The sequence below is a fragment of the Pseudocitrobacter sp. 73 genome (assembly GCF_008369545.1).
Lineage (GTDB): Bacteria > Pseudomonadota > Gammaproteobacteria > Enterobacterales > Enterobacteriaceae > Pseudocitrobacter > Pseudocitrobacter vendiensis.
This window is the reverse complement of sequence record NZ_VTZO01000020.1, coordinates 287,327-340,674: the sequence shown is the minus strand read 5'-3', so window position 1 is coordinate 340,674 and position 53,348 is coordinate 287,327. Positions and strand designations below refer to the sequence as shown.

65 protein-coding genes (1 of these 65 cut by a window edge) are annotated in these 53,348 nt (G+C 51.4%); 23 read left to right on the top strand and 42 right to left on the bottom strand.

What is annotated here, in order from left to right:
* Window positions 1–118: 118 nt before the first annotated feature.
* From F0Q32_RS20520 to F0Q32_RS26215, 3 genes are read right to left on the bottom strand one after another with little or no spacing between them, the layout of a single operon-like run.
* Window positions 119–1,069: a reverse transcriptase family protein gene (locus F0Q32_RS20520; RefSeq protein ID WP_149464552.1), complete on the bottom strand. Its 951-nt coding sequence runs from the start codon at window positions 1,067–1,069 to the stop codon at window positions 119–121.
* Window positions 1,059–1,355 carry a helix-turn-helix transcriptional regulator gene (locus tag F0Q32_RS20515; protein ID WP_149464551.1) on the bottom strand — a complete coding sequence of 99 codons (297 nt, stop codon included), beginning with the start codon at window positions 1,353–1,355 and terminating at the stop codon, window positions 1,059–1,061. The genes F0Q32_RS20520 and F0Q32_RS20515 overlap by 11 nt, the downstream gene beginning before the upstream one ends.
* A 37-nt stretch (window positions 1,356–1,392) precedes the next feature.
* On the bottom strand, window positions 1,393–1,548 hold the full coding sequence (locus F0Q32_RS26215) for a hypothetical protein (RefSeq protein ID WP_001461247.1): 156 nt from the start codon (window positions 1,546–1,548) through the stop codon (window positions 1,393–1,395).
* 762 nt (window positions 1,549–2,310) lie between these two features.
* Between F0Q32_RS26215 and ldtB the strand changes: the two genes are divergently transcribed.
* Entirely contained in the window at window positions 2,311–3,231 is a 921-nt protein-coding gene (gene ldtB, locus F0Q32_RS20510) for a L,D-transpeptidase (RefSeq protein ID WP_149464550.1), read from the top strand.
* A gap of 174 nt (window positions 3,232–3,405) precedes the next feature.
* Here ldtB and F0Q32_RS20505 read toward each other — a convergent pair whose 3' ends face one another.
* The 4 genes from F0Q32_RS20505 to mntR all read right to left on the bottom strand — a co-directional run bounded on the left by F0Q32_RS20505 (window position 3,406) and on the right by mntR (window position 7,214).
* The gene (locus F0Q32_RS20505; RefSeq protein ID WP_149464549.1) at window positions 3,406–4,122 is read right to left on the bottom strand and encodes a GntR family transcriptional regulator; all 717 of its coding nucleotides are present in this window, start codon (window positions 4,120–4,122) and stop codon (window positions 3,406–3,408) included.
* A gap of 20 nt (window positions 4,123–4,142) precedes the next feature.
* Entirely contained in the window at window positions 4,143–5,519 is a 1,377-nt protein-coding gene (locus tag F0Q32_RS20500) for a glycoside hydrolase family 1 protein (protein WP_149464548.1), read from the bottom strand.
* A gap of 106 nt (window positions 5,520–5,625) precedes the next feature.
* Window positions 5,626–6,744, bottom strand: coding sequence for an anion transporter (locus F0Q32_RS20495; protein WP_149464547.1), 1,119 nt, complete (start codon window positions 6,742–6,744; stop codon window positions 5,626–5,628).
* A complete protein-coding gene (mntR, locus tag F0Q32_RS20490) occupies window positions 6,741–7,214 on the bottom strand; it encodes a manganese-binding transcriptional regulator MntR (protein WP_015965199.1) in 474 nt (157 codons plus the stop codon). Before mntR ends, F0Q32_RS20495 begins: the two co-directional genes overlap by 4 nt.
* A 273-nt stretch (window positions 7,215–7,487) precedes the next feature.
* On the opposite strand from mntR, the gene F0Q32_RS20485 reads away from it, so the two are divergent.
* On the top strand, window positions 7,488–7,745 hold the full coding sequence (locus tag F0Q32_RS20485) for a hypothetical protein (protein ID WP_149464546.1): 258 nt from the start codon (window positions 7,488–7,490) through the stop codon (window positions 7,743–7,745).
* 324 nt (window positions 7,746–8,069) lie between these two features.
* Complete coding sequence (locus tag F0Q32_RS20475; RefSeq protein ID WP_149464545.1) at window positions 8,070–8,270, top strand: hypothetical protein; 201 nt, start codon at window positions 8,070–8,072, stop codon at window positions 8,268–8,270.
* On the opposite strand, the gene F0Q32_RS20470 is transcribed toward F0Q32_RS20475, so the two are convergent.
* The 22 genes from F0Q32_RS20470 to F0Q32_RS20360 all read right to left on the bottom strand — a co-directional run bounded on the left by F0Q32_RS20470 (window position 8,260) and on the right by F0Q32_RS20360 (window position 25,476).
* Entirely contained in the window at window positions 8,260–9,939 is a 1,680-nt protein-coding gene (locus tag F0Q32_RS20470; RefSeq protein WP_149464544.1) for a phage baseplate assembly protein V, read from the bottom strand. The genes F0Q32_RS20475 and F0Q32_RS20470 overlap by 11 nt on opposite strands.
* A 2-nt stretch (window positions 9,940–9,941) precedes the next feature.
* Window positions 9,942–10,484 carry a hypothetical protein gene (locus F0Q32_RS20465; protein ID WP_149464543.1) on the bottom strand — a complete coding sequence of 181 codons (543 nt, stop codon included), beginning with the start codon at window positions 10,482–10,484 and terminating at the stop codon, window positions 9,942–9,944.
* The gene (locus F0Q32_RS20460) at window positions 10,456–11,181 is read right to left on the bottom strand and encodes a hypothetical protein (RefSeq protein WP_149464542.1); all 726 of its coding nucleotides are present in this window, start codon (window positions 11,179–11,181) and stop codon (window positions 10,456–10,458) included. The genes F0Q32_RS20465 and F0Q32_RS20460 overlap by 29 nt, the downstream gene beginning before the upstream one ends.
* Window positions 11,171–11,629, bottom strand: coding sequence for a tail fiber assembly protein (locus F0Q32_RS20455; RefSeq protein WP_149464541.1), 459 nt, complete (start codon window positions 11,627–11,629; stop codon window positions 11,171–11,173). Before F0Q32_RS20455 ends, F0Q32_RS20460 begins: the two co-directional genes overlap by 11 nt.
* Before the next feature lies 1 nt (window position 11,630).
* Window positions 11,631–13,796: a phage tail protein gene (locus tag F0Q32_RS26585; protein WP_255475678.1), complete on the bottom strand. Its 2,166-nt coding sequence runs from the start codon at window positions 13,794–13,796 to the stop codon at window positions 11,631–11,633.
* 10 nt (window positions 13,797–13,806) lie between these two features.
* A complete protein-coding gene (locus F0Q32_RS20445) occupies window positions 13,807–14,394 on the bottom strand; it encodes a hypothetical protein (protein ID WP_149464540.1) in 588 nt (195 codons plus the stop codon).
* Window positions 14,387–15,571, bottom strand: coding sequence for a baseplate J/gp47 family protein (locus tag F0Q32_RS20440; protein WP_149464539.1), 1,185 nt, complete (start codon window positions 15,569–15,571; stop codon window positions 14,387–14,389). Before F0Q32_RS20440 ends, F0Q32_RS20445 begins: the two co-directional genes overlap by 8 nt.
* Window positions 15,568–15,897, bottom strand: a complete 330-nt coding sequence (locus F0Q32_RS20435) for a DUF2590 family protein (protein WP_149464538.1) — start codon at window positions 15,895–15,897, stop codon at window positions 15,568–15,570. The genes F0Q32_RS20440 and F0Q32_RS20435 overlap by 4 nt, the downstream gene beginning before the upstream one ends.
* The gene (locus F0Q32_RS20430; RefSeq protein WP_149464537.1) at window positions 15,894–17,981 is read right to left on the bottom strand and encodes a phage tail tape measure protein; all 2,088 of its coding nucleotides are present in this window, start codon (window positions 17,979–17,981) and stop codon (window positions 15,894–15,896) included. Before F0Q32_RS20430 ends, F0Q32_RS20435 begins: the two co-directional genes overlap by 4 nt.
* A gap of 191 nt (window positions 17,982–18,172) precedes the next feature.
* Complete coding sequence (locus F0Q32_RS20420; protein ID WP_149464536.1) at window positions 18,173–18,430, bottom strand: putative phage tail assembly chaperone; 258 nt, start codon at window positions 18,428–18,430, stop codon at window positions 18,173–18,175.
* Window positions 18,417–18,605 (bottom strand): hypothetical protein, encoded by a 189-nt coding sequence (locus F0Q32_RS20415; protein ID WP_149464535.1) that lies wholly within the window; start codon window positions 18,603–18,605, stop codon window positions 18,417–18,419. Before F0Q32_RS20415 ends, F0Q32_RS20420 begins: the two co-directional genes overlap by 14 nt.
* The gene (locus F0Q32_RS20410) at window positions 18,577–18,909 is read right to left on the bottom strand and encodes a hypothetical protein (protein WP_149464534.1); all 333 of its coding nucleotides are present in this window, start codon (window positions 18,907–18,909) and stop codon (window positions 18,577–18,579) included. Before F0Q32_RS20410 ends, F0Q32_RS20415 begins: the two co-directional genes overlap by 29 nt.
* Window positions 18,909–19,247 carry a M15 family metallopeptidase gene (locus F0Q32_RS20405; protein ID WP_149464533.1) on the bottom strand — a complete coding sequence of 113 codons (339 nt, stop codon included), beginning with the start codon at window positions 19,245–19,247 and terminating at the stop codon, window positions 18,909–18,911. Before F0Q32_RS20405 ends, F0Q32_RS20410 begins: the two co-directional genes overlap by 1 nt.
* Entirely contained in the window at window positions 19,234–19,533 is a 300-nt protein-coding gene (locus tag F0Q32_RS20400; RefSeq protein ID WP_149464532.1) for a phage holin family protein, read from the bottom strand. Before F0Q32_RS20400 ends, F0Q32_RS20405 begins: the two co-directional genes overlap by 14 nt.
* Window positions 19,534–19,547: 14 nt before the next feature.
* Window positions 19,548–20,003, bottom strand: a complete 456-nt coding sequence (locus F0Q32_RS20395; protein WP_149464531.1) for a phage protein — start codon at window positions 20,001–20,003, stop codon at window positions 19,548–19,550.
* Window positions 20,000–21,130, bottom strand: a complete 1,131-nt coding sequence (locus F0Q32_RS20390; protein WP_149464530.1) for a DUF2586 domain-containing protein — start codon at window positions 21,128–21,130, stop codon at window positions 20,000–20,002. The genes F0Q32_RS20395 and F0Q32_RS20390 overlap by 4 nt, the downstream gene beginning before the upstream one ends.
* The gene (locus F0Q32_RS20385; RefSeq protein WP_149464529.1) at window positions 21,127–21,840 is read right to left on the bottom strand and encodes a hypothetical protein; all 714 of its coding nucleotides are present in this window, start codon (window positions 21,838–21,840) and stop codon (window positions 21,127–21,129) included. The genes F0Q32_RS20390 and F0Q32_RS20385 overlap by 4 nt, the downstream gene beginning before the upstream one ends.
* On the bottom strand, window positions 21,837–22,343 hold the full coding sequence (locus F0Q32_RS20380; protein ID WP_149464528.1) for a phage tail protein: 507 nt from the start codon (window positions 22,341–22,343) through the stop codon (window positions 21,837–21,839). Before F0Q32_RS20380 ends, F0Q32_RS20385 begins: the two co-directional genes overlap by 4 nt.
* Entirely contained in the window at window positions 22,340–22,792 is a 453-nt protein-coding gene (locus F0Q32_RS20375; protein ID WP_149464527.1) for a head completion/stabilization protein, read from the bottom strand. The genes F0Q32_RS20380 and F0Q32_RS20375 overlap by 4 nt, the downstream gene beginning before the upstream one ends.
* A 91-nt stretch (window positions 22,793–22,883) precedes the next feature.
* Complete coding sequence (gene gpM / locus F0Q32_RS20370; protein ID WP_149464526.1) at window positions 22,884–23,585, bottom strand: phage terminase small subunit; 702 nt, start codon at window positions 23,583–23,585, stop codon at window positions 22,884–22,886.
* A gap of 3 nt (window positions 23,586–23,588) precedes the next feature.
* Window positions 23,589–24,611 carry a phage major capsid protein, P2 family gene (locus F0Q32_RS20365; protein WP_149464525.1) on the bottom strand — a complete coding sequence of 341 codons (1,023 nt, stop codon included), beginning with the start codon at window positions 24,609–24,611 and terminating at the stop codon, window positions 23,589–23,591.
* A 52-nt stretch (window positions 24,612–24,663) separates the two neighbouring features.
* Window positions 24,664–25,476 carry a GPO family capsid scaffolding protein gene (locus tag F0Q32_RS20360; protein ID WP_149464524.1) on the bottom strand — a complete coding sequence of 271 codons (813 nt, stop codon included), beginning with the start codon at window positions 25,474–25,476 and terminating at the stop codon, window positions 24,664–24,666.
* 193 nt (window positions 25,477–25,669) lie between these two features.
* Here F0Q32_RS20360 and F0Q32_RS20355 point away from each other — a divergent pair, with 193 nt between their 5' ends.
* From F0Q32_RS20355 to F0Q32_RS20345, 3 genes are read left to right on the top strand one after another with little or no spacing between them, the layout of a single operon-like run.
* Window positions 25,670–27,442 (top strand): terminase large subunit domain-containing protein, encoded by a 1,773-nt coding sequence (locus F0Q32_RS20355; protein WP_149464523.1) that lies wholly within the window; start codon window positions 25,670–25,672, stop codon window positions 27,440–27,442.
* Window positions 27,439–28,494 (top strand): phage portal protein, encoded by a 1,056-nt coding sequence (locus tag F0Q32_RS20350; RefSeq protein WP_149464522.1) that lies wholly within the window; start codon window positions 27,439–27,441, stop codon window positions 28,492–28,494. Before F0Q32_RS20355 ends, F0Q32_RS20350 begins: the two co-directional genes overlap by 4 nt.
* Window positions 28,491–28,808 (top strand): ogr/Delta-like zinc finger family protein, encoded by a 318-nt coding sequence (locus tag F0Q32_RS20345; RefSeq protein ID WP_149464521.1) that lies wholly within the window; start codon window positions 28,491–28,493, stop codon window positions 28,806–28,808. Before F0Q32_RS20350 ends, F0Q32_RS20345 begins: the two co-directional genes overlap by 4 nt.
* Here the strand turns inward: F0Q32_RS20345 and F0Q32_RS20340 are convergent.
* From F0Q32_RS20340 to F0Q32_RS20295, 10 genes are all read right to left on the bottom strand, one after another.
* Window positions 28,788–28,985 carry a hypothetical protein gene (locus tag F0Q32_RS20340; protein WP_149464520.1) on the bottom strand — a complete coding sequence of 66 codons (198 nt, stop codon included), beginning with the start codon at window positions 28,983–28,985 and terminating at the stop codon, window positions 28,788–28,790. The genes F0Q32_RS20345 and F0Q32_RS20340 overlap by 21 nt on opposite strands.
* 119 nt (window positions 28,986–29,104) lie before the next feature.
* The gene (locus F0Q32_RS20335; protein ID WP_149464519.1) at window positions 29,105–31,126 is read right to left on the bottom strand and encodes a replication endonuclease; all 2,022 of its coding nucleotides are present in this window, start codon (window positions 31,124–31,126) and stop codon (window positions 29,105–29,107) included.
* Window positions 31,123–31,983 carry a Dam family site-specific DNA-(adenine-N6)-methyltransferase gene (locus F0Q32_RS20330; RefSeq protein WP_149464518.1) on the bottom strand — a complete coding sequence of 287 codons (861 nt, stop codon included), beginning with the start codon at window positions 31,981–31,983 and terminating at the stop codon, window positions 31,123–31,125. Before F0Q32_RS20330 ends, F0Q32_RS20335 begins: the two co-directional genes overlap by 4 nt.
* The gene (locus F0Q32_RS20325) at window positions 31,973–32,302 is read right to left on the bottom strand and encodes a DUF3850 domain-containing protein (protein ID WP_149464517.1); all 330 of its coding nucleotides are present in this window, start codon (window positions 32,300–32,302) and stop codon (window positions 31,973–31,975) included. The genes F0Q32_RS20330 and F0Q32_RS20325 overlap by 11 nt, the downstream gene beginning before the upstream one ends.
* A complete protein-coding gene (locus tag F0Q32_RS20320; RefSeq protein ID WP_149464516.1) occupies window positions 32,293–32,523 on the bottom strand; it encodes a DUF2732 family protein in 231 nt (76 codons plus the stop codon). Before F0Q32_RS20320 ends, F0Q32_RS20325 begins: the two co-directional genes overlap by 10 nt.
* Window positions 32,524–32,587: 64 nt before the next feature.
* Complete coding sequence (locus tag F0Q32_RS20315) at window positions 32,588–33,004, bottom strand: hypothetical protein (protein WP_149464515.1); 417 nt, start codon at window positions 33,002–33,004, stop codon at window positions 32,588–32,590.
* Window positions 33,005–33,436, bottom strand: a complete 432-nt coding sequence (locus tag F0Q32_RS20310; RefSeq protein WP_149464514.1) for a hypothetical protein — start codon at window positions 33,434–33,436, stop codon at window positions 33,005–33,007. It lies immediately after the preceding gene.
* Entirely contained in the window at window positions 33,426–33,620 is a 195-nt protein-coding gene (locus F0Q32_RS20305) for a phage filamentation protein Fil family protein (RefSeq protein WP_149464513.1), read from the bottom strand. Before F0Q32_RS20305 ends, F0Q32_RS20310 begins: the two co-directional genes overlap by 11 nt.
* A 9-nt stretch (window positions 33,621–33,629) precedes the next feature.
* The gene (locus tag F0Q32_RS20300; RefSeq protein ID WP_149464512.1) at window positions 33,630–34,133 is read right to left on the bottom strand and encodes a phage regulatory CII family protein; all 504 of its coding nucleotides are present in this window, start codon (window positions 34,131–34,133) and stop codon (window positions 33,630–33,632) included.
* Between the two features lie 30 nt (window positions 34,134–34,163).
* A complete protein-coding gene (locus F0Q32_RS20295) occupies window positions 34,164–34,385 on the bottom strand; it encodes a hypothetical protein (RefSeq protein WP_001247709.1) in 222 nt (73 codons plus the stop codon).
* A gap of 135 nt (window positions 34,386–34,520) precedes the next feature.
* Between F0Q32_RS20295 and F0Q32_RS20290 the strand changes: the two genes are divergently transcribed.
* The 5 genes from F0Q32_RS20290 to F0Q32_RS20270 all read left to right on the top strand — a co-directional run bounded on the left by F0Q32_RS20290 (window position 34,521) and on the right by F0Q32_RS20270 (window position 38,890).
* A complete protein-coding gene (locus F0Q32_RS20290) occupies window positions 34,521–35,102 on the top strand; it encodes a phage repressor protein CI (protein ID WP_149464511.1) in 582 nt (193 codons plus the stop codon).
* A gap of 12 nt (window positions 35,103–35,114) precedes the next feature.
* Window positions 35,115–35,690 carry a PH domain-containing protein gene (locus tag F0Q32_RS20285; protein WP_149464562.1) on the top strand — a complete coding sequence of 192 codons (576 nt, stop codon included), beginning with the start codon at window positions 35,115–35,117 and terminating at the stop codon, window positions 35,688–35,690.
* Between the two features lie 3 nt (window positions 35,691–35,693).
* Window positions 35,694–36,734: a tyrosine-type recombinase/integrase gene (locus F0Q32_RS20280; protein ID WP_149464510.1), complete on the top strand. Its 1,041-nt coding sequence runs from the start codon at window positions 35,694–35,696 to the stop codon at window positions 36,732–36,734.
* 166 nt (window positions 36,735–36,900) lie between these two features.
* Window positions 36,901–37,026 carry a manganase accumulation protein MntS gene (gene mntS, locus F0Q32_RS20275; RefSeq protein WP_015965200.1) on the top strand — a complete coding sequence of 42 codons (126 nt, stop codon included), beginning with the start codon at window positions 36,901–36,903 and terminating at the stop codon, window positions 37,024–37,026.
* Window positions 37,027–37,306: 280 nt separating this feature from the next.
* Window positions 37,307–38,890: a phosphoethanolamine transferase gene (locus F0Q32_RS20270; RefSeq protein ID WP_149464509.1), complete on the top strand. Its 1,584-nt coding sequence runs from the start codon at window positions 37,307–37,309 to the stop codon at window positions 38,888–38,890.
* 135 nt (window positions 38,891–39,025) lie between these two features.
* Here the strand turns inward: F0Q32_RS20270 and ompX are convergent, their stop codons facing one another.
* Window positions 39,026–39,538, bottom strand: coding sequence for an outer membrane protein OmpX (gene ompX, locus F0Q32_RS20265; RefSeq protein ID WP_015965202.1), 513 nt, complete (start codon window positions 39,536–39,538; stop codon window positions 39,026–39,028).
* 354 nt (window positions 39,539–39,892) lie between these two features.
* Here ompX and rhtA point away from each other — a divergent pair, with 354 nt between their 5' ends.
* From rhtA to ybiO, 6 genes are all read left to right on the top strand, one after another.
* Window positions 39,893–40,780: a threonine/homoserine exporter RhtA gene (gene rhtA, locus F0Q32_RS20260; protein WP_149464508.1), complete on the top strand. Its 888-nt coding sequence runs from the start codon at window positions 39,893–39,895 to the stop codon at window positions 40,778–40,780.
* A 115-nt stretch (window positions 40,781–40,895) separates the two neighbouring features.
* Window positions 40,896–41,399 (top strand): DNA starvation/stationary phase protection protein Dps, encoded by a 504-nt coding sequence (gene dps / locus F0Q32_RS20255; RefSeq protein ID WP_149464507.1) that lies wholly within the window; start codon window positions 40,896–40,898, stop codon window positions 41,397–41,399.
* Between the two features lie 362 nt (window positions 41,400–41,761).
* Complete coding sequence (gene glnH / locus F0Q32_RS20250) at window positions 41,762–42,508, top strand: glutamine ABC transporter substrate-binding protein GlnH (protein WP_015965205.1); 747 nt, start codon at window positions 41,762–41,764, stop codon at window positions 42,506–42,508.
* Between the two features lie 108 nt (window positions 42,509–42,616).
* Complete coding sequence (gene glnP / locus F0Q32_RS20245) at window positions 42,617–43,276, top strand: glutamine ABC transporter permease GlnP (RefSeq protein ID WP_149464506.1); 660 nt, start codon at window positions 42,617–42,619, stop codon at window positions 43,274–43,276.
* Complete coding sequence (gene glnQ / locus F0Q32_RS20240) at window positions 43,273–43,995, top strand: glutamine ABC transporter ATP-binding protein GlnQ (RefSeq protein WP_149464505.1); 723 nt, start codon at window positions 43,273–43,275, stop codon at window positions 43,993–43,995. Before glnP ends, glnQ begins: the two co-directional genes overlap by 4 nt.
* Window positions 43,996–44,217: 222 nt before the next feature.
* Window positions 44,218–46,437 (top strand): mechanosensitive channel protein, encoded by a 2,220-nt coding sequence (gene ybiO / locus F0Q32_RS20235; protein WP_149464504.1) that lies wholly within the window; start codon window positions 44,218–44,220, stop codon window positions 46,435–46,437.
* Here the strand turns inward: ybiO and rlmF are convergent.
* Entirely contained in the window at window positions 46,434–47,360 is a 927-nt protein-coding gene (gene rlmF / locus F0Q32_RS20230) for a 23S rRNA (adenine(1618)-N(6))-methyltransferase RlmF (RefSeq protein WP_188016891.1), read from the bottom strand. The two genes, ybiO and rlmF, sit on opposite strands and share 4 nt — an antisense overlap.
* Before the next feature lie 94 nt (window positions 47,361–47,454).
* Here rlmF and F0Q32_RS20225 point away from each other — a divergent pair, with 94 nt between their 5' ends.
* The 6 genes from F0Q32_RS20225 (at window position 47,455) to ybiJ (ending at window position 52,719) form a co-directional block, all read left to right on the top strand.
* The gene (locus F0Q32_RS20225) at window positions 47,455–48,072 is read left to right on the top strand and encodes a flavin reductase family protein (RefSeq protein ID WP_149464502.1); all 618 of its coding nucleotides are present in this window, start codon (window positions 47,455–47,457) and stop codon (window positions 48,070–48,072) included.
* A 159-nt stretch (window positions 48,073–48,231) separates the two neighbouring features.
* Window positions 48,232–48,495 (top strand): DUF1471 family periplasmic protein McbA, encoded by a 264-nt coding sequence (mcbA, locus tag F0Q32_RS20220; protein WP_149464501.1) that lies wholly within the window; start codon window positions 48,232–48,234, stop codon window positions 48,493–48,495.
* 313 nt (window positions 48,496–48,808) lie between these two features.
* Window positions 48,809–51,097, top strand: coding sequence for a catecholate siderophore receptor Fiu (locus tag F0Q32_RS20215; protein WP_149464500.1), 2,289 nt, complete (start codon window positions 48,809–48,811; stop codon window positions 51,095–51,097).
* A gap of 64 nt (window positions 51,098–51,161) precedes the next feature.
* The gene (ybiX, locus tag F0Q32_RS20210) at window positions 51,162–51,839 is read left to right on the top strand and encodes a PKHD-type hydroxylase YbiX (RefSeq protein WP_149464499.1); all 678 of its coding nucleotides are present in this window, start codon (window positions 51,162–51,164) and stop codon (window positions 51,837–51,839) included.
* A gap of 69 nt (window positions 51,840–51,908) precedes the next feature.
* Window positions 51,909–52,175 (top strand): DksA/TraR family C4-type zinc finger protein, encoded by a 267-nt coding sequence (locus F0Q32_RS20205; RefSeq protein WP_015965229.1) that lies wholly within the window; start codon window positions 51,909–51,911, stop codon window positions 52,173–52,175.
* A gap of 283 nt (window positions 52,176–52,458) precedes the next feature.
* A complete protein-coding gene (gene ybiJ / locus F0Q32_RS20200) occupies window positions 52,459–52,719 on the top strand; it encodes a DUF1471 family protein YbiJ (RefSeq protein ID WP_149464498.1) in 261 nt (86 codons plus the stop codon).
* 137 nt (window positions 52,720–52,856) lie between these two features.
* On the opposite strand, the gene ybiB is transcribed toward ybiJ, so the two are convergent.
* Window positions 52,857–53,348 carry the 3' portion of a DNA-binding protein YbiB gene (gene ybiB, locus F0Q32_RS20195; protein WP_149464497.1) on the bottom strand. 471 nt of this gene lie beyond the right edge of the window, so 492 of the gene's 963 nt are visible here — the last part of the coding sequence; its start codon lies beyond the right edge, outside the window; the stop codon is at window positions 52,857–52,859.

Genomic DNA, 53,348 nt, shown 5'->3' with positions numbered 1-53,348 from the left:
ATCAGGTCTGAGCTAATACAAATTATCGCATATTGAGATAAAGGGGCTGACATAGCCCCCTCAAGGATATCACTTTAGCCAGTCGGCGCAATGCCCTGCATTCATACTGAACAGCTATTCAAAATGCAGTATTATTTTTTATTGTCCTGACTTTTTCTTTATAACGCTGCTCTATAACACCCATGGAATAAAGTCTTCCGACAAGTTTACTTGTTATATTAGCATTAATTGCATATGGTTCATCTTTGATAATCCGCCATTGTTCCAGCTCTCTTGAAAGCAGCAGGTGTTGTTCATTCCTAATTTTCAGGACATTGGAGTGTACAATAACTCCGGTCACCAATTTAGGAAGGTTTGCCCCATAAAGTTTAGTTTTTGTTGGATGAACCTGATGACCATGTTTAGCAACAATTTTTCTCATACAGGACATAAATAGTCGATTAACTTTCTCACCTGAAAAAGTAATATCATCAACATAGACTGTCATAGTCACATTTAATGACCGGCTTAAATTTTCTAGCTCTGTAAACATTCTAATGTTGGACCAAAATGCCAACGGCATACTAATCCTACTCCCTGTAGGTATATGTCCATGGCAAGTACAGATATGCGATAGAATATCAGCTATATCAGATGAAGTTTTCATCACAGAATAAAAGAAAGAAAAAACCATATTCCTTGTTGTCGATGGAAAAAATGATTTAATATCTGTAGTGAGCAAATTCAACTCATTTATATGCGCACTAGCATTACTAATATTGGAACATGTTTTTTTTCCAGAATGCAGATACGATGGAGTCTGAATGCGGCATATAAGACTAGCGATCCTCGTGTGCACCACATCCAGTTTGTGAACTGGCTTTTGTATTTTTCGCACTTTTCCTTTTTTTGATAATTGCTCAAATACAGAGTAGTTTTCATCATCGCTTGTTAACTTGCGGAAATCACAAAGGTTTATATTTAAAAGTTGCGCCAGTCTTTTTTTGTTTTTCAGTTTATATAGCGGGGAATCAATTAATTTGTATGATTTATCTCGCGTTGAGATTTTAAGTTCGGGTTTAGATTTCATTTTTTTTAGCAATCCATTCGACTACATTTAAAATTTTACCCGCACAATTCAGTCTAAACCGCTCTGAAAATTTATTACTTTTATACAAAGACTCGGAGAAAAAAAGTAATGATTTAACTGGGATGTCAAAATGCTCTGAGTACTTATTGAGCACATCTAACGAAGGAGCTACGGAACCATTTTCCAATAGTAAGATAGTTTCTTTTGGAAGAGAGGTCGCCTGAGAAAGTTCCAAAACAGTTTGCTGATGGTATTGTCTAATCAATTTCAAGGCTTTATTTAACATACTTGTACCTACTTGTTTTGAAACCAGGGAGGACACATTACTCGTCTCCCCCTTCAAAATAGTTAATCACTGTACATATGATGTTAGCTACGCGAATTGCGAGTTTCACACCTTTCCATCCAGTAACCAACCACTTCTTCAAGGTTGATTTGCTCTGTGCCTGCTGTTCTTTAGTTAAGCTGTCTTTTTTCATGTCGACTTTTTCCTTATGTCCGATGGCGCGTGAACATTTTGCTCACTTAAACACCAAAGGCTCGCCCTCATAAGGATGAGATTGAACAGCACTAGCTCCCCGCTCCACGAACCCTCTGTCGCCCAGAGGGTTCGAATACCCATCATGCTATGCTGCCAGTACTGCCCGGAGGCGTCAGGAGCCATGCGTGGGGGTAAAAAGGTAGAAAGCAGTTAAGCTTTCCGCGAGTTTTGCAACTCAGTTGATGACGATTTATCTCAAGTCTTAACTAATGCTTTCATGCTACAGCATTTATCTGAAAATGCAGAATTTTTTTTATAGCTTTTATAACTAAATCATGGATTCGAATATAACGAAAAGAACTATCAGTCACCTATATTTTCATTAAAATGCTGGATTTTTCGGCAGATAACCTGCTTGAGAACAGAATCAAAAATCATACAAAGATAATTTCGTCAAATCTTCTAGGAAGCACAGAAGCACCACATCCCATGATTTTTTTACTACCTTTGAAACTGCATGGTAACGTTGCTGGTAACTAACACGGAAGTATCCTGAGGAATGTGACAAACCGCCTATTATGCCACAATTCCGAATTAAAATCGCCCGCCTTCGTAACGGGCTAAACTGTCACCTAAGTGAAAAAAATGTGATTTCGTACACATCTGAATTCCCTGTTGCCGGGAATGCACATATAATGCGCTTCCATCATACATCCGATTTTCCAACCACAGCCTGAGTGGCACTGATATCTCGAACAACATGAACATGAAATTAACAACACTTTTCGCTGCGGCGCTTGCAGTCGTTGGCTTCTGTAAAACCGCATCCGCAGTGACATATCCGTTACCGACGGATGGTAGTCGTGTCATTGGTCAGAATCAGGTGATCACCATCCCTGAAAACAACAAGCAGCCGCTGGAATACTTTGCGGCGCAGTATCAGATGGGTCTTTCCAACATGCTGGAAGCTAACCCGGGCGTGGATACGTATCTGCCAAAAGGCGGCACCGTACTGACCATTCCACAGCAGCTGATTCTGCCGGATACCGTGCATGAAGGTATCGTGATCAACAGCGCGGAAATGCGTCTGTACTACTACCCGAAAGGCACTAACACGGTCATCGTGCTGCCAATCGGTATCGGCCAGTTGGGCAAAGACACGCCGATTAACTGGACCACCAAAGTAGAACGTAAGAAAGCGGGCCCGACCTGGACGCCGACAGCGAAAATGCACGCGGAATATCGCGCCGCGGGTAACCCACTGCCAGCAGTGGTTCCGGCTGGCCCGGATAACCCGATGGGTCTCTACGCGCTGTACATCGGTCGCCTGTATGCGATTCACGGCACTAACGCCAACTTTGGTATCGGTCTGCGCGTAAGCCACGGTTGTGTGCGTCTGCGTAACGAAGACATCAAGTTCCTGTTCGAAAGCGTACCGGTCGGTACTCGCGTCCAGTTTATTGATGAGCCGGTGAAAGCCACCACAGAACCCGATGGTAGCCGCTTCATTGAAGTTCACAATCCGCTGTCAACGACTGAAGCCCAGTTTGAAGGCGGTGAAACCGTTCCGGTTACGCTGAACTCTGCGGTGCAGAAAGTGACCTCTCAGTCTGACGTAGACCAGGACGTGCTGAGTCAGGCGATTCAGAATCGTGCCGGTGTGCCGATTCGTCTGAACTGATTCGGTTCAGATGTGAAAATGGCGAAGCTGATGCTTCGCCATTTTTTTTGGGTATTGGTGCGTTTTTTCCCCTCACCCCGGCCCTCTCCCACAGGGAGAGGGAGAAAACGAGCACAATCGGTTCCCTCTTCCTGTGGGAGAGGGTTAGGGTGAGGGCACCAACGCGCACTCCCCTCACCCATTATTCACCATCACAAACCCGCCATGATCGTAACGATAATGACAGTGTGCGTACTCCAGTGGCGTACCGTCTTCCAGATAAATAACCTGCTCCAGTTCCAGCACCGGGTCAGTCTCGTCGCAGTTGAGATACTCTCTGTCGCAGGCATTCGGTTTACAGGCGCGCACCACACGATATGAGCCCATCATCTTTAAGCCCAGCGTTTCGCGCACGTAGCGAAATACCGAACTTTCCAGATGTGATTTATTGAGCCCCGGCACCAACGCGACCGGCATTACTGTCATATCCAGCGAAATCGGTTCACCGTTGACTAAACGCAGGCGGATAAAGTCATACACCGGCGCATCGGCACTGATCAGCAGAGAGGTTTGTTCTTTTTCATCCGGGAAGCGCACCTCAAATGCAATCACCTGGCTTGTTACTTCACCAAGATGTCGCCAGGTTTCCGTTGCGCCGAAATAGTCGCTGCCCGCGACATCCCACTGCGAAAGCTGGCGGAAGTTTTTACGCACAAACGTCCCCTGCCCCTGACGCGCATAGATAATGCCTTCAACAATCAGCTGGCGCATCGCCTGCTGAATGGTCATGCGGCTGGTGTTGAATTCAGCCGCCAGCGCCAGCTGATCGGGCAGCGGTTCTGTCGCCGGGTAGCGCTGGCTCAGAATACGCTGCTTAATTTCCTGTGCGATGGAGAGGTACTTCGCCGCCATCTTCCGCTCCTTAATGGGTGTTACATCTCTTCGCCGTTGCTGTGAATCGCCCGCTTCAACCACGCGTAGCTTTTCTTCGGCACGCGGCGCAAATCTTTCAAATCATGGTTTTCCCGGTTCACATACACCACGCCATAACGCTTACGCATGTCGCCCTGGGAGCTGAGAATATCAATTAACCCCCAGCCCAGATAGCCTATCACCTGTGCGCCATCCTCAAAAATGGCCTCTTTCATAGCGTTGATATGGTCGCGATGGTAGGCGATGCGATAATCATCGGCGACGGGCGTTTCGCCATCCCAGGATTCAATCACACCAATGCCGTTCTCTATCGGGAAGACCGGCAGACGCCAGTCGTTATAGTATCGCGTTATGATGCTGCGGAACCCAAGCGGATCGATTTGCCAGTTCCATTCGGTGGCTTTCAGGTGCGGGTTGGGGGTATCGCCAAAGCGCATATAGTTATTGACGGCAGTGCCTTCCTGAATGGGATCGCTGCTCAACGTGCGGCTGGCATAGTAGCTAAAGGCCATATAATCATTTTTTAGCGTCGCCAATGCGGCGAGGTCTTCTTCGCGATAAATATCACGCAAACCTTCTCTCTCGACAAATGCCATCACTTCCGGGCTGTAGCCCTGCCCCGCAAACGCGCGTAACAGATTCTGATTGAAGAATTCGTCGAGTTGACGGGCGCAGAACACATCGCGCGGTTTACAGGTTGCCGGGTACACCTGGGCGTGCGCCAGCATGCCGCCCATCAGCTTGCCGGGTTTGGTTTCATGCAGATAGTGTGTGAGATGTGCGTGCGCCATCATCACGTGGTGCTGAATCTGATAAAGCTCGCGTAACGTTTTCTCACCCTGCATATAACCGGAAATCAAAAATGCTTCCGGCATATGGTAAAGGTTCTGTTCATTGAAGGTGAGCCACCAGGTCACCTGGTCGCCAAAGCAATCGATCATCTTCTTGCCATAGCGGATGAACGCGTCCATTACCCGGCGATCGGTGAAACCGTTGTATTTTTCCGCCAGCGCCAGCGGCATGTCGAAATGATAGAGGCAAATCATCGGCGCGATGCCGCGCGCGACAAGCCCATCGATAAAGCGTTGATAAAACGCGATCCCTTCGTCATTAAACTCACCGTCGCCGTCCGGGCAAACGCGGCTCCAGGCAATCTGGAAGCGGTAACAGTTCATGCCCAGATCCTGCATTAAATCAAAATCTTCGTCGAAGCGATGGTAGCTATCGGTGGCGACCTTCCAGTCAGAGGCATGCTCTTTCGGCTCGCGAATGTCATACACCGACATCCCCTTTCCGCCCTCGTTCCATGCGCCTTCGGTTTGCATGCTGGAAACAGAGTTTCCCCAAAGAAAATCAGCTGGCAGTGTGTTCATCATGACGCCCTCAAATATGACTAGTCAAATAATATATATGGCTAGTCATATTAGAAAGCGCTGTGTGACGCAACGAAAAGGCTCACGTTTTGTGAGCCTGTCTGAAAGATTAAAGGAGACCGAGGAGATGCAGCAGACCGTAACCGGCCAGCGCCGCCCACAGCAGCATGGGGAGAGAATAGAGATGGAAGCGCCACCAGATACGGCGATCGTTCGCCATACGTAGCGCAATCAGGTTGGCAAGCGAGCCGGGCAACAGGCCAAAACCGCCGACGTTCACCGCCCATGCGAGCAGAATGGAGGGCGGGACATAATTAAGCAGCAAAATCGTTGAAGGCACGTTGCTGATCACCTGCGAAAGACCAATCGCCGTAAGCCATAAAGAAACATTCGACAGTTGCCCGACGCCATGCAGTGAATGCTGCAATGCTGGCAGTTGCGTCAGCAGATGCACATCAATGAACATCGCCATAAAGACCAGCAGCAGGGACCAGTCGACACTGTAAACCACGCGCCGCTCCAGCAGCAGGAAGCCCACGGCCACGCACACCAGCCCCCACAGTTCGAGCTTCATCTCCAGTGCCGCGAGGAAAACCAGATAGAAGGCCAGGCAGCACCATACCAGCTTTGGCCGCCATGAAGGTGTGGTATCGCTGCTTTGAAATTGCAGTTTTTTCGCTGGAAAACAGCACCAGCAGAGAACGAGCAGCGTCGCCATCATCGCCAGCGCCAGCGGTAACATTTGCAATGTAAAAGCCGGGAAGCTCAGGCCGGAGCGGCCCCACAGCAAAATATTCTGCGGGTTGCCGATGGGCGTGAGCAGTGAACCGGAGTTTACTGCCAGCGCCTCGAAAATAATCAAGCGGTTAACCGGAATGGCGCACCATTTTTTGAGCGTCAGCGTGAGCGGCACAATAATAAACAGCGCCACATCATTGGTCAGAAAGGTCGATAGCAACGCCGCCGCCAGCACCATAAAGATAGCCAGCTGTCGCTCGGTAACGAAACGCCGCGCCATCTTACGCCCGAGCACATCAAAATAACCGCTCTGCTCAACGCCTTTAGTGAGCAGCATTAAACCGCTCAGGGTAATGATGGTATGCCAGTCAATCGCGGCCGGCCAACGCGCCGGGGCAAACGGAACCAGAAACGTGAGGATTATGCCAATGAGCAGCAACAGATGCAGAAAACGATCGCGCGCCAGCGACCGAATAAAAGGAGGTGTCATTCAACGTACTGCCCATGTTTTTGGGTAAACTGACGGAACATGTCCAGCGTCTCTTCGCTGACATGATGTTCAATGCCTTCGGCATCACGACGGGCGGTATCCTGGCTAACGCCCAGCGCCAGTAAAAAGCTCTCGACAACCTGATGACGCTCGCGGCTCTCCTGAGCCAGCTTCTCGCCTTCAGGCGTTAAGAAAACGCCACGCCATGGGATCTGCTCGATCAGCCCCACGCCCGCCAGACGTTTTAACATTTTCGCGACAGTCGGCTGCGACACGCCCAGCCGCGCGGCCATATCCACCTGACGCGCCTCGCCCACTTCACGGATCAAATCAGAAATCAGCTCGACATAGTCATCAATCAGCTCGCGGCGATGCGCTTCACGCACCTGACGGAACCCTTCAACGTGTTCTTCCACATTCACCAGCTGCGTCACTTTTTTTGTTGTTGGCTTACCTGCGCGGCGGTTCATAGCACTTCCTCATCGGTGTGACGCGTCAAAGCATCTTATAAATTGCCCCCATTGTAATGGATCGTGCTCTGAGTACAAAAATTTAACGTTTAGCCATAGCTATAAAATATAGTCTGTTAAGTACAATAATAACCTTTAAATACAACATATTAAAAACAACAACCATCATTAATGTCGCAATAATGACTCAGCCATATTCACCAGTTTATGGTTTGCACTGTGTGTGCGCTGAGGTAACATGCGCACATAATCACCAAATGGATGCTGTGATGCATGAAAAACATAATAGTTATCACCGATAAAAAACAAGTTGAGGAATGGAGTGTTGATGAATTGCTAACGCATATCTCCATGATGAAATCGGTAAATTCATGGGAATTTAAACGAGACATGCCACCGACTTTAGAACGCATGTATGACGCGCCAATCCAAAGAATAACCATTGACGGCAAAGACTACTTAATCGCAGTTTTTCCCGGAGCAGCAGACGAGCAGGAAGTCATCGAAATTGTTCGCAGTCATTATTATTAATTTCAGTTTCGAAAAAGTACCTGAAACACTGACAACCCGCACCAGCTCCGGCAGCGCGGGTTTTTTATTGTCAGCAGCAATTCCCGCAAACGATCCACGCAAACCCACGCAAAATTTATTTTCTCCTTATTTTTCTGTTGGTTATGTTTTTCATTAGATCCTTCACAGATCCACTGAACTGAAAAACAGTGAAATTCTTTTCAATCTTTTCAGTTCCCGTTCTCCGGCAAACCGCCAGCAGTGGTGCGGCCTGGCGCTGCCGTTTGTAGAAAAATAAAACTGAAAAATTTTTATGATCCAAAACCCGCAGGCGGGTGCGGTGTAGTGCCGATTTCGTCGGCGAAAGATTTATTTAGTCATGCTCTGGCGCTGCCAGCGCTACGCAGTCAGCACGATCTATTTATCATGTTGCGGTGTAATGGATTAGCGACGAATCACCGCAGCGTGGCGCTGGCGGCGTCTGGTGAGGGGTATAACGAGGGCAATAAAAAACCCGCATGGCGCGGGCTTTGGGTTACTTGCTGATAACGGGTGAATACTTCCCGCTTAGTGTTGTGGCCGTCGCGCCTGTCGCCGTAATGGCTGACGCATTGACCGGGGCTCCCGTGTTACTGTGCGTGTGGGCTGCGGTCTGCGTTGCCAGCTCTTTTAGCACATCCAGCGTATCTAACATCAGCTGTGCCACGTTGATAGCGCCGGAACCAATCCACACAGAGGGGGCAATAATTTCCTGTTTCACGGCAGCCACGCTTTTGCGAATCTTCCCGATTTGCTCTATCAGGTCAGCACCTGCGATTACTTTTTTGCTTCCTGTAATCTCGGTTTCATCGTTCCCGCCAATGCTGGCCAGACGGCTACCCTGTACGGCCTGACTGTAATCACCGGTACACACCCGCTGTATTGCTCCGGCCATTAGCGTGGCCGTTCCCAGCACTGTTATTTTATCAGTGGCTTTAACCGTGGTTTCGCGGCTTACCAGCTCGCGGGTTTCCTTATCCGCTTTGACGCTTCGCGCCATTGACGTTTCATCGATCGTCTGGTCAGTCTTGCGTACCCAGTCACCCGCCACCGTGACACGCTGTGACACTTCCTCCCGCTGCTGTTGCAGCTGCTCACCTGGCTGCACATCCGGCAAACTTGTACCCTCTGGCACGGTCTGGCGAATAAACGGCTTATCCGGTCTGCCATCCGTAAAGCCAATCTCCACCTGCGTGCCCACGTGCGGAAACTGGAACATCCCGGAGTCATTGCCAGCCATCGGCACTGGCAGCGGAACAGCGGAGTAAATCGGAGTATTGGTGTCTGGCTTTCCGTCAGCGTCCAGCAGCTGCACATCAACGGAATAACGAGGGCGGAACGGATCAGCAAAATTACCACTTTTCACCGCTTCGCTGTGCGCCATCACCCGGCCAAATTTTGGCAGATGCAACCCTGACGCCAGCTCCGGGTAATGGCTTTCAATCTGGCGCTGTGCGGGTGTTTTTTGCAGTGCTGCACCCGTTTTGCGGTTGCGTGGCGTCCACGTTACCGCCATCGTGTCATTCTGAAGATGTACCTTTGTGACGCGCTCGCCGTTCATTTCCACACCGGGGCGCAGACTCTGAACCAGCGGCAGCGTTATGGAATTTCCTCCCGCTGCGCCCTGGCTAAATTCCGCAGGGATATCTACCGGACGATCGGCAAATAGCGCTTTTTCAGCACCGCCAGCATACAACGTACCATCCGGCAGCTGATACCAGACGTAATCTGTTATCCCAAAGGCTTTACCGAGATTATCCAGCAACTGGTATCCCGTTCCGCTGTGCGTAAAGTGTGGGATCGGTTTATCGGTGTATTCAGCATCCGGCACGGTTACCGTAATACCGCTGTTTTCTTCCAGCCAGCTGGCCACGCTGCGCAACGTCGGGTGCTGAAAAGAACATGGCCACATGCGTTCAAACACGCCGACCAGCTCACGCACAAACAGACGCTGAAACCCATTTTCAGCGGGCTGCGAGCGTTCAACATATCCGGTAAACCAGCGCAGGATCAGATCGGTATACCCCACATCCAGCCGCACCAGCTTCCCGGTATAGTCCGTTGTTGTCTCCGCCGTAATGAACCCACGGCCACAGCTGTTTAACTCCAGCACCATGCTGGCATCAGCGATGTGAATCTCATCCGTTGAAAGGTAAAGACGTTTAATCGGCTTCATTCTTACCCCAGCGCCTCGTTAACTGGCTTAAGCACTTTCTTCTCAAACCAGGTGAGCATTTCCTCAGTCTCGCCAGCAGTCTGCTGCCCGGCAGAACCGGATGAGCCGCCTTGCTTTGTCGCCGCCTTTTTCCCGGCCGCCCTGGATTCTTTTTTCTCCTGAACAGAAATATGCTCAGTCAGCGTAAAAGTTACCAGCCATGACATACGGCCATCCTGCTGCGGGGCGTCCAGCGTTCCGGTAAATGTCGCCTCACGGAAATTTACCGCCCTGGCCACATCGTGCGCCACCCGGTATTTTTGTCGCTTACCCGCTGAATCTGTCGCCGTGGCCAGCTCAAAAATACGCTTCAGTAGTTCAGGGGTTTTAAACGGCACTTCACCGGATACGCGCAGCTCTTTGCCCTTCATGCCCTGCTCTGATTTTGTTGTCGCACTTGTCTGGCCGGACTGGTCTTTATCCTGAAATTGCTGTGTCAGCGTGACACGCATATTTTTAAGTAAAATGGCCTCACCATTAAGCGCCAGTGTCGGTATCGAGTTCATGAATCATTCCCTTAATTCCCTGTAAATTATCGCCAACCAGCATTACCCCTGCGGTATACACCGCAGACTGCAACGGGATATTTTTAACCAGTTCCAGCAGCGTGGCCGTCAAATCGCCGTCAGAAGTAAACACCCAGGCTTTTGCACTTTTTCCCTGTAAATTCCCCAGCGAATCTTCAACCTCTTTCAGCAGCAAATCCCGCAGCCCGGAAAATTCAGCCAGGTGCTTTTTTAGCCCCATCATATCCACAGCAGCCGCAGCGGCTTTTTTAGCATCGCTGATCTCCGCAGCGGCCAGCGCCGAACGGCTGGTAACCACCGATAACGGGATAGCGGCTGGCAAAGCATCCCCAAAACCGGACGGGATCTGCATTTTCTCCGCAGCCAGCTGCGCCGCAGACTGCGCCAGGCGCTTTACCTGCGTAAACGCCGGGGCAGGAAAAACATCAACCAGCTGACTGAGGTTTGACATAAACGCTTCCTGCGTCTGCGCCGTCACCATCATAATCATCACATCAGCCGAACCGCCCACGCTCGCCAGCTTATCAGCCATGTATTTAACGGCGTTTACCGGGCTTAAATAATCCCCGTTTTCCGTTTGTTGCCCCAGTCCGTAAACCCACGGATGAACAGGAACAACTGAGCAATCCAGCGCGGCGATGGAGTCAGTAAAAGCCAGCTTTGCTTCACGCCACATCTTCCGGTTCCTCCGGCCAGTCAATATCCGGGGCGTTCTCCGTTTTGATGCGTCTGACTAACACCCGGTACTTTTTCCACGCGACCAGCGCAACTTCTTCCGCTTCAGTAGCGATACCCAAATCCACAGCATCTTCAAGCGTGGAAATAACCTGCGTGGCCGCAGATAAAATGCGGGTTTTAGTTGCTTCAGCTTTTGCGATCAGCTCATCTTGTGATAACTCAGGCTGTTTCATGTCTGCCCATTCAGGCAAACCATTTTCACCCGCAACCATGATTTTTCCGTATGGTGCTGTCATACGTCCAAATTCCGTATAAATATCATCAGATATTTCCAGTGCATCATCTGGCCATGTTCCGGCATCTTCAAAACCATTACGCAGAACATCAGGGAAGAATGCATTTCTCAAAGCACTGTAGAAATAAATCTCTATTTCTTCATTTTCCATATTAATATCCTTTCGCTTCCCAGTAGACACCCTGTGCGCTGACAGAGCTACTTGAACCATCGCAAACACCATACCCAAATTGAGACGTTGAGTTTATTTTTCCATGAGTTGTTAATGTATGCGCACCCGTAATCGCACCGGGGTAAATCGGAAACACTTGTAAAGATGTAAACGCAGCAGGAAATGCAATCGGTGTATTAACAGTATAATACTGGTCATCACCGCCACCAGAAGCTGTTCCCCACTGAGTAATAACACCCGTGCTTGTATCTTTATGCCATCCATTTGCCGCTTTGCTTGCCGTATTTTTTAGCTGGTAGCGTGCATCAGACTCTGCTTTCACATAAGCGCTGGTTTTAGGCATATATCCCGCATCAGACTGTGCCTTTGTATAATATCTGCCATCTGATTCTGCTTTGGTATATGCCTGCCCTGCTGGGGTGTAATCCCCCTTTGGCTGAAAGGTTGTCGTTGACCAGGATTTAGTTGCGAGCTCCACGACAGCATTAGATGAGGTGTGACGCATATAAGGCAATGTGACATCACCACTTCTAAAGCCAGCGACGTTACATACATCTTGTGCAATATAATCCCCTTTGACCTGATACCTTGCATCAAAGTTAGCGTAATTTGTTGGTACAAACTCCCCGGTAAAAGAAAATGTACCCGTTTTCCAGTGACCCACTTTGACGTTATTCGCCCACAGGTCAACCTGACCATCAACAGAACTACGTAGCCCGGAATCACTATCGCCTATATTCAAAATGCCGTTGCCGATACTACCAAGCCGAACAGCACCATTTACCGTTAAAGGCCCACCCAGTGTTCCGCCACCAATCGGTAATGCCCCCACATCGGAAGCAGATGGTTTGTTTTTTTCGCCATATAACAATCCCCCACTCCAGTATTTTTCCGGATTAACCATATCACCATTTGCATTATTATAAATATGAACAGCCGTCTTACCATCACCTCCAAACTCTAATAACAACCCATATTTATTATCGCTCCCATGTTGCTGCCACTTAAAACTATGCCACCCATATGTAAGGGTGTTCGTTAAGGCTCCCCCTCCACCATAAAAACCAGATTTTGCAGACGCAAAGTATTTATAAATATCAGTCCCGTCAGCTATGGATAATTCAGCACCACCTAACCCCATCCAGCCCACCGTGGGGATACGGCCTGGCGTTGTATCGACTGGTGATGTAACTATGTCGGTCACTGCACCCTTTTTTAATTCAAGGCTATTCCGGGCTTTAGATGGATCAGTTAAATCAGACAGGTTCGCATCTTTACGTAAAAATACCTTATTACCCTGCTGATCGCCCAGGGTTCCTTTTGGGCGCAGGTCGGTAATATTCCCGGCAGTGTCAATGCTGGCAATTGCAAACACATAATGCTGAACACCGCTCTGCACGTAGTCAGCAAGATTAGCAACCACAGTAATTTTACTTTGCACCGTCCAGACGCTGGTCAACGAACCAGACCAGCACACATCCAACCAGACTTTAACGGGCTTCGCAGCGATAACGATATTCTGATTAGCAGCCAGCACAGAGCGCAGCCCCGCCACATAGCCAGCCCCTTTCGTGATGTAATACTGCGTACCGCTTTTTGCAACCAGGTAGCCATCATCAAAGAATGCACCCGCCCCGTAGATATCAAGATTCTCCAGGCGCTGGCGCTCATCCATCCCGGCCATACGGGCGGTAAAATCAATCTGCCATGTTTCTGCGGGGGTATTGATCTGAGTTTCAGCCTGTGCCCCGTTGTACTCCATCAGGAACGAGCGGGTTAAAACGTTGCCCTGCTGACCTTCCTTTGTTTTCAGCTTCTGCTGTTCCGGCGCGTGAACAATCATGGCCAGCGTGCCGCTGGCTTTGTTAATCAGGCCAACCCAGTTAAACGTAAAATCACCAACATCTGCACCCAGTACCACCGAATGCACAACCGCATTATCATTCACCACGCCCTTACGGCTTACCGCCTGGCGGTGCACAATTTGCGCCGCTGGCGGCATGGCTTCTTCACGGTCAATCGGCGCTTCAATATCAAGCCCTGGTACATTCGCAAAAACAAACTCATCCAGCGTAACGGCCTCATCGGTTGCGGCCTGTTTCGCTTTCCACTGCTCAAACGCCAGCGTAATAACTGCCTGTGACATACTTTCTTCCTTAAATCTTAGCGCTGAACGTTGCGCTGCTGGTTTCCATTCCTGCCAGGGTTGCCGGATAACAGACGTATTCCCCCTGATCCCATCCGGCACAAATCATCATGCTTTCTGACGTAATCACTTCAAATCGGTAGCGTCGGCACGTGCGGCCATATTGCTGAATAATCTGCATCAGCAGCTGGGTGTTATCGGAAATCTGGCTATCCGTTACCCGGACGGTAATAACATCCCAGTCGATACCCTCCTGACGCTCCTGCAATTCGACATAGCCAATCCCCAGCCGGGCGAAAATATTAATAAACCCTTCAATTGAGCCCGCATCAGAAGCATTCACAAACGCATAGGCCACGCGCTTTCTGAACAGCTTCAGCGGTTCCCCGTTGAAGCGGGTGATATCGCGGTCATACGCAATCAGACCCAAAATCGGCACGGTACAGGTCAGCGGATCAAACTGATTCAGCGGCCAGGTGATCCACCCGTAAACCTCCGCCCAAAATCGCCGTAACGTTTTTAACAGCTTCAGCGGTTCACCGCTTCCCATCCAGGACGGCAGCACCATGCTGGCCAGCTTCTGCAAAAAATCATTCATCAGTCAGCTCCACCGTCAGAGACGCCAGGCGCGGCACGCTCAGTTCGCTGGTAATATCTTTCAGCGAAAACTCCACTGAATCCGTCACAGAAAACCGTTTATGCATCTCGCGCCCCAGCTGCGAGAAGGAAAAACGGGAATATGGCCAGGTCTTAATCACGTCATAATCCGCATTCTCACGAAACGCGCAGCGGATCAGGTTTTCCACCCCTTCTTTCAGGTTTCGCGCTTCTTCTTCGGTCATGTTGCTTAACGTGCTGACATACACTGTCGCGGCCAGGGTGTGCCGCGTCTCCGGCATGGCAAAGCACTGCATATCATCGCCGTGGCCGTGGTGGCCTTGCGTGTTCACGTAATCATTCACCGCCTCAATAAAGGGCGCTGACGCCACACCGCTATCCAGCAGCAGATAGGCATTTGCCGTACCGGGGCCGCGTGGCGCGTCATGCTCAAAATAAATTCGGTCAATACTCAGTCCGGCCACTCCGGCAATCATCGAACGGTAAACGGCATCGGTATGGTAATTTCCCACCAGGTTGAACTGGTTCCGGCAGCGCTCACGCAATTCATCATCGCTTTCTTCATCAGCGCCCGGCGTGGTCAGCCAGTCCTCTTCACTGGCCACATGGCTGATCCCATCAATGGCCACGGGTAAAATCCGGTAATAACCGGGAGCCAGGTTATAAGCAGCCCCCTTTCCTGTTGCCATTACCGGCACTAACACACTGGCTGAACCTGACGGGATAGTGACGCTGGCCACCGTGGCCACTTCGTACACCTTGCCGTTAATGCGCTCCGTCTGGATCAACTCACCCTCTTTAACCGTCACAGCCGCTTTCACATCCTCTTTGTAAAACCGGATCACCCCTTCGGCAGCGCTGGCGGGTTTTGCGGTGATATTCACCGCCCAGGCCAGCAGACGCAGCATCTGACCGCCAGCCGTGGCCACAAACATATTGGCCATCACGGTGTTAACCAGCACATCTTTCAGCCAGAGCACTGGCGCGGTAACAATGGCCGTTATAAGTCGCCAGAAGGGAGACATTCGCGACGTGTTGGTAATAATCCCCTCATCATCAGCGATAGCATTAAACCGGGCGCGCACATCTTCTGCGGTTGTCGGCATCCCGCTGGATTTCACAACCTCTTCAAAATCAACTTCCGGTTTATTCGTCATGCATCCACCTGCACAGTAAACCCGCCAAAGTCATACGTTGACGCGGTAACCCATAGTCGCTTCTGGCTTTCTTCACTAATTTCCACCGTGCCCGGCACAATGCGTTCATCATCTTCAATCAGCAATTCAATACGGGTAAAAAGGTCAGCACGCAGCACCGGGCTGCGCTCTGCAATTAATTCAGTCGCAAGGCCACTTTCAATAATTGAGTGAATAACATCCTGCCCAATACTCTGGCGGTTATTGCACAATGTTGGCTCATTCCCGGTATTTAAAACAAAATCGCCATTCTGTATTAATAAATCAATGTAGAGAGGTTCACTCATACGCCAAGCTCCTGCCATTCCATTAGCTGATTTGGTGTCATAGTTTCTTTCGGGTAGATATTTACCGTACCCACTTTACGGCTGTTATCCGTCACCGTTTTTGCATTACTGTTAAATGTTTTAGTAATACCGCCTTTTTCCACACCTTTTAATTCACCGCCCGTCGAAAGCGTATTGACCGTTAAATTACTGGTTGAATCACCTGCCGCATTATTCTGGATAACTGGCTTTAACACGCTTTCCGGCACTGCTGGCTTTGCCAGCCCTGGCGGTAAAATGCTTTCTGGTGCGCCTGGCTTTGTCTTATCGGGTACGCCTGACGCAGCCAAATCAATATTAACGCCGGGTATTTTATTTAGCTTGCCGACAATCCAGCCCCATGATTTTGAAAAACTGGCTTTAACGGATTCCCATATATTATCAAACACGGAGACAATACCCGTGGCCATCCCGGCTAACGCTTCAGATGGTGAGAACCCCGAAAGAAGATTGATAAACCAGTTCCACCCGCTGGCAATGGATTCCCATGCATCAGAGAACACCCCGGAAAGCCATTCCACTACCTGGGCACAAGCCTTGAATGCCGCGCTATCCATCACAGCGGCCTTAACCTGATCCCAGTGCTTAATCAGCAGATAGCAACCGACTGCAAGCAAGGCAATCGCGCCGATGACCAGCAGGATAGGCCAGCTCATAAAGTTAATGGCCACACCAGAAAGAATCGCCGCCATTCGCACCGCCAGCAGCACGCCACGCAGCGCCTTAAGCGCTCCCTGCCAAATCATGACGGCTTTTTGTGCCAGCCACAGCGTAGCGGTGTAAATTTTCGTTACGGACGTCAGTAACCGCCAGACGCCACGTAACCCCATCATAATAAAAGTGGATACACCCATTACAACGTTGGCTATCGCTCCCACGGCAGCAAAACTCAGCAGCGCCATCGCCGCGTAACCCACATAACGCGCAATATTAGGAAACAGCTGCATCCAGCGTGCAAAGGTCTGACCCATATCCGCCAGGCGGTTTAATACCGGATACAGAACAGGAATTAGCGTCAATCCAATTACAGTCTGAATGGCTTTAAGTATTTCAACAAAGCGATCCCACGGCTTAACCAGTTTCGCAGCCATTTCCTGCGTGCGCTTCAGCCCGTCAGAACCGCCCAGCTCCGTGATATTCCGCTGAAGCAGCGCCACGTTGCCGTAAAGGTGTTTGACCACCGCCGAACTGTCACCAAACGCGGCATCAAGTTCAGCCTGTGCTTTCAGGTTCCCCTCCAGACTTTTGCCGTATTTGCCCTGGAGTTTTATCAACATCTGCGGCATAGAGAGCATTTTCCCGTCAGCGTCTTTAAATGACAGCCCCAGTTTTTTCGCGCCCTCAATCGCACCGGTCATAAACCCTTCGTAAGAACTGCTGGCTTCCGTTCCTAACGTGCGGTGCAACTGCCCCAGCACCGCCAGCTGTTCATCCAGCCCGACGCCGTAGTTAGTACCCACGCCGCGCGCCCCTTCCATCAGGTCTTTAATGGCTCCCATTTCCGTGCCAAACGTCTGGCGCATGTAGGTCATTTTCCCGGCCAGCTGTTCAGCAAACTGGACTTTACCCAGCCGCGCCGCATCGGCGGAGAAGTTGCCAAACATCTGCCCCATAAATTCCGCCGCCTCTGCTGACGTGGATTTCAGGGCAAAGGCCATTGTGTTGGCCACTTTGGTTATTTTCGGTAGTTCCGTTCCGGTCAGCCCGGCAATGGCGGTATTAATATCTTCCGTGGATTTAACAAACTCCACCGCGCTTGCGCCGTATGTCGTGCTGAAGCGCAGCGCATCACGCTGCACCGTTTGCAGTGCTGTACTATCAATACCCTTTGCCGCCGCATCATTGATAGCGTCATACATTTCAATGGCCGGAGAAAGTGCGCCCTTGATAGCCATTCCGACACCCGCCAGCCCCAGAACACCAACGCCAATCTGACCAAATGCCGCCTTTGATTTATCAGCAAAGCCCGTTACGCTGCTTTGCGCCTGTTTTAACGGGCGCGTCAGCTTATCAACCAGGCTTAATGTAAAATCTAATTGCTTCATTTAGTCCGAACCCTTAAATGCTTTTGCCACACCATTGGCCACGCTTATACCCATATATTCCCAGTAGCGGTTATCCAGCCAGACCGCTGCGGCGATATCATCAGTATTATCCTGACCATGTGGCAAATAATGACGGCGTAATATTAAATACTGGTCGAATCCGTTACTTTCAATTTCACGGATTCGCTTTTTTAGTTTTTTACTTCAATTTCCAGCTCTGGTGCATAAATTTCATTAACTTTCGCAACCAGCTGCAACGCCGCACCCGGACGTTTTAAAACTTCCGTTAATGCTTCTTTAGTATCAGCGGTAACGATACGGGTTAAATAGTTATGCGCAGGAGCGACTTTATTATCCATCGCCATATCATTAATAAATTTGTTATAGGCCGTCTGGTTTGGTTCAAAAACAATATCCACGCCAGCAACTACAAGTTTAATCTGTTCCATAAATAATACGTTCCCTTATTTTAATTTCATCAACAAGCTGGTTATGACGCGCAGCACACTGCCCGTACATATCCAGATAAATAATCAGTAAATCAGCTGCATCTTTTCCCGTCGTGCCAGTCAGGCGCGGCAGCTGTACCGCACATTTAGTTTTCAGGTTTTCCTGATAACGCACGTTCGGTATCGTCGGCGGCGCGGTTGTACATGCTGACAAACTCATCAGACACGCACACGTTAGTAAAAATCGGCTTAAGCACTTCCGTGTGAATTTCGCGGGGCGCTGCATTCCTTAACACCTCCAGAGTTTCTTCCAGCTTCCTGCCTGAATCGCTGGCAATCGCTTCCATCTGCGCCCCGGTAGCGGCGGCGGTTTTGCTGATAGCCAAATCCACGCTATCCCGCTGCCAGTTCGCCACCCGCCAGCCGATACCCAGCGCCAGCACGACAAGACACAACCACCCCGCCAGCGCCTTATCCATCAGCGTACCCCGTTATGCTCTAAGCTAAAGTGGTTACCGTCTGGCTTACTGAAGCGGCCACCCCATGCACCGCCGATTGTCTCCCAGTACTCACCCAGCGGGCGGTATGCGGCGCTGTCGGACTGGTACTGGCCATTAATGAACAGATTGAAATCAACGGCCAGTCGCTGCGTATGCAGACTGTTAGAAATGCCGCTGCCCTTCTTCGCATTCAGCGCCGCCTGTTCCGGGGTGCGGTATGCCTCGCCAAATGTAAGACGATAGCCGCGCTCGTCTGCCCAGTTAATCAGCTGTGCAATTTTTACGGTAAACAGTGCCTGTTTTTCACTTAACGTCATTGTTTTTCTTTCCTTTTTTCCCTGTTGCGCGTCGGCGCAACCACACTTCAACAGCCTGATAGCCCGCAATGGCAATACCGGTTCCCAGCCCCTGAATGGCCAGCGGGCTGGCATCAGGCACCTGAAGTAAAACAGCACCGGCCACCACCGAAACCAGACTCCCCAAAATCATGCGACTGATAAAAAGCCGCGGTGTAATGGGGTCATTACTGGCCAGCACGTTTCCCACGGCGATCAGCAGACCTATAACCACCAGTGAATAAAGCGTTTTTTCATGCTCCTGCATCCCTGCGTTTCCCGTTATCCGATCAGGTTTTCCGTCACTTCCGATTCCAGATAAGGCACGCCGTTAATGTTGACGAACTTAGGACTGGTCACGAAATACTTAATTTTGTGCGTTGAAACGCTCCCGCCTTTGGGATCAACATCCAGCACACTGTTCAGCTGCAACTTGTTGCCGAACGTTTCCACCTTCATTTCTTCGCTGCCGGCTTTGGCGTAGAACAGAAAATCCATCGGCTCAATACCGCGCCATGAACCCGCTGCTTTGGCTTTTGCCGTCAGTACCTGAAGCACCTTTGAACTTACTTCAATCTCACCCTCTGCGGACACATCACCATCAACGTGGCCATCAGGTACACCGCGAGTCTGCGCGGCGGCGCTGTTATCGGTGATATCCAGCGAGATTTTTTCAATGTGAATAAGGTCGCCATCAATGTAGGTATCAAACGACATACCCGAAATACGTTTACTCATGCGGCATTCTCCAGGCTGGCATCCAGCAACAGGCTGATCGTAATTGTCAGCGGCGTTTCATAGATGCGCACCACGATGTAAATATCGACGGCCTTAGTGGTTTTCCAGACAATCGACACATCACCATCCTGCGGCGGTTTCACTTCGCCAGGAAACGACACACCATTGATATTGGCCGCTGTGGACATTTCACGCAGTGGCTTCGAAAAATACGTCTGGTGCGCGGCAATGCTTCCCGGCGTACTGTTCAGAGAACGATCCGCAATTTTGGCAATGGCCAGTAAACGCACACGCCGCGCGGCTTTATCCACAATGCGCACCGTTTCAATGGTTTGGTAGTCACCCCCTTCCACATCCAGCGTGCGGCCATCTGACCAGTAAAACCCTGCATAGTCTGGATACCACATCGGCACACTAAAGCGCTTCGCTTCCAGCGCCTGGAGTGTTGCCACTTCAACAGTGCGCCCCGCTCCATCAAGCGGTAGCTCATCGCTGCCCAGGCTTACCAGTGCGCCCGTCTTGACTCGCGCCGGACTGTCGGCAATCGTCACCGCACGACTACAGAGACGGCCAGCCAGTACACCCGGTTCATTGCCCCAGATACGGGGAACCAGCTGTACCGATTTTTCCGCTGCACCGTCCTGAATGGTCGCCAGCCGTTCCAGATAATCAGCCTGGCTTTCATCTTCCTGCATTCCCTGAACAGCCAGGATGAACCACACCCAGCGGCCATACTTCGCGATCAGGTTTGCGCGTAAAGTCGCGGCCTGATTAATCTGTGTCTTAGAAATAATGTCATCACACAACACCACGCCTTCCACAGAACACACCAGTTGCGCCGCCATTACGGCATCCACCCAGGCACTTTCCTGCGCCTCTTCATCGTCCAGCACATGGATAAACGCCCACCAGTTTTGACCAGCGTTAGCCTGTGCGGCCATCACATCGCTTTTCAGCGGGCTATCATCCGCACCCAGCAGCTCGTCAAAGTCGCTCTGCGCGTTGACGGCCAGCGTTTTACCTACATTTACCGTGCCGGAACCGATAAACAGCAGCGTGCGTTCAACTTCCGTTGTTTCGCCCAGTAGCTGGTTTACCTGGTTGACGGTCACTGTTGGCCAGGTCATGTTTTCCCCTTAATATCCTGCGCCTTAACATTCCAGCCAAAACCTATGGCTTGCAGCTGCCGCGCCAGCGCTTTGTTAAATTCATCGTCATTCATGCCCAGGAATACACGGGCAGGTAAATCAATCGCCCAGCTGGTTTTCACTGCCTTACCGCTCAGTTTGCGGATTAACAGACCAGCCTGGTTGTACGGCATACTTTCCGTAATTTTCCGCATCGTGGGCTTTTTCCAGCGTTTACCGGTTTTAATCCGGTAGCCCAGCGCACGCAGCTTTTTGGCCTGTGCCGCCGTGGCAAGTTTTCCCTCCCTGCCACCGGCCTTCCCTGGCTGACTGCTGCGACTGACACGCACCCGCATTCCATTCTGTTGCGAGTAGCCTACCGTGCCAGCAGGAACCGGCGTTTCCCCGTTCCGGTATCCTCCTCCCTGCAAATAAATCCGTACTCCCTGGATCTCCGGCATTTCCCGGATATGCAGCAGCTTTGGCATGTTGCGCAGCATCTTCCCTTTACGCCTTGTTTTGCGCCCCGGCCATGCCTGGCCGTCTGGTGATTCCTGGTTGCGAACGTTGCGCTTTGCCGCAGCGATAACGCCATATTTGGCCATTCGCCACATCAGGCGTTGACGCTTTGCAGCTGGTAAATCCATACTGGCCAGCGCCTTGCGCATTTCTGCCAGCTGGCGTTTATTCAGCTCGCCGCCAACAATCACCCGTTTTCTCCCACGATTGCACCGGTTGGATCGACGCTGTAAATGGTGGCCGTTAAGGCCGTCCAGATTTCTGCGTCTGCCATCGTCCAGCGCTCGCCGCGCCAGGGGATTTCCCCCTTTTCATCCCTGCGGATCACCAGTTCTTCGGCCATTGGAACAGAGAGCACCACCGTAGCGGTTTTCTCATCGTCCACGGAGATATCCCATTGGGGATCGGCGTCCGTTATGCCGATTTCATCGAACAATTCCCGGTCAGCCTCATCCAGCCAGGCGGCCAGAAGCGACATCAGCAGGCGCGGATCACATTCCCGATATGGAAAGCGCTCCCAGCTCAATACGGCGTCATAGCGGATAATTGCCTGACGGTATTGATCCAGCCCCAAATCCTTTGCAGCCTGGATAAACGCCAGTTCATCCATTACGCTATCGAAATTGTTCATAGCCCGTTTCGGCACATTGGCCATCATGAAATCAGTAAGGCTATCCAGCTGCGTGCCGCTCATACTTTCCTCACTGTGGCGCGTTTAAGCCCTTTCATGCGACGGATCACAATGGACGCTTCCGCCAGTAACCCTGCTTTGGTTTCCGTGCTTTCCTGCCCCGGATGGCTGTCACGGCGTCCAATGGTGGCAAACTCCCCCATCAAATCCGCTTTTGCGCGGGCAAATACCGCTTTTGTGTACTGGGCGCACAATCCGTTAACGCCTTTCAGCATCACCCCCGGTACATCAGTGGCGGCGACGTATCCCTTTGCCCGCCAGCCACTTTCCACCGTTTCCAGCTCCGCATTCACTTCCACAGCAGCGGTTAACAGTGCCTGTGCCGCCGTATCGGGATCGATATCAGCCGGAATCTTTCGCTGTGACTGAAAATCGGCAAGATTCAGGTCTGGCCAAAATCCAGCGTTCTCCAGTACTTCATCCTGATAATCAATCGGCTTGCCACTAAACATTTATGCTCCGAATAGGTGGGCTGACCGGTTTCCACGGCGCATCACGCTTTCACGTATGCCCTCCACCGCGCCCACCTGGCTTGCGGTAGTCTTATCCCTGCGCCAGCTTGCGAATACGTGCCGCAATGTTTCTTCGCGCAGTTGTTACGCCTACTTTCGCGTAATATTTTTCCGCCGTGGCCAGAAGTCGATCAGCTTTTTCCAGCCGTTCCACATCATCAACCGACGCGGCATTAATCTGGTTTTCCTCGCTTCTCAGCAGCTGCAACCCGGCGAACTTAAACCACTTTGCGGTCACCTCTTCGTGCAATCGCCAGCGACTTGCCACACGTTCAAACGTTTGGGAGAAATACGGCTCAACACTTTCCCCACGCCCCGCAGACTCCTGCGCCCATGCCAGCACCGTATCCGCCACAAACGTGGGGAAGTTACTGCGCAGGCGATCAGGCGTGGCCTGGTGCTGGTCAATTGCCACATCAGCCCATTCCAGCGCGGTTTCCAGCTCGCCCACGTCAAACAGCCAGATAATGCACCAGGCAAAAACCGGGTTTGCGTAGACCTGGCCACTGGCCAGATACGCTTCCACAGTTGGACGCCAGCGCGGTAGCAAACTGGTGCGCTTGTGAACAACGCGATCCGCGATAGTCTGCAGCGTGCGCAGATAGGTAATATCCGTTTCCAGTTCCTGAAGCTGCACATGCAGGCTATCCGTGCTGTTAACCGATTCATTACGCGCCAGCTGGCGTTGCATTGCGATACGCTGGTTATGACGTTGCGCCGGGGAAAGTGCCATTTATCAGCCCTCCGCTGGCTCTGATACTGCGCCGATGGTCACTGCCGATTCGTCAATGGCCGCATACAGTTCCGGCACTTCGATGGCGTAGCCTTCATTGCGCAGATAGCTGTTTTCAAATTGTTTGCGGTCATCTTCAAAGCGGGATTTACGCTGGCGCGTATTGCGCTGGGTGTAGATATGCAGGTTACTCAGAGGCGTAACCACCATACGTTTACCCGGCATGAACGGCGGAATAATTGCCTTGCGCCCGGCAATGGTGCTACCCAGCATTTGCGCCGCAATTTTTTCTGTCGGACGGTCTGCGGCCTGATACAGTCGATACTGTTCAGCAGCAACCAGATCAGCACCAACCAGCACCACCAGGCGCGGGTCATTGCGGTACTGCGCCGGAATTTTGGCGTTAATCAAATCCTGCGCCATCGCATCCAGCGATTTATAATCACCCGCCTGATCCAGCACGACTTCATCAGTCATAATCTGGTTACCGTCCAGCAGCGTTTTCATGCGCTCATGCCAGCCGATGTTTACATCTTCGCCATTTGGATTGGCGATAGCATCTGTGGTTTTAGCGCGGGTTTTACCGTTAAAGCCGATGCGCAACATATCCAGCGCAAAAGCCTGCGTGGAAAAGGTTTGCACCAGGTTGAAAAACTCGTTTTCTTCCTTACCGGCATTAGCCCACACAGAGAGCAAATCCCAGCGCAACGCCGCGCAGCTGTCCGTTTCAACCAGATCGTAGGTATTGCCATCAACACCCACCTGACGAACAAAGCGCCCGGTTTCACTGCGGCCGGTATGCAGTTGTGATGCACCGACAGAAATCACCTGGCCAGAAAGCTGGTCAACGTCGAGGCAGGTAATCATTTCCAGAAATTCGACTGATTCCAGCATCGCCAGACGCAGCGCATTTTCCTGCGGGTCATTCAGAGAGAAAAAGCGGCTGGGGTCACGTGCCCCCATTTGCTCAGCCATTCCCGCAGAATATTTATCCAGTAAATCCCGCGCACGGTTATTCAGTAGCATATGTCTCCTTGAATATATGCAATATTAAAAAATCACTTCCGCCCGAATGGAATTACAGGAATTTGAATTTGCCTGATTTACCCGGAATGTTGCGGCCACTTTGTTTCGGTGACTTGTTACCCAATTCAGAGAAGCGCTTCACGATTTCACCAGCATTATCACGAATAGCGGAAAACTCTTCTGTATCCACCACCTCAGCAATCGTGTCTACATCTTCCTGAACACCGTTAACTTTCGTTTCCAGCGTTTCAATACGGCCTTCCAGCTCATTTACCGCATTTGCCAGCGCCTGCAATTTATCTTCGCCACCAGAACCGGAATTATCGCCACCGGATTCATCTTCAAATTTCGGCTTAATACCAAAAATACTCTGCCAGTTTTTACCCTTAGCCATGCATCCTTCCTGTTTTATTTTTCCATCATGGGTAATTACGCAACTGTAATAACCCTGTTTATTAAGTTTTTTGCGCTGACTGAAACGTAAGCGCGTGGTTCCCACGCTGGCCGGGTGATCCGTTACCGCCAGCCCCTTAAGATATGTGCGGCCGCTGCCGCGCCAGTTGTGTTCTGGTTCCACGGAGAAATAGAGCAACTGGTCTTCATTGTTGGCATAAATCAGGCGCATATTCGGGCAGATACTGACGAATAACCGGGCAAGCCCGTTTTCATCGTCCTGCCACATTGTTTCAAGTACTTCGCCAAAATTGCCAATATCATCCTCATGCTCCGGCCAGATCAGAGCGCCGTAGTGTTTAATGTTATAGGTTTCCCCCATATCAATAATCCACTGACGTTCTAAAACCCTGCCGTCAACCGTATCCCCCTCAGTGGCAACACAAAGCCAATCTGTTTTCAGATGTGACATATTTCCCTTGTTTGCCCGTAGTGATATTGCGAATGAATTATTACCCATCAGGAAAAACCCCGCACCCGCATAAATTCGCGTTAATTCGGATATAAGCCAATAACCTAACGGTCACGAACCGCCACAAAAATTAATCAGCAAAATACTGGCAAAATTACCCTTAACGATAAACAGAGGGATAAACCGGCACGGAATGGCTAAATATTCAGAAGAATTAAAAGTGGTTGCGCGGGCGCTTTATTTACGCCGCAGCACTCCGAAAGAGATCGCCAGTGATTTAAATCTGCCTAATGCGCGGATTATTTACTATTGGGCGGAAAAGTACGGCTGGGCGGATTTACTCAGCCATGAAAGCACTGAAGAGGCGATCGAACGCCGCTACCAGCTGCTGACCGGGCGCGACAACAAAACCGAAGCCGAACTAAAAGAGATGGACTTGCTGATCGCCCACGCTGTAAAGCTGCGCGCGCAAAGCAATAAGCATAAAGAGAAGATGGCCAGCCAGCCGGATGGCGAACGCAGCGCAGGCAATCAGGATCAGGACGAACCACGCAAGGGCAAACGCAAGTACAAGAAAAACGATATTTCCGGCCTGACAAAAGAAGATTTTGACACCTGGGCGGATGAGCATCTTTTTGGCTATCAAAAACGTCTGCGCCTCAATATCGGCCAGCAAATCCGCAACATACTGAAATCGCGCCAGATCGGTGCCACCTGGTATTTTGCGTTTGAAGCCTTTGAAAATGCGGTGCTGACCGGCGACCCGCAAATCTTTCTTTCGGCATCCAAAGCGCAGGCGGAAGTATTCCGCAGCTATATCGTCAATATCGCAGAGCAGTATTTTGGCATCACGCTGACCGGCAACCCGATCCGCTTAAGCAACGGCGCAGAGCTACGCTTCCTGTCCACCAACAAAAACACCGCGCAATCTTACAGTGGCCATCTGTACTGCGATGAATATTTTTGGGTTCCGAACTTTGCGAAGCTGAACGAAGTGGCCAGCGCAATGGCCACACACGACAAATGGCGCACCACGTACTTTTCCACCCCATCGGCCAAAACGCACCAGGCGTATCCGTTCTGGACGGGTGAAGAGTGGAAACGTGGCAGTAAAAAACGCAGCGCAGTGACGTTCCCGACATTCGACGAAATGCGCGCGGGTGGCCGACTTTGCCCGGATGGCCAGTGGCGCTACATCATCACCATGGAAGATGCGATCGCTGGCGGCTTCAACCTGGCCAGCATCGAGAAGCTGCGCAACCGCTACAACACTGACACATTCAATATGCTGTACATGTGCGTTTTCGTGGACAGCAAAGACTCTGTTTTTTCGTTCGACGACCTGACGGCCTGCGGCGTCGATGTTTCCACCTGGCAGGATCACGACATTAAGAAGGCGCGGCCATTTGGCGATCGCCCGGTTTGGGGCGGATTTGACCCAGCCCGCAGCGGCGACCTGTCCTGTTTTGTGATTATCGCGCCGCCGCAGCTGGCCGTTGAAAAATTCAGGGTGCTGCGCGTTTTCAACTGGAAAGGCATGAATTTCCGCTGGCAGGCAAAGCAGATAGAGAAGCTATTCCAGCAGTACAACTTCACTTACCTGGGCGTTGACGTTACCGGCATTGGACAGGGCGTTTTTGACAATATTCAACACTTTGCCATGCGGGTGATTGAGGCTATCCGCTATGACCGCAACACAAAAACCCAGCTGGTACTGAAGGCATCCGACACCGTGGAAAGCCAGCGAATTGAATGGGATCAGGAACAAAAAGAGATTGCGGCCAGCTTTCTGGCCATTCGACGCACCACGACCCAAAGCGGCGCGGCAATGACCTTTGTCGCAGACCGCAGCCCGGAAACCGGCCACGCAGAAGCGGCCTGGGCAATCATGCACGCGCTGCATAACGAACCGCTTAACTACGAAAACAAACCCAAATCCCGCTGGAGAATGAAGAAAGCAGCATGAAAAAGAAAAACAAAAAGTACGTGCAGAAAGGCCAGCGCGTCGCGCCAGGCAAGAAAATGAGCATTATCACATTCAGCAAGCCGGAACCGGTACTGACTACCGGCACCGACTACAACGAAATCTGGTATGACAATGCCGCCGATCACTACACACAGCCGATTGACCGTCTGGCGCTGGCACAGCTGATTAACCTTAACGGCCAGCACGGCGGCATCATACATGCCCGTAAGAATATGATTTTATCTGACTATCTCGGCGGCGGTCTGACATATGACCAACTGGAAGCCGCAGTGTTTGATTATCTGACGTTCGGGGATATGGCTATCGCCAAAATCCGTAATGGCTGGGGAGACGTGATCGGGCTTGAACCCCTTCCCGGCCTTTACATCCGCCGCCGTAAAGTGCGTGAAGAAACGGTGAACGTACCGGGTGATTATGTTGTTTTACAGGAAGGGGAACCGCTGGTATTTCCTGAAGACGATATTATTTTCATCAAGATGTACGACCCGCAGCAGCATATCTACGGCCTGCCGGATTATATCGGCGGGGTTCACTCTGCATTGTTGAACAGTGAGGCGGTGATATTCCGCCGCCGCTATTACCATAACGGCGCACATACGGGCGGCATCCTGTACACACGCGATCCGAATATGACGGATGAACTGGAAGAAGAGATTGAACAGCAGCTGCGTGACAGCCAGGGGATCGGCAACTTCTCCACTATTCTGGTGAATATTCCGGGCGGTGACGGTGACGCCATAAAATTCATTGAAATGGGGGATATTTCCGCAAAGGATGAATTTGCCAGCATTAAGAATATCAGCGCCCAGGATATCCTGAACGCCCACCGCTTCCCGGCTGGCCTGGCGGGTATCGTTCCGCAAAATACTGCCGGACTCGGTGACCCCGAAAAGGTCGAACGGGTTTATAAAAAAAGCGAGTCACGCCCACACCAACGCCGGATGGCAACAGCCGTTAACAATGATCCAGAAGTTCCGGCACATCTGCACCTACATTTTGCCGATGAATCAACAGATAAGGGTGCGGAATGAGGCGAAAGAGGTTAAAATCCAGGCATTATTTAACTGCTGGAGCCTGGAACATGCGCGTACTAAAAATTGAATGTCCTGAATGCGGCGCAAAGGCTGTTATTCGTAAGACCAACCGAAAGCACCGGCAGATTGCTGATATTTATTGTGCCTGCGCAGACGTAGAGTGTGGGCATACTTTTGTTATGAATCTGACGTTCTCCCACACTCTAAGCCCCAGCGCAAAGGCGGGGGATGCTATGGTGCAAACCATTCTCAGTCAGCTATCCCCCGATCAGAAGCAAATGGCACTGGATTTACTGAAAGCCTCCGCCTGAAAAGCCCCCTGAATGGGGGTTTTTTAATTCCCTTACGTGCTGCATCACCTCTTCAGCAATCTCCCCGATCCATACCAGCGCGATAGTTTTTTCTTTCACACTCATATTGTCAGCATGGGCAAATTTGGCCAGCAATTCAATGCGCTCAATCCTTGCTGACGCTTCCAACAAATTCATTATGATCCCCCGCTAAAAAATACTGTATAAGTATACAGTACACCTTTGAGCACGAATTGTGAATTCGAAATTTTTCTAAGGTATTTCTGTATGCAGTTATATTTCACATAGTTACAAAGCTACGACCAGCCAGGCCACTGCTCATCTCGCGGATCACTTCTTCTTTCTTCGAGCCTGCCATTCACCAGGTAAAGCACATTTCGACCAAATATTAAGCCGCTGCCGCGTCTCAGAATGGCTATTTCATCGTCGGAACCTTCAAAACCCCGACGCTGGAGATCCAGTTTTAATCGCCTGCGGGTTCCACCCTCCGTACAGTTATTGACAGAACTCCAAGGGTGTTTAAGGTCAAGGTCAAAACCTGCCTCCGCTGACGCTTCGGCCAACTTCGCGACCTTCTGCCACTTCACCAGGCGCGTACATACTTCAGAATCTGGAATATGGGGTGAATAGATACCCTGAACACGCTGAACATCTTCTGCGTATTCATTACCCTGCTCTGTGATTTCATAGGCCAGACGAACAACCAGATCACGGCGAGCAACAAGCGCACCACCCTGCGCCAGCGTATAAGCAGCCCAGTCCCCCACATCAGCAGCGGCCAGCACAGCATCCATTTTCTTATCGGTAAGTACCTGATCACGCAAGCGGCGTAACTCACGCCAGACCGTGACCGGCGCACCACCAATTTGCTGAAACTGGCGAATCCGCCAGCGGGATGCCCATGCAGATACGGATTTGGCCATATCTCGCAGGTTTTCCCCCGTTTCTTCGTCTTTTTCGCCATCCAGCGCAAAACCATCAATATTTTTGGAAATATATTTAGCGATATAACCGGTGGCAGAACCCTTCGCCGGATCGATAGCCTCAACGTGAAAACGCGCTTTAAGCGCATGTGGTGTCAGTAACTCTTCTGAATCAGCGATACGGGCGTGATAGCAAAGAATGTCTCTAACAGTGCCTACATCCTGCGGACGCATAAAAAGCAACATGTGCCAGTGTGGGGTTCCATCATGATGCGGTTCCACAACCCGGAAGCCGAAAACATGGATACCAGCGCGGGAAATGGCCGCGCGTGCCTTAGCCCATACGCCACATAAATAGCGTTGGGTGTCCTGTGGGGTAGAACCATCCCATTGCGAGACAAAACCACCTTTGCTGTGTACAGCGTGGAAACGTGACGGCGCAGTGATTGTGTAAAACTCTCCAGCTAGTCCTTCTTCATTGGCCATATCTTCAAACCCTCTCATTCTTACCATTAACTCACAGCGACGAATTGCAGGATTGGCAACACTACGGTGCACCATGCTATCCAGTGCAATGCGCAGCCCTTCATCATTCAGCAGGTCGAATTTTTTAAAAAACTCAAGGTTGCGTTTTTTCTGTTCTATCCACTCTCCCAGCGTTTTGCGCGACACATAGGCTGTCGCGGCCTTTTGTACCTGCCCCACCGCTATGGCCAGATGCTCACGCTGCATATCTCGCGCACGCTTCAGCCGTAAAACCCACCATTCAGGTGCTAACAGGCGCAAAATGCCGGATTCCGCCTTACGCATTTCCAGATGACCATTATTCGCATTATGTTCAGCCCAGTAGGGAGGCTGGTTATTCAGCAGCAGCGAGCAGGCGCACAAATGCCGGTAGCTTTCCAGTGTTCTCCGGTGTAACTCCGCATCGTCATTCGTTCCCGTTTGAAACCGATCGGTGAACTCGTAAAGAGATTGAGCAATCCAGCGTGATACCTGCCCGGCCAGCTTTTTGATGTCCGAACGCTCAAGAGACGGCAGGCGACCTAACGCCTTGCCAAATGGAAGATCTGAAATGTCAGACGCTAATTTGTAGCGTGCGGCTACTTTGCGCAGGCGTGGCAATACATTCCCGCCGATAGTTTTACGCAGGAATGTATTGGCACGGCGACGCCCGTCACGGCCAGCCAGTAGCTTTTCGTAACGATTGCCAAAATACCCGGCTAACCAGTCGGGTATTTCACGAAGGTATTGTGATCTAAAGTCGTAATCCTGGGGGTTAACGGCCCACAGGCGGCGCTCTGTTATCGTCGCGTCTGCCGGCGTGCCTGGCGCGAATGTTTCCCGCCTCCAGGCATCAACGGTATAGCATTGTTCGTTTATTGCCAGCGTCATGCGCTGGCCTCAGATGTAGCGGGTGAATGCCATTTAAGAATCAGCTCTGCCGCCGTTTTCTGGCTTGCAGCTGCCGCACCAACACTACGAGGCGCATTAACCTTTACGGCGTTAAACCCTGCGTACAGGTAATGCACCATTTCCAGATCGCTATTTGACGCGACAACCGGAATCCCACGTTCAGCCAGACGGCGCAGCTTACGCGCCAGCCGCCCCTGATCCATGTGCGAAAAGCCACGTTCATGGTAAGCGGTGAAATTGGCGGCATCAGTCAGATAAGGCGGATCACAGTAAACAACGTCATTCCCGTCTCGAACCAAATCGAGCGTTTCTGAATAGTGGGCAGTAATGAACGTTGCGCGTTTCGCTTTTTCAGCAAAGGCGCGGATTTCATCAGCGGGGAAATAAGGCTTTTTGTACTTACCGAACGGGACGTTGAACTGGCCTCGGCGGTTATACCGGCACAGGCCATTGAAGCAGTGGCGATTCAGGTACAGGAAACGCGCAGCATTTTCAACAGATTCAGAACCGGCCTTACCACCAGAAAGATTGAAAGCATCACGCACTGCGTAATAGAAAACGGCACGGCTTTCTTCATCACCTAACGAACTGGCAGTAAACAGGATCTCCAGCTCATTCAGCAGCGTATCAGTGTGATACGCCATCGCCCTATAAAGATTAACCAGATCAGGATTCACATCTGCGATCAGATACTCGTCATAATCCGTATTCATCATGACGGCGCAGGAACCTGCGAACGGTTCAACCAAGCGTTTACCTTCTGGAAGGTGCGGACGCAGCATAGGCATAAGGCGGGCTTTGCTGCCCACCCATTTAAGCGGAGTTTTAACGGCCATATTGACCTCCGCCAGCTAACGCTTCAGTGACACCGTTTGAAATGATGTATTCCAGCACTTCAAGCGGCGACAGTGAACGGATGGACAAAACCGCCCAGTTTTCGGTGGCAGCGATAATTTCATTTACAGGCAAAACATGGGTGATAACCGCCGCCCACTCACGCCCGGTGTATTTCCCGTGCTTCCACTCACACAGTGAAAGAACATCACCGGTTTTGTACCCGCGATCGTTTTTTCGCAGCTCAGCCTTTTTCTGACCAGCCACTACTGCATCAAGATATTTTGGCGCAATTTTTACCGCATGAATTTTTACTGCCATGCTGCACCGCCTTTACCAAAAGTCACAGACTCTTCACGCAGCAATTCAATAATTTCAGCAGCGTTAAGCCCTTCAGTGGCCGCATGAGTGGCCAGCTTATCCAGACGGGTAGAAAACAGCTCGGATGCTGCGGCTTTACCGTCCTGAACGGCAATTTTCAGCATTTCCTGAAAGTTGGTTGCAGGGGCAGAAACAGTTAAATCTCTTCGAATATTGGCCATTTTGGCTTCCTCAAGGCAAAAGAATCCCCGGCCACGTAATACGCGGCCAAAAACTAAGGGTTAATTAGTGAAGTTCGGGTGTGGAAAATGCGGTCTGATTTCGTACCGCTGAATAGTTCGGGGCGGCGACGCGATGAAGCGCGTAGGTTGTGCGCCACCATTCCTGGATCATTGCTTTAACCTCACCAACACCCAGCGCACCGGACGTATAGAACAGAGCACGAATCCCCGCCAGCGCTTCAATCTTGTTACGTTCGCTTTCCGCCTCACGGTATACGCAGCACCAGAAAGCAGCGTTTATCGCCAGCCAGTGGCGCGAGTTAGTCATGTGTTCGGTATCGTTAAAGAAGAACGGATGCAGCGAAATGCGACCAGCTTTATCAATGTTTTTATCAACGAACAGATGCGCGTAGTTCATCGGAATAGCCCACGCCGCAAATTCTTCAGCCAGCAACTGGCTGTTTACTGAAATGATGCCCACTTATTTACCCTCCTGCTGCTCTAACATCCGGCTGACCATTTGAGGCGCAACCACCATTTGCACACCATTGTTACTTCGTATTGGTCTGGCCGTTTTAATTGGCCTGTCGGCTGTGCGGCGTGAGAAATCGGAATCACGCAATGAACCAAAACCGCCAAGCGTCAAACGAGCGCGGGAAATTCCCTGGCGCAACTGGATCATTTCGCGATAATCCAGACGTTCGAATAACTCCCGCCAACAGCACTTACTTAAATGCGCTTTAAATGCGCCCGAACCTGAATTGATAGCGGCAGCATGAAGAACTACCCCGCGCCAGTCTGGTGTTAACTTATCCCACCAATCCGCCGCGTCACTGTGAGTGCTGAAGTGCTTACGGCGTATGCGCTCCAGATTTTTCAACCCGCGCAATTGCTGTTCCTGGCTAATGGCCATAACGCCCCCTCACCAGCCCCATCAGGCGAAACCACCACGGGCGGCGCGGCTGGCAGGCGTTGAATTTATGGCTGTGCGATGGATTCCAGCGCTGGCCGTTCGGCAGCTCAATCCAGCCCGTTGAACCGCTGGCCAGCTGCATTGGCGGTGATGGTTTTTTCAGATAGGTAACAAATGCTTTCATGGTGCTCCCTCAGAAAAGGCCAGTTGTGTTGGTTGCCACGATATCGAACGTGGTAGCCAGCACCGGCACGGAATGGAAACGACTCTCGACGGTATACGCCAGCACCGAAAGGCTGCGGATAGCATCGCGAGCACGATCAAGAATTTGATTTTTGTTTTCAGCGGTCATGGTCTCGCCTGATACCGCTTGCCCAGCAATCGCGCCCACGTGGGCGGTAGCTGTGAGTGCGCAATACTGCATATTCCCGTCAGTGGCGTTATTCACCGGAACGGATGGCAGACAATTAATCTGGCTCAGAAGCCCATCCAGTAAACGCGCATCTTCCGTGTAATCAGTGATAGCCAGCAGCTCATCACAGGTAAGGCGGTGCGGTTGTGCCGGATTCAGCTTATTGCGGAGCATTTGCGGCTTCATTCCCGCAGCAGCTGCCACGTCTTCCAGGTTGTGCGCCAGAGCGAACGCTCGGCAAGCGGCATCAAAATGCGCATGTTTAGAAGTCTGATAATCAAACATTGTTTGCGTTTTCCTAATCCGTAGGATGGATTACGCGTTAAGCGAAATATCACATTCGCTTAATGCCTGAATGGTAAGCGCGGCCATATTGACTTCAACCAGCCCTTTTTTCTGCTTCCCCTTCGGCTTGATAGGTAACTTCCCGTACTCGATCAGGTTTCTGGCTGTTTCTTTGTTAGTACCCGTACGGCGGCAGTACTCGTCTAAAGGCAGGTATGGCTCAGGGATGATGATTGTAATGTTCGGGCGCATAAGGCAAACTCCACAGGTTAACCTGTACGGCAATACAGGGTTATATAAGGCAACATTCAAAACATGGAGCCAGATTAATTCGCGATTCGAGAAGTGTCAATGACAAATTCTCGAATCGAGATTTATGGATTCGCTATGAGCACATTTGAAATCGACCTTAACGTAGATAGCACCCCTATTCTCAACAGGGTTATTGAGGCTTACGGGTTTACGCAAAAGTTACAGCTCGCGGAACATCTTGATATGGCCGCTAGTTCCCTTTCTTCTCGCTATAAGCGCGGGGTTTTTCCAGCCGATATCGTTGTTAAATGCATCGCAGAAACCGGGGTTAACCTGGAATGGCTGGCCACTGGGCGGGGGCGTAAGTTTGATGATGAAGAATTGGATATTCTCAAAGTTCCACGCAGCAAAATTGTTGATGGAAAGTTGTATGACGCTGGCTCATTTCTTCTTGATAAGGTCACGTTCCTACCGGGGAAGCCGCTCCCGTTGAAGCCAATGTGCGTAATAGACGGCCTTATGCAATACATAATTGATCGGTCTTTCTCTGAAGTTTACGACGATGATTGGCTGGTCGAGATCGAGGGGAAAACAAGCGTTAGAACACTAACCCGCATTCCCATAGGGAAGGTTAGAGTTAGCGGCGTTGGTATGGCGTTTGATTGTTCTATTGACGATATAAAAATTTTAGGCCGAGTGACACTAACTATAAAATAAAAGGATTTCATGATGTTAGACTACAAAACAGCTTCTAAAGACCAGTTAAAAGCGGAAATGAAGCGTTTAGCTGCGGTTGTATCTGATACACCTTTTGGAACAAAAAAAGAATTTTTCCACCTCCCTGAAGTACTGAATTCCGGTGAGCAACCACTTGCAATTGCCAGCGGCATGATGGATGGGAACACATGGCTTATAACACTTACCAACCAACGAGTCATATTCTTAGATAAGGGTATGATTTTTGGTGTGAAACAGGTCGATGTTAATCTACATAATATTGTTGGCGTCGGCGGAAAAACGGGCCTGATATTTGGGGAGATCATGATTTCTACCAGCGGTCAGAATTACACCGTGAAAAATGTCATTAAGTCTTCTGTTATCCCCTTTACCAACCTCGTTAATGAAACTCGAAACAGCATTACCAACGCGAAAGTAAGCGTCGAGACTCCCGCGCCTAAAAGTACGGGAAAGCCTTCCTTTGATGACGTAATGGATAAAATCGAACGCCTTGCAGAGATGAAGGAAGAAGGAATCTTAACTGATGAAGAATTTCAGCAACAAAAGCAACGGATTTTAAACGGCTAATCTATGTCCGTAAGAAAACTAACAAATGGCCAGTGGATTGCTGACTTCTACACCGTTGACCGAAGTAATGGGAAGAACGGCAAACGCATCCGCAAAAAATTCTCCACGAAAGGGGAAGCGCTGGCCTATGAGAATTACAAACTCCAGCAAATTGAAATCTCCCCATGGCTTGGTGAAGGCAAAGACAGTAGAACTTTGCTGGATCTGATTAAAATGTGGTATGAGCGGCATGGTGTTGCTTTGCGTAATGGAGTTAAACGCAAGGATGCAATGACCTGGGCTTCTGAATGTATGGGTTTCCCTCTGGCTACGGAGTTCACAGCGCAACTGTTCACCGCATACCGCGCTAAACGATTAGATGGCCATTTCGCCAGGACTACCCGTGTCAGCCATGTATCACCAAAAACAATGAACCTTGAACATGCGTACTTTTTGGCCATGTTCAACGAGCTTAAGCGAATTGGTGAATGGTCACCACCTAATCCGCTGGAAAATGTCAGGCAATATCGCACTGACGAAACAGAAATGGCCTTTCTCTCTGCTGAAGAGATTGATCGTTTACTAACCGAATGCCGCCGCAGCAGAGTGAAGTATTTAGAACTCGTTGTAAAAATATGTCTGGCCACAGGGGCAAGGTGGAGCGAAGCCGCAACCCTCAGACGCTCCCAAATAGCAGCCGGGAAAGTTACTTTTGTTAAGACCAAAGGAAAGAAAAACCGAACAATCCCCCTTGATGCAGAGCTATTGGCAGAAATTCCCGAAAAAAGCGGATCACTATTCCCAGACTCATGCTACAACGCCTTTCGTTCTGCATTAGAAAGGGCACAGATTGAATTACCTGCCGGGCAACTTACCCACGTTTTACGCCATACGTTTGCCAGCCATTTTATGATGAACGGCGGCAACATCCTCGTACTACAAAAAATCCTTGGTCATGCTGACATAACGATGACTATGCGTTACGCCCATTTTGCGCCTAACCACCTTGAAGAAGCGGCTCGCCTCAACCCTCTGAAATGTCGCAAAAATGTCGCTACAACTTAGAAATACTGACTAATACTGCCGATTACTTACATCTCTAACCCATTGATAACCTTATAAGTCACTGATTTTTGAACATAGTTGATGCTTTAAAATATAGCCTGTGCTATATCTGTATGTAATGCAATCACTCATCACGGAACGACGAGCGCAAAAGCAGGAGGTTACCATGAACGAATTCAAGAGGTGTTTACGCGTGTTTAGTCACTCTCCTTTCAAAGTCCGCTTAATGCTGGTTAACATGCTGTGCGACATGATCAACAGCAAACCCCAGCAGGACAACAAACCTAACTAACGCGGCGTCGCGGTACGCCGCTTCATTTTTTTGTCATTTTTCTCTGGCAGATTTCCCTGTCATGCTCAAAAACCCCACATTTATTCCGCTTTTGTAAGCGCCTTCGCAAAACATTTTGTTATGGGTAGTTGACCAAAAACAGCGCGCGCTTTATCTTCGTGCGGCCCTGCACTTTTGCGGCTCGCAGATGCGGAGCTCCCCCTTCTCTTTACGCAATAATGTCCGGCAAAAAGCCCCTTGACGCCAGGGGACGCACATGGCGTTTTTATAGTTGCGGTTTATGAATGTCACGCTGAAAGAAACTCTCGCCGCCCGTGGAATTACCCTGAGTCCGTGGACGGGCCTCTATTTCCTGCAATCACTGCTGATCAACCTGGCGCTGGGTTACCCCTTCAGCCTGTTGTATGCGGTGGCATTTACCTGCGTGCTCCATTTAGTGTGGCGAGCCGCGCCAACAGTCCAGAAAGTGGTGCTGGGTCTTTATTCACTGGTGGCGGCGCTCTATTTCCCGTTCAGCCAGGCCTACGGTGCGCCGAACTTTAATACCCTGCTGGCGTTGCACTCGACGAACGTCGAAGAATCTACCGAGATGTTTACCATCTTCCCGTGGTACAGCTATCTGGTGGCGTTATTTATATTTGCGCTTGGCGTCATTGCCGTGCGCCGCAAGGCCAGCCCGGTAAAACGCTGGGGTAAAATGGAAACCCTGTGTCTGATATTCAGCGTCGGCACCTTCTTCGTGCAGCCGATTCAAAACCTGGCATGGGGCGGCGTTTTTAAATTCAAAGATACCGGCTACCCGGCATTTCGCTTCGTGAAGGATGTCATCGTTAACAACAATGAGGTGATTGACGAGCAGCAGCGCATGGCGCAGTTCGCGCAAATGAAGGATACCTGGACGGTGACCGCCGTGAAGCCGAAATATCACACCTATGTCGTGGTGATTGGCGAGAGCGCGCGTCGCGATGCGCTCGGCGCGTTTGGCGGCCACTGGGACAACACACCGTTTGCCAGCTCGGTAAATGGCTATCTGTTTAGCGATTACATTGCCGCCAGCGGTTCCACGCAGAAATCCCTGGGACTGACCCTTAACCGCGTGGTCGATGGCAAACCACAGTATCAGGATAACTTTGTTACTCTCGCTAACCGCGCAGGTTTCCAGACCTGGTGGTTCTCCAACCAGGGGCAAATCGGCGAGTATGACACGGCCATCGCCAGCATCGCGAAACGCGCAGATGAAGTGCAGTTCCTCAAAAGCGGCGATTTTGAAGCCGATAAGAATACGCAGGACACCGCGCTGTTGAAGATGACCGCACAGGTCTTCGCGTCACAGCGTACTCAACCGCAGCTTATCGTGCTGCATCTGATGGGTTCTCACCCACAGGCCTGCGACCGCACGCACGGCAAGTATGATGTGTTTGTGCAATCGAAAGAGACGTCCTGCTATCTCTACACCATGACGCAAACCGACGATTTGCTGCGCCAGCTGTACGATCAGCTACGCAACAGCGGCGACAGCTTCTCGCTGGTGTACTTCTCCGATCACGGGCTGGCGTTTAAGGAGCGCGGAAAAGAGGTGCAGTACCTGGCGCACGACGATAAATTCCAGCAGAATTTCCAGGTGCCCTTTATGGTGCTGTCGAGTGATGACAAAGCGCATAAAGTGATTAAAGCGCGTCGTTCAGCGAATGATTTCCTTGGGTTCTTCGCTCAGTGGACAGGCATCAAAGCGAAAGAAATTAGCCAGCGCTATCGTTTTATCTCTGAACAGAAAGCCGGGCCGGTGTACATCACCAACTTCCAGTTGCAGAAGGTGGATTACAACCATCTGGGGACGGACCTGTTTACCACAAAGAGCCGTTAACACATGCCGGATGGCGCTTCGCTGATCAGGCCTACGAATCGATGCAGCTGTAGGCCGGGCAAGCGCAGCGCCCCCGGCAAAATGCAGGCAAAAAAAATCCGCCACAAGGGCGGATTTTTCATATCACCGAAGTGATTAGAAGCGGTAACCAACACCGGCAATCCAGGTGCCGACGTCAACGCTACGAATACGAGACTGCTCGTAAGAGAAGTCCAGAGCAACGTTTTCGATCGGGTTGAACTGCAGGCCCGCACCGTAAGAGAAGCCGTAATCGCTGGTGTCGTGTTTGTTCGGCAGATCAGCAGTCTGGAATTTACCGTAACCAACACCTACTACGCCGTAGATGCTTGCCCAGTCGTTCAGACGGTAAGCAGGACCTGCTGTGATGCCGTAGTACTGTGATTTATGGTAGTTGTTGTCGCTGGAGCTACGGTCTTTTTCGGTGTAAGTAAAGGAACCGATAACGCCCAGCGGTTGGTCGTCCATTTCATAGCGGTATTTCAGGTTGAAACCGTTAGCTTTGTTAGCAACGCCCTGCATATCGCTCTGAGCGTAACCGCCAGTAACGGTAGAAGTTGCAGCTACTGCGGTACCTGCGGATACAGCCAGAACAGCGGCCAGTGCTGAAAGACATGCAATTTTTTTCATAACCACCTCAAATGTGCTTCAAGTAAATCCGTAAGTTTTAAATATATCAAAAATTGTTAGGAAACTCTTTCGAACTTGTGATGTCTAACCCTGTCTTTGATGTAACCAAAAATTTCCAGGCAGAGTTATCTCATTCAAACATCACAGGTTTTCCCGAAATACCAGACTAGTATCACACAGTGATTTCATCACATTATTCCAGATAATTCCTAGTTTGACAGATTAATAATCCATCGACTAAGGACATTCTAACGGGTCGTGGGCAGATTTTTTTCAACAATTCCTCAACCGTAGCCTGGTATTTCATTTACACTGCTTTTTTTACTCCGTTTGACACAAATTGACAGGAAAAAGATGTCTGGCTTGCTCCGTAAATCTCCCGCATGGATGCCCGTATTTGTTCTCATCGTGTCGATGCTCTCTATCCAGAGCGGCGCCTCACTCGCGAAGTCGCTGTTTCCGTTAATTGGCGCTCCGGGTGTCACTGCCCTGCGTCTGGCACTTGGCACGCTGATTCTGGTTATCGTCTTTAAGCCGTGGAGACTGCGTTTTGCTAAAGAGCAGCGTCTTCCCCTGCTTTTCTACGGGCTGTCGCTGGGCGCGATGAACTATATGTTCTACCTCTCTATTCAGCGCATTCCGCTGGGGATCGCCGTTGCACTGGAATTTACTGGCCCACTTGCGGTCGCGCTGTTCGCCTCCCGTCGTCCGGTCGATTTTATCTGGGTTATCCTCGCGGTGCTTGGGCTCTGGTTCCTGCTGCCGCTGGGGCAGGATGTCGCCCACGTTGATCTTACTGGCGCACTGCTGGCGCTTGGCGCTGGTGCAGGCTGGGCTATCTATATTCTCAGCGGTCAACGCGCAGGCGCAGAACATGGCCCGGCGACTGTCGCGATGGGCTCCTTAATCGCCGCCATGATCTTCGTGCCGCTGGGCGTGCTGCAATCTGTCGATGTCACCTGGCACTGGTCGATTCTACCGGTCGGCCTGGCCATCGCGGTACTTTCCACAGCCCTGCCCTATTCACTGGAGATGCTCGCCCTGACGCGCCTGCCCACCCGCACCTTTGGTACGCTGATGAGCCTCGAACCGGGTCTCGCCGCCATTTCAGGGATGATTTTCCTCGGGGAAACGCTGACGGGCACGCAAACTCTGGCGCTGGCGGCCATTATTGCCGCATCGATGGGGTCAACCCTCACCATGCGTCGCGAAACAAAAATCCAGAAAGTTGATGTGAGTTAAAGCTTAATGTCGCTATTAGACCGATAGGCAGAGTCAGAATTTTCTATCCCAAACTCGGTGCTATACTTATTGCCAGTTAATACTGGAACACAAAACATCAAGAGGATATGAGATTATGAGTACCGCTAAACTGGTCAAATCAAAAGCATCTAATCTGCTTTATACCCGCAACGATGTCGCTGACAGCGAGAAAAAAGCCACTGTCGAGTTGCTGAATCGCCAGGTGATCCAGTTCATTGACCTGTCTCTGATTACCAAACAGGCCCACTGGAATATGCGCGGAGCTAACTTTATTGCCGTTCATGAAATGTTGGATGGCTTCAGGACTGCGCTTACCGATCATCTGGATACCATGGCTGAACGTGCAGTACAGCTGGGCGGCGTGGCGCTGGGCACCACCCAGGTCATCAACAGCAAAACTCCGCTGAAAAGCTACCCGCTCGACATCCACAGCGTTCAGGACCATCTGAAAGAGCTGGCTGACCGTTATGCCATCGTTGCTAACGACGTGCGTAAAGCGATTGAAGAAGCGAAAGACGAAGATACTGCGGATATCCTGACCGCTGCTTCCCGTGACCTGGATAAATTCCTGTGGTTCATCGAAGCTAACATCGAATAACCATAGGTTATCCTTATGACCCTCTCATCACCCCGATGAGAGGGTTTGCACCATCCAGGTGCACCCTTCTGTTAAAAACCCTCGCTCAAGTAAACCATTTGTAATAATCACCTCACACAATCGTTAATAAAAGATTGTTTTATCACCACCACTTGCGTTAAAAAACAGCATGAATCGCAAAATCGTCATGCTGCACCATAGAAAGGCCCCATTATGGTGCGTTGTCATCTGGCGAACGCCGAAATCGTGCATCACGCGTTTTCTCTTTTGTTGCAAAACAATAAGTTAAAAAGTTGGCATGATTTTTTCATAGCTCGTACGTTCTCGCAGGGGATTGCCCCGTGGATATAAAAGGAAATGTTATGAAGTCTCTGTTTAAAGTTTCCCTGGCTGCACTTACCCTGGCATTTGCCGTTTCTTCTCAAGCTGCTGAGAAAAAACTGGTTGTGGCAACCGATACGGCGTTCGTTCCGTTTGAGTTCAAGCAAGGTGATAAATACGTGGGGTTCGACGTTGACCTGTGGGCCGCTGTCGCTAAAGAGTTGAAACTGGACTACACCCTGAAACCAATGGATTTCAGCGGCATCATCCCGGCACTGCAAACCAAAAACGTTGACCTGGCGCTGGCCGGTATCACCATCACGGAAGAGCGCAAAAAAGCGGTCGATTTCTCTGACGGTTACTACAAAAGCGGCCTGCTGGTGATGGTAAAAGCCAACAACAACGACGTGAAAAGCGTGAAAGATCTGGACGGCAAAGTGGTTGCTGTGAAGAGCGGCACGGGCTCCGTGGATTACGCGAAAGCCAATATCAAAACCAAAGATCTGCGTCAGTTCCCGAACATTGATAACGCATACATGGAACTCGGCACTAACCGTGCTGACGCCGTACTGCACGATACCCCTAACATTCTCTATTTCATCAAAACCGCAGGCAATGGCCAGTTCAAAGCGGTAGGCGATTCACTGGAAGCACAGGATTACGGCATTGCGTTCTCCAAAGGCAACGACGAGCTGCGTGAAAAAGTGAACGGCGCGCTGAAAACCCTGCGCGAAAACGGCACCTATAACGAAATCTACAAAAAATGGTTCGGTACTGAGCCTAAATAAGATTGACTGAGATTACCGTGCCCGGTTGCGCACTGCGCGCCGGGCACGTTTTTTAGCACACCCTTTTAGTGGGCTATTGTTCTTCCACCACGGTAACAGGAACACATTATGCAGTTTGACTGGAGCGTCATCTGGCCGGCCATTCCAATTTTGCTGGATGGCGCCAAAATGACTCTGTGGATTTCGATCCTTGGGCTCGCCGGGGGTATTGTTATCGGTCTGTTGGCCGGTTTAGCACGTACCTATGGCGGCTGGATTTCGAACCACATTGCCCTGATTTTCATCGAAGTGATTCGCGGCACGCCAATTGTCGTTCAGGTGATGTATATCTACTTCGCCCTGCCGATGGCCTTCCCGGACATTCGTATCGATACCTTCTCCGCCGCCGTGATCACTATCATGATCAACTCTGGCGCCTATATCGCGGAAATTACCCGTGGTTCTGTGTTATCGATTCACAAGGGCTTCAGCGAAGCCGGGCTTGCGCTTGGGCTCTCTCGTCGCGAAACCATTCGCCATGTGATCATGCCGCTGGCGGTTCGTCGTATGCTGCCTGCACTGGGTAACCAGCTGATTATCAGCATCAAAGACACCTCGTTGTTCATTGTGATCGGCGCCGCCGAATTGACTCGCAGCGGTCAGGAAATTATCGCCGGTAATTTCCGCGCGCTGGAAATCTGGACCGCCGTCGGTGTGATTTACCTGATCATTACTCAGGTGCTGAACATCGTGCTTCGCATTCTTGAAAGAAGGATGAAAATCCTGTGATTGAATTTAAAAACGTTTCCAAGCACTTCGGACAGACCCAGGTGCTGCACAATATCGACCTCAACGTGAAACAGGGCGAAGTGGTGGTGATTATCGGGCCTTCCGGTTCGGGTAAATCCACGCTGCTGCGCTGCATTAATAAGCTCGAAGAGATCACCAGCGGCGATCTGATTGTCGATGGACTGAAGGTTAACGATCCGAAAGTGGATGAGCGCCTGATTCGTCAGGAAGCCGGGATGGTGTTCCAGCAGTTCTATCTCTTCCCGCACCTGACGGCGCTGGAAAATGTGATGTTCGGTCCGCTGCGCGTGCGTGGCGCGCAAAAAGCTGATGCGGAAAAACTGGCGAAAGAGCTGCTGGCGAAAGTGGGCCTGGCGGAACGCGCGCATCATTATCCGTCTGAACTCTCCGGCGGCCAGCAGCAGCGCGTGGCGATTGCCCGTGCGCTGGCGGTGAAACCGAAGATGATGCTGTTTGATGAGCCCACTTCTGCCCTCGATCCGGAACTGCGCCATGAAGTGCTAAAAGTGATGCAGGATCTGGCGGAAGAAGGCATGACGATGGTTATCGTAACCCACGAAATCGGCTTTGCCGAGAAAGTGGCATCGCGATTGATCTTTATCGATAAAGGCCGTATTGCCGAAGATGGCGACCCGCAGGTGCTGGTAAAAAACCCGCCGAGCCAGCGCTTGCAGGAGTTCTTGCAGCACGTATCGTAATTTTCCCCCTCACCCTGGCCCTCTCCCTCAAGGGAGAGGGAACTGACCGAGCAAGCGGTGAGGCCGGTGCGATTTTTCGCCCTCTCCCCGTGGGAGAGGGTCGGGGTGAGGGCAACAACGCGCACCGTCTTACATTCCACACCAGTATTCTCCCAAAATCCCTCCCCCTTCCCCTCGTAAACTATACTTATCCCTTTGTGAGTGTTGCTTTCGGAGGGACTCGTGCCATACATCCTGCTGTTTTTGCTCGCCCTTTTCAGTTCGCCGCTGCAAGCGGTGACTATCCCCGGCGTTACGTCAACCACCAGCGAAACCGCCGCCAGCGAGCCCGATGCCGCGCAGAAAAAAGCGGCCTATTCGGCACTTGCCGATGTGCTGGAAAACGACGCGTCGCGCAAAGAGCTGATTGAACAGCTACGCCACGCTGCCGCCACGCCCCCTCCGGAAGCCGCGCCGACCCTGACGCCACCGGATGTGAAAGAGGAAAAAACGGTTCTGGAGAACGTGACGGATGTGACGCGTCACTACGGCGGCGAATTCTCTACCCGTTTCGCCCAGCTGTGGCGCAACATCTCTACCGCGCCGCATAAACCGTTTCACACGGCGACCTTCTTCAATGCGGTGACCCATTTTCTGATGCTGGCGGCGCTGGTCTTTGCTTTTTATGGCCTGGTGCGCCTTTGCGCCCTGCCGCTGTACCGTAAGATGGGACGCTGGGGACGGCACAAGAACCGCGACCGCAGCAACTGGTTGCAGCTTCCGGCGATGATCACTGGCGCGTTGATTATCGATTTACTGCTATTGGCGCTGACGCTGTTTATCGGCCAGCTACTGAGCGACCATTTAAATGGCGGAAACAGCACCATCGCCTTCCAGCAAAGTCTGTTCCTCAATGCTTTTGCACTGATTGAGTTTTTCAAAGCCTTGCTGCGCCTGATCTTCTGCCCGCGGGTACCGGATCTTCGCCCCTTTGCCATCAGTGACCAAACCGCGCATTACTGGAACTTACGCCTTAGCGCGCTGAGCAGTTTAATTGGTTACGGCCTGGTGGTCGCCGTACCGATTATCTCTAATCAAGTCAACGTACAGGCGGGCGCGATGGCGAACGTGGTGATTATGCTGTCTATTACGCTGTGGGCGTTGTATCTGATTTTTCATAACAAAAAATCGATTACCGACGGCTTACTACAAGTTGCCGACCGCTCACTGGCATTTTTCAGCCTGTTCATCCGCGCATTTGCGCTGGTGTGGCACTGGCTGGCGAGCGCTTACTTCATTGTGCTGTTCTTCTTTTCCCTGTTCGATCCGGGCAACAGCCTGAAATTTATGATGGGCGCGTCAGTGAAAAGCCTGGCGATTATGGGCATCGCCGCGTTTATTTCCGGCATCCTGTCACGCTGGATAGCCAAAACCATCACTCTTTCACCGGAGACACAGCGTAATTATCCGGAACTGCAAAAACGGCTTAACGGCTGGTTATCGGGCGCACTGAAAACCGCGCGCACGCTGGTTGTCTGTGTGGCGATTATGCTGCTTCTCAGCGCCTGGGGACTGTTCGATTTCTGGAGCTGGCTGCATCAGGGAGCAGGTGAGAAAACGGTGGATGTACTGATCCGCATCGCCCTAATTCTCTTCTTCTCCGCTGTCGGCTGGACGGTGCTTGCCAGCCTGATTGAGAACCGACTGGCCTCGGATATTCATGGCCGACCGCTGCCCAGCGCACGCACACGTACGCTTCTGACGCTGTTCCGTAACGCGCTGGCGGTGGTGATCAGCACCATCACGGTGATGATTCTGCTCTCTGAGATAGGCGTTAACATCGCACCGCTATTGGCCGGTGCCGGGGCGCTGGGGCTGGCTATTTCGTTCGGTGCGCAAACCCTGGTGAAGGATATTATTACCGGGGTGTTTATTCAGTTTGAGAATGGCATGAATACCGGTGATCTGGTCACCATCGGGCCGCTGACGGGCACAGTGGAACGCATGTCGATTCGTTCGGTGGGCGTGCGTCAGGATACCGGGGCGTATCATATCATTCCGTGGTCATCGATAACCACTTTCGCCAACTTTGTGCGAGGCATTGGCTCCGTGGTGGCGAACTACGATGTTGACCGTCATGAAGAAACTGAAAAAGCCAATCAGGCCCTGAAGGATGCGGTGGATGAATTAATGCAGATGGAGGATATTCGCGGCCTGATTATTGGCGAACCGTCGTTTGCCGGCATTGTCGGGCTCACCAATACTGCCTTTACGCTGCGCGTCACCTTTACCACGCTGCCGTTAAAACAGTGGTCGGTGCGCTTCGCGCTGGACAGCATGGTGAAAAAACACTTTGATCTCGCGGGCGTACGCCCGCCGGTACAGACCTATCAGGTGCTACCCGCGCCCGGGAACATTACCCCGCCGGACACGGGGCTGCCGCCAGCGGAACCGACGCTCTAGCGTTTACGCGTCAGGAAGCGACGGCGCTGTTCGTCGTTCATAAAGGTCCAGGCAATGAAGCGGCTCTGCTTCTGCCCCTGGGCCATCTCTTTTTTCACCACTTTCACCGCGCCGACATCCGTCAATGCGCGGTACAGCGGGGGCAGATTTTCGCCTTTCGACACCAGCGAGGTAAACCACATCACCTGGCGCGCGTAGTCGCGGCTTTCGGCAATCATCTTCTTGATAAACGCCACTTCGCCGCCTTCACACCAAAGCTCTTGCTGCTGACCGCCAAAGTTCAGCGCATCGTTACGATCCTGGCCGAGATTACGGCGCTTACGCTCACCACCGGCGCGCGCTGCTGCGGCGGAGTCATGGAATGGCGGGTTGCACAGCGTGGCATCGTACTGCTCATTCTTATGGATAATGCCGTTGAACATGGATTCATTATCTTTCTGACGACGCAGGCGGATCATGCGGGTCAGCGACGGGTTGGCGCTGACAATCGCCTGCGCACTGGCAAATGCCTGGGGATGCGTTTCACTGCCGGTAAAGCGCCAGCGGTACTCATGCGCGCCAATCAGCGGATAAATACAGTTTGCGCCCACACCGATATCCAGCACATTCGCGCCCTGCACCACGTTACCGCTCTCATCGGTCAGCAGATCGGCCAGATGGTGGATGTAATCCGCTCGCCCCGGAACCGGCGGGCACAGGAAACCGTCAGGAATATCCCACGAACTGACGCCATAAAAATGCGCCAGCAGCGCTTTATTCAGGGTCTTCACCGCCTGCGGATCGGCAAAGTTAATGGTCTGCTCACCAGCCGGATTCAGGGTGATAAATTCACGCAGTTCCGGGCACGATTGGCACAGTGCGGTAAGGTCGTAGCGATTATGGTGACGGTTACGCGGGTGTAGACCCGGTTTTTGGGCATTCATGACTTTCTCCTGTCTTAAGCGGCGTAAGATACCCGTTGACGGCGGCGCGGTAAATAAGGGAGTCTGGAATACCTTTGCAAATAACAGGTACGCTATGTATTTCTATGAACCCTCACAGGGACACGGGCTGCCGCATGACCCGCTCAACGCCATCGTCGGGCCGCGCCCAATCGGCTGGATATCCTCGCAGGATGCGCAGGGAAAACGTAATCTCGCGCCCTACAGCTTCTTCAACTGCTTTAATTATCGTCCGCCGATTATCGGCTTCGCCAGCAGCGGCTGGAAAGATAGCGTGCAGAATATCATGGAAACTAAACAGTTCGTCTGGAACCTGACCACGCAGGATCTTGCCGTCGCTATGAACGAGACCTCTGCCACGTTACCGCACGGGGAAGATGAATTTATTCGCGCGGGCTTAACCGCCGCGCCGAGTCGTCTCGTGAGTGCTCCGCGAGTCGCAGAAAGCCCGGTGAATTTCGAGTGTCGATTATCACAATGTATCCAGCTTACAGCAGCGGACGGTGCAGCCATTGATACCTGGCTGGTGCTGGGTGAAGTTGTTGGTATTCATATTGATGAATCCCTGCTTGAAGAAGGCATCTATCAAACCGCTCGCGCAAAACCGGTGCTGCGAGCCGGTGGGCCCTCCGCCTACTACACCATTGATGAAGCGCACCGCTTCGATCTCATCCGCCCGGACGCACGCCGATAGCTTTAAAATCAGCTACTTGTATGTGGCTGATTTGTCAGTATTTTGTCAACTTATTTCATTCAAAAAAGCCCTATATCTTGCACGATTTTTTGCGGATAAAGCCTCTTCATCACCGCCTACACTTACTGGGTTACCCCGTCGTAACTGGAGGATGTTTTTATGAAGAAGAGTCTCGCCCTGCTTGTCGCAGGCGCGTTTGCCGTCGTTACCTTCTCTGCCGTCGCCGCTCCGCAACCCCTTGATGGTGATAACACCGGGCAACTCCGCCCGGCCGGTACGGTTTCAGCCTCAGGTGCCAGCTCGCTTGACGATCTGGAAGCAAAACTCGCGGAAAAAGCGCAGAGAGAGGGGGCAAAAGGTTTTGTCGTGGAATCCGCGAGTGGCAATAACAAGATGTTTGGCACAGCGACCATTTATAAATAATGGCTTCACACATCCACTCCCCTGCCCGATAGCGCCCGCATCGGGCAGTTCTATTTTTCCCCGCTTTACGCTGTTTTTTTCTGCTGGCAGGAGAAAATCCCCTCGTAATCTGCGCCTTATGTATAAAAAAAGGAGCAAATGTAAATTATTGTATTTATTTTTCCATAAATGAGTGTTAGAAAGTTACGCGTTTGATAATGCTTCTCACAATCATTATCAAACGTATTTGTAAAACCTGCCGTGACCAGAGCAAAGAAGTGCCCTGTTGTCATCGTAAAAACAGCTCGTAAAAAATTATAAGACGCTCATTAATATGGATAATAATCGCAATTTACCGTTCAACAGCTTTAGTTCGCTCACCTTCTTTACAGGCCTGTGTATCGGCTTAACCCCGGTTGGTCAGGCCGCTGCCGCAGACAGTAAAGATCAAAAACCCGGCGATACGTTGGTGGTGGAGGCGCAGGCCCCTTCCCTCTACGCGCCACAAAAATCCGCCGACCCGAAATTCAGACGGCCGATTGCGGATACGACACGTACCGTTACCGTGATTTCCGACCAGGTGTTAAAAGATCAGGGCGTCAATAACCTGACCGATGCGCTGAAAAACGTGCCGGGGGTAGGCGCGTTCTTCGCCGGGGAAAACGGTAGTTCATCGACGGGTGACGCCATTTATATGCGCGGTGCGGATACTTCAAACAGTATTTACGTTGATGGGGTGCGTGATATCGGCAGCGTCTCGCGCGATACGTTCAACACTGAGCAGGTTGAAGTGATCAAAGGGCCTTCGGGCAGCGACTATGGTCGCAGCGCGCCAACCGGTTCAATCAATATGATCAGCAAGCAGCCGCGCCTGGACTCCGGGATCGACGCCTCTGCCAGCATCGGCAGTGCGTGGTTCCGTCGCGGCACACTTGATATTAACGAAGCAATCGGTGAAACCTCCGCCGTGCGTCTGAACGTGATGGGCGAGAAAACCCACGACGCGGGTCGCGATAAAGTCCAGAACGAACGCTATGGCGTTGCGCCCTCCGTGGCCTTCGGATTAGGGACGGAAAATCGGCTTTACCTGAACTACCTGCACGTTACCCAGCACAACACCCCGGATGGCGGTATCCCGACTATCGGTCTGCCGGGCTACTCTGCGCCCAATGCGGCCACCTCCGCCCTCAACGGTTCCGGTAAGGTGAACACCAGCAACTTCTACGGGACGGATTCCGATTACGACGATTCCACTACCGACACTGCCACCATGCGCTTCGAGCATGATTTCAGTGACACCACGACAATTCGCAATACCACCCGCTGGTCACGCGTGAAGCAGGATTACCTGATGACGGCGGTAATGGGCGGCGCCAACAATATCGCCACGCCGGACCCGAACAACGTGGGAAGCTGGACCTGGACCCGTACGCCGAACACCAAAGACGTGAGCAACAAGATCCTCACCAACCAGACCAACCTGACCTCGAAGTTTTATACCGGTGCGGTCGGTCACGATATCAGCACTGGCGTAGAGTTCACCCGCGAGACGCAAACCAATTACGGCGTGAAGGCGATTACCGCGCCGCCGGTGAATATCTACAGCCCGAACAGCAATATCAACGTCGGCAGCCTGCACCGTAACGGCGCGAACGCCAATGGCCAGACCGATACCTTTGGTATCTATGCCTTTGATACGCTGCAAATCACCCATGATTTTGAACTGAACGGTGGCATCCGTCTGGATAATTACCGCACCGAATATGACAGTTCGACGGCCTGCGGCGGTTCTGGCCGTGGTGCGTTGGCCTGTCCGACCGGTACACCGAAAGGTTCACCGATCAAAACCATTGATACGGCGAAATCCGGCAATCTGGTGAACTGGAAAGCCGGTGCGCTCTATCACCTGACCGAACAGGGCAATATCTATGTCAACTACGCGATTTCCCAGCAGCCTCCGGGCGGCAGTAATTTCGCGCTGGCACAGGGCGGCACGGGCAACAGCGCCAACCGCACCGACTTTAAACCGCAAAAAGCGAAAACAAGTGAGGTGGGTACCAAGTGGGAGCTGTTTGATAAGCGCCTGCTGCTGACCGCCGCGCTGTTCCGCACCGATATCGAAAATGAAGTCGCTGCGAATGACGACGGTACCTATTCGCAGTATGGAAAAAAACGCGTTGAAGGCTATGAGTTGTCTGTAGCGGGTAACATCACCCCGGAGTGGCAGGTCATTGGCGGTTACACCCAGCAAAAAGCCTCGATTCAGGAAGGCGCAAACGTAGCGCAGGACGGAAGTTCGGCCCTGCCTTACACGCCAGAACACGCGTTTACCCTGTGGACGCAGTATCAGGCAACAAGTGATATCTCCGTAGGCGCAGGCGCGCGCTACGTGGGCAGCATGCACCGTGGCAGCGATGGTGCCGTCGGTACGCCGTCCTACACCGAAGGCTACTGGGTCGCAGATGCCAAGCTGGGCTATCGCATCAACAGCAATCTCGATTTGCAGCTGAACGTCTACAACCTGTTTGATACGGATTATGTCGCCTCGATTAACAAGAGCGGCTACCGTTACCATCCAGGCGAGCCGAGAACGTTCCTGTTAACGGCAAACGTGCATTTCTAATTACATTGCGGGAGCGCTGCGCTTCTCTGATAAGCGCAGCGCTCCAGGCAAGGAGACCCTCATCATGATGTACCACATTCCCGGCGTACTGACCGCCGATGAACTTCACCAGATGGCAGAGGACCTCAACCGTGCGACCTGGATTGACGGTCGTGCAACGGTTGGCGCACAGGGTGCGCAGGTGAAAAACAACCAGCAAATAGACACCCAGAGCCCGCTCTACGCCACGCTTCAGGCGCGAGTTCTGGCCGCACTGAATCAGCACTCACTCTTCTTCGCCGCCGCTCTCCCCAAAACGCTCTCCACCCCGCTGTTTAACCGCTACCAGCAGCAAGAAACCTATGGCTTTCACGTTGATGGTGCGGTGCGCAGTCACCCGCAAAGCGGCTGGATGCGTACCGACCTCTCCGCCACGCTTTTTTTGAGCGCCCCGGAAAGCTATGACGGTGGTGAACTGGTGGTCAACGATACCTACGGCAAGCACAACGTGAAGCTCCCGGCGGGCGACCTGGTGCTCTACCCCTCCAGCAGCCTGCACTGCGTAACCCCCGTCACGCGCGGTGTGCGCATCGCGTCATTTATGTGGATCCAGTCGATGATTCGCGACGATAAGCGCAGGGCGATGCTGTTCGACCTCGACCGCAACATTCAGACGCTGAAATCCCGCCACGGTGAATCAGAAGAAGTGCTGTCGTTGCTCAATCTTTATCACAACCTGCTGCGCGAGTGGTCTGAGATTTAGGCCTTGTCTGTACGCGAGACGCCCCCATATTGAGTATAATTAGCTCAATAAATAATCAGGAGGTGGACAATGGCTTCAGGTTGGGCAAACGACGGTGCCGTGCAGGATCAAATCGACAGCACCATTGAAGATGCGGTGGCGCGGGCAAGAAGTGGTCTTCCGAAGGGCGAAAGCGCCAAATTTTGTGAAGAATGTGGGGAACCGATTCCAGAGGCGCGTCGGCAGGCTATTCCGGGTGTCCAGCTGTGCGTGAACTGCCAGCAGGAGAAAGATTTACACAACTCTACATTTGCAGGATATAATCGCAGAGGATCGAAAGATAGCCAGCTTCGTTGACAGTTCTCTACCTGAAAATACAGCGCAAACGGTTATCTTTACGACCACCTTTTTCGGCTAAATAAGTAGCAAAAAGTGCCTTAAATCATCGAGCAGGTTATTATCCCCCTCCGAAACCATTCATAGCGAAAATAATTTATTAATAATCAGTAAATTAATACTTATTCAAAATTATTGATGAAGGTTATCAATTCTCTTCGATTTATTCTTTCGCAATAAAACGTGATACTCATCACATCGACAGAACATCGTCCCCTAACAAATAACCTGCGAGAGATTGAAAATGAAAACTATCAAATATGCTGTTGCTGCTATTGCCCTGTCTACTCTGTCCTTTGGTGCTTTCGCTGCTGAAGCGGTAAGTGCTACTCAGGCTCAGAACATGAATAAAATTGGTGTTGTTTCTGCGGAAGGCGCATCAACTCTGGATGGTCTGGAAGCAAAACTGGCTGCGAAAGCAGAAGCGGCTGGGGCATCTGCTTACAGCATCACCTCTGCTAACACCAACAACAAAGTTAGCGGTACTGCGGTTATCTACAAATAACCGAAAGAATTAACTGCCTAAAGTTGTACCCCGCCAGCTTAACCCACTGGCGGCTGTTGTAACCCTCATTGAACTTGTTGATACCCTTTTTGACGCCCGGCATGCCACGCCGGGTTTTTTTGCCTTTTTTCCGGCGATTAGTAGGACTCCGCCACCTTCGCCAGCCCCGCGTCCAGCGATGCCACTTCCCCTGCCGCCAGCAGGCAACATGCCATCTGGATTTTCAGCGATTGCGGCACCGGCTCGCTTCCTGCCACGCAGCGCTCAATCCAGCGGGCGGTCACTTCCGGATCTTTTCCTTCAGGCAAGGCTTCATTTGCTGTTTCCGTTTGCCGTTCGCTCACAACCCGCGTGCCTTGCGCATCGATCAGCGTAATTTGCGGGCAACGCTGCGGGTTAGCATACACTTCACCTTCTGTACCGTGCATCAGCAGCCCACGCCCCCCGATATCCGAGAAGAACTTCGCAACCTTCCCTACATATTCCGGATGTGAAACGCTCGATAAACGCAGCGCGGCATCTTCGGCAAACGGCGTGGCCAGCTTCGCCAGCGTATGCGAACTGTTACGCACGCCCATCCGCCAGCGCATAGAAAGCTGTTTTTCCAGCGACGGACACAGCGCGCCAAC

Coding starts and splice junctions, on each gene's coding strand:
- F0Q32_RS20520 (WP_149464552.1), bottom strand. CDS start 1,069: ATGAAATCTAAACCCGAACTTAAAATCTCAACGCGAGATAAATCATAC.
- F0Q32_RS20515 (WP_149464551.1), bottom strand. CDS start 1,355: ATGTTAAATAAAGCCTTGAAATTGATTAGACAATACCATCAGCAAACT.
- F0Q32_RS26215 (WP_001461247.1), bottom strand. CDS start 1,548: ATGAAAAAAGACAGCTTAACTAAAGAACAGCAGGCACAGAGCAAATCA.
- ldtB (WP_149464550.1), top strand. CDS start 2,311: ATGAACATGAAATTAACAACACTTTTCGCTGCGGCGCTTGCAGTCGTT.
- F0Q32_RS20505 (WP_149464549.1), bottom strand. CDS start 4,122: ATGGCGGCGAAGTACCTCTCCATCGCACAGGAAATTAAGCAGCGTATT.
- F0Q32_RS20500 (WP_149464548.1), bottom strand. CDS start 5,519: ATGATGAACACACTGCCAGCTGATTTTCTTTGGGGAAACTCTGTTTCC.
- F0Q32_RS20495 (WP_149464547.1), bottom strand. CDS start 6,744: ATGACACCTCCTTTTATTCGGTCGCTGGCGCGCGATCGTTTTCTGCAT.
- mntR (WP_015965199.1), bottom strand. CDS start 7,214: ATGAACCGCCGCGCAGGTAAGCCAACAACAAAAAAAGTGACGCAGCTG.
- F0Q32_RS20485 (WP_149464546.1), top strand. CDS start 7,488: ATGAAAAACATAATAGTTATCACCGATAAAAAACAAGTTGAGGAATGG.
- F0Q32_RS20470 (WP_149464544.1), bottom strand. CDS start 9,939: ATGAAGCCGATTAAACGTCTTTACCTTTCAACGGATGAGATTCACATC.
- F0Q32_RS20465 (WP_149464543.1), bottom strand. CDS start 10,484: ATGAACTCGATACCGACACTGGCGCTTAATGGTGAGGCCATTTTACTT.
- F0Q32_RS20460 (WP_149464542.1), bottom strand. CDS start 11,181: ATGTGGCGTGAAGCAAAGCTGGCTTTTACTGACTCCATCGCCGCGCTG.
- F0Q32_RS20455 (WP_149464541.1), bottom strand. CDS start 11,629: ATGGAAAATGAAGAAATAGAGATTTATTTCTACAGTGCTTTGAGAAAT.
- F0Q32_RS26585 (WP_255475678.1), bottom strand. CDS start 13,796: ATGTCACAGGCAGTTATTACGCTGGCGTTTGAGCAGTGGAAAGCGAAA.
- F0Q32_RS20445 (WP_149464540.1), bottom strand. CDS start 14,394: ATGAATGATTTTTTGCAGAAGCTGGCCAGCATGGTGCTGCCGTCCTGG.
- F0Q32_RS20440 (WP_149464539.1), bottom strand. CDS start 15,571: ATGACGAATAAACCGGAAGTTGATTTTGAAGAGGTTGTGAAATCCAGC.
- F0Q32_RS20435 (WP_149464538.1), bottom strand. CDS start 15,897: ATGAGTGAACCTCTCTACATTGATTTATTAATACAGAATGGCGATTTT.
- F0Q32_RS20430 (WP_149464537.1), bottom strand. CDS start 17,981: ATGAAGCAATTAGATTTTACATTAAGCCTGGTTGATAAGCTGACGCGC.
- F0Q32_RS20420 (WP_149464536.1), bottom strand. CDS start 18,430: ATGGAACAGATTAAACTTGTAGTTGCTGGCGTGGATATTGTTTTTGAA.
- F0Q32_RS20410 (WP_149464534.1), bottom strand. CDS start 18,909: ATGGATAAGGCGCTGGCGGGGTGGTTGTGTCTTGTCGTGCTGGCGCTG.
- F0Q32_RS20405 (WP_149464533.1), bottom strand. CDS start 19,247: ATGACGTTAAGTGAAAAACAGGCACTGTTTACCGTAAAAATTGCACAG.
- F0Q32_RS20400 (WP_149464532.1), bottom strand. CDS start 19,533: ATGCAGGAGCATGAAAAAACGCTTTATTCACTGGTGGTTATAGGTCTG.
- F0Q32_RS20395 (WP_149464531.1), bottom strand. CDS start 20,003: ATGAGTAAACGTATTTCGGGTATGTCGTTTGATACCTACATTGATGGC.
- F0Q32_RS20390 (WP_149464530.1), bottom strand. CDS start 21,130: ATGACCTGGCCAACAGTGACCGTCAACCAGGTAAACCAGCTACTGGGC.
- F0Q32_RS20380 (WP_149464528.1), bottom strand. CDS start 22,343: ATGAGCGGCACGCAGCTGGATAGCCTTACTGATTTCATGATGGCCAAT.
- F0Q32_RS20375 (WP_149464527.1), bottom strand. CDS start 22,792: ATGTTTAGTGGCAAGCCGATTGATTATCAGGATGAAGTACTGGAGAAC.
- gpM (WP_149464526.1), bottom strand. CDS start 23,585: ATGGCACTTTCCCCGGCGCAACGTCATAACCAGCGTATCGCAATGCAA.
- F0Q32_RS20365 (WP_149464525.1), bottom strand. CDS start 24,611: ATGCTACTGAATAACCGTGCGCGGGATTTACTGGATAAATATTCTGCG.
- F0Q32_RS20360 (WP_149464524.1), bottom strand. CDS start 25,476: ATGTCACATCTGAAAACAGATTGGCTTTGTGTTGCCACTGAGGGGGAT.
- F0Q32_RS20355 (WP_149464523.1), top strand. CDS start 25,670: ATGGCTAAATATTCAGAAGAATTAAAAGTGGTTGCGCGGGCGCTTTAT.
- F0Q32_RS20350 (WP_149464522.1), top strand. CDS start 27,439: ATGAAAAAGAAAAACAAAAAGTACGTGCAGAAAGGCCAGCGCGTCGCG.
- F0Q32_RS20345 (WP_149464521.1), top strand. CDS start 28,491: ATGAGGCGAAAGAGGTTAAAATCCAGGCATTATTTAACTGCTGGAGCC.
- F0Q32_RS20340 (WP_149464520.1), bottom strand. CDS start 28,985: ATGAATTTGTTGGAAGCGTCAGCAAGGATTGAGCGCATTGAATTGCTG.
- F0Q32_RS20335 (WP_149464519.1), bottom strand. CDS start 31,126: ATGACGCTGGCAATAAACGAACAATGCTATACCGTTGATGCCTGGAGG.
- F0Q32_RS20330 (WP_149464518.1), bottom strand. CDS start 31,983: ATGGCCGTTAAAACTCCGCTTAAATGGGTGGGCAGCAAAGCCCGCCTT.
- F0Q32_RS20325 (WP_149464517.1), bottom strand. CDS start 32,302: ATGGCAGTAAAAATTCATGCGGTAAAAATTGCGCCAAAATATCTTGAT.
- F0Q32_RS20320 (WP_149464516.1), bottom strand. CDS start 32,523: ATGGCCAATATTCGAAGAGATTTAACTGTTTCTGCCCCTGCAACCAAC.
- F0Q32_RS20310 (WP_149464514.1), bottom strand. CDS start 33,436: ATGGCCATTAGCCAGGAACAGCAATTGCGCGGGTTGAAAAATCTGGAG.
- F0Q32_RS20305 (WP_149464513.1), bottom strand. CDS start 33,620: ATGAAAGCATTTGTTACCTATCTGAAAAAACCATCACCGCCAATGCAG.
- F0Q32_RS20300 (WP_149464512.1), bottom strand. CDS start 34,133: ATGTTTGATTATCAGACTTCTAAACATGCGCATTTTGATGCCGCTTGC.
- F0Q32_RS20295 (WP_001247709.1), bottom strand. CDS start 34,385: ATGCGCCCGAACATTACAATCATCATCCCTGAGCCATACCTGCCTTTA.
- F0Q32_RS20290 (WP_149464511.1), top strand. CDS start 34,521: ATGAGCACATTTGAAATCGACCTTAACGTAGATAGCACCCCTATTCTC.
- F0Q32_RS20285 (WP_149464562.1), top strand. CDS start 35,115: ATGTTAGACTACAAAACAGCTTCTAAAGACCAGTTAAAAGCGGAAATG.
- F0Q32_RS20280 (WP_149464510.1), top strand. CDS start 35,694: ATGTCCGTAAGAAAACTAACAAATGGCCAGTGGATTGCTGACTTCTAC.
- mntS (WP_015965200.1), top strand. CDS start 36,901: ATGAACGAATTCAAGAGGTGTTTACGCGTGTTTAGTCACTCTCCTTTC.
- F0Q32_RS20270 (WP_149464509.1), top strand. CDS start 37,307: ATGAATGTCACGCTGAAAGAAACTCTCGCCGCCCGTGGAATTACCCTG.
- ompX (WP_015965202.1), bottom strand. CDS start 39,538: ATGAAAAAAATTGCATGTCTTTCAGCACTGGCCGCTGTTCTGGCTGTA.
- rhtA (WP_149464508.1), top strand. CDS start 39,893: ATGTCTGGCTTGCTCCGTAAATCTCCCGCATGGATGCCCGTATTTGTT.
- dps (WP_149464507.1), top strand. CDS start 40,896: ATGAGTACCGCTAAACTGGTCAAATCAAAAGCATCTAATCTGCTTTAT.
- glnH (WP_015965205.1), top strand. CDS start 41,762: ATGAAGTCTCTGTTTAAAGTTTCCCTGGCTGCACTTACCCTGGCATTT.
- glnP (WP_149464506.1), top strand. CDS start 42,617: ATGCAGTTTGACTGGAGCGTCATCTGGCCGGCCATTCCAATTTTGCTG.
- rlmF (WP_188016891.1), bottom strand. CDS start 47,360: ATGAATGCCCAAAAACCGGGTCTACACCCGCGTAACCGTCACCATAAT.
- F0Q32_RS20225 (WP_149464502.1), top strand. CDS start 47,455: ATGTATTTCTATGAACCCTCACAGGGACACGGGCTGCCGCATGACCCG.
- mcbA (WP_149464501.1), top strand. CDS start 48,232: ATGAAGAAGAGTCTCGCCCTGCTTGTCGCAGGCGCGTTTGCCGTCGTT.
- F0Q32_RS20215 (WP_149464500.1), top strand. CDS start 48,809: ATGGATAATAATCGCAATTTACCGTTCAACAGCTTTAGTTCGCTCACC.
- ybiX (WP_149464499.1), top strand. CDS start 51,162: ATGATGTACCACATTCCCGGCGTACTGACCGCCGATGAACTTCACCAG.
- F0Q32_RS20205 (WP_015965229.1), top strand. CDS start 51,909: ATGGCTTCAGGTTGGGCAAACGACGGTGCCGTGCAGGATCAAATCGAC.
- ybiJ (WP_149464498.1), top strand. CDS start 52,459: ATGAAAACTATCAAATATGCTGTTGCTGCTATTGCCCTGTCTACTCTG.